This window comes from Paraburkholderia diazotrophica, assembly GCF_900108945.1.
Taxonomy (GTDB): Bacteria; Pseudomonadota; Gammaproteobacteria; order Burkholderiales; family Burkholderiaceae; genus Paraburkholderia; species Paraburkholderia diazotrophica.
The window spans coordinates 1-43,792 of record NZ_FNYE01000054.1 but is presented as its reverse complement, the minus strand read 5'-3'; the positions used below and the strand labels follow the sequence as shown (position 1 = coordinate 43,792).

Below are 43,792 nucleotides of genomic sequence, written 5' to 3'. Positions count from 1 at the left end.
AGCCCGCGCTGCCGTCCGACTTGCATGTGTAAGGCATGCCGCCAGCGTTCAATCTGAGCCAGGATCAAACTCTTCAGTTCAAACCTGTTACTGTTTTCGGTTCTGTTACGAACCGGTCGCTCACTCAAAATCACTGACAGATGGTCCGACCGGGTTTCTCAACCCCATCGGACCTTCCTCAATTTCTTTCTGTGTGAGACTCGATTACTTTCGCTATCGGTGATTCCGGAGAACCACCGTGCGCTCGCCATCGAGCACCCACATCTGTCGGCTGTTAGTTTTTAAAGAACATCCGCACGAGGCGCCTTGCCTTCGTTGCGTTGCTGCATCAGCAGAGAAACGAGATTATGCAGAACCTTCCGGTGTTCGTCAACAGGTTTTTTGCTACCGCAGCACCCGCCGACGCCGCCGGAAAACCGCCTCATTGCCGGCTCTCCCGCCTTTCCCGCTTCCCTCGCGCCGCGGTGTCCGCCGCGCGAAAGAGCGGAATTCTAGGCGCTTGCCACCGCCGTTGCAAGCGGTTTTTCGACGGTTGTCATCACCGATGTTTGAAGACGGGTTTGCGCTTTTCGACGAACGCAGCCATCCCCTCCTTCTGGTCCTCGGTTGCGAACAACGAGTGGAACAGCCGGCGCTCGAAATGCACACCCTCGACCAAAGTCGTTTCGTAAGCGCGGTTGACGGATTCCTTCACCATCATCACCGCCGGCATCGGAAACTCGGCGATCGTCGCTGCCGCGGCGATGGCCTCATCGATTAACGTCGCCGCAGGAATCACACGCGACACCAGACCCGCGCGCTCGGCTTCAGCGGCATCCATAAACCGGGCCGTCAGGCACATATCCATCGCCTTCGCCTTCGATACTGCGCGCGGCAGTCGCTGGGTGCCGCCCGCACCCGGCATGATCCCCAGTTTGATTTCCGGCTGACCGAACTTTGCCGTGTCGGCGGCAAAGATGATGTCGCACATCATCGCGAGCTCACAGCCGCCACCCAAAGCAAAACCGGCCACTGCTGCGATGATCGGCTTTCGAACCGATCGGACGGCTTCCCAGTTTCGCGTGATGTAGTCGCCCTTGTAGACGTCCATATAAGAATAGGTCGCCATCATTCCGATATCCGCACCCGCCGCAAACGCCTTTTCACTCCCGGTGATGACAATGGCGCCAACACCCTCATCCGAGTCGAACGTTCGCAGGGCTTCACCCAGTTCGTCCATCAGAGCGTCGTTGAGCGCGTTGAGCGCCTTCGGACGGTTCAACGTAATAAGACCTACGCGGCCACGTGTCTCAACCAGAATGTTCTCGAAAGCCATGCACTCCTCCTAAGTGTTTACCTGCAGGCGCGAGGGGCTCGCGCTGCATCCTAATAATGCTAACATTCACCAACCAACCGGTCGGTCAATGAATCGACAAGGTTTCCTCTAACGTTCAATGAGCACCTCGCCCGCCATGACCCATCCGCTATTTACGAAGCACGAAGACACGCTGCAGAAAGCTCTTACCGCCATCGAGACCCGCGGCTACTGGAGCCCGTTCCCGGAAATGCCGAGTCCCAAAGTGTACGGGGAAACCGCGAACGCGGACGGCGAAACGGCATTCAAGGCTCACCTGAACAAGACGTTCGAACTCGACCAGCCGAGCACGGGCGAAACGGTAGGCGCAGAGCAATCGCCGTTCGGTTTTCCGCTTGGCATCCGCTACCCGAAGTCGGAGCCGGATGCGCTGATCGCTGCCGCCGCCCAAGCCCAACGCAAATGGCGCGAAGCGGGTCCGAAAGCGTGGATCGGGGTGAGCCTCGAAATCCTCGCGCGCATCAATCGCTTGAGCTTCGAGATCGGCTATAGCGTGATGCACACGACCGGCCAGGCCTTCATGATGGCGTTCCAGGCAGGTGGTCCGCACGCTCAGGACCGCGCACTCGAAGCCATCACGTACGCGTGGGACCAGTTGCGCCGCATCCCTGCCGACGCTCACTGGGAAAAACCGCAAGGCAAGAATCCGCCGCTCGCGATGCAAAAGCGCTTTAACATCGTGCCGCGCGGTACGGCCCTCTTGCTCGGATGCTGCACGTTCCCGACGTGGAACGGCTACCCCGGCCTCTTCGCCGACCTTGCGACCGGCAACACGGTCATCGTCAAACCGCACCCGGGCGCGATCCTTCCGCTCGCAATCACCGTGCGCATCGCCCGCGACGTGCTGCATGAAGCCGGCTTCGATCCGAACGTCGTGACCTTGCTCGCGACCGATCCCAACGATGGAGAACTCGTCCAGAACCTCTCGCGCCGTCCGGAAATCAAGCTGATCGACTTCACGGGCAGCACGCAAAACGGTACCTGGCTGGAGCGCAACGCGCACCAGGCACAAGTGTTCACCGAAAAGGCTGGCGTCAACCAGATCGTGATCGACTCCGCCGACGACCTCAAATCGGTCGCGCGCAACATCGCCTTTTCGCTGGCGCTGTACTCGGGACAGATGTGCACGGCTCCGCAAAACATCTACGTGCCGCGCGAAGGCATTCGCACCGCCGAAGGCACCATCTCTTTCGATGCCGTCGCTGAGGCAATTGCCAGCGCTGTCCAGAAACTCTGCTCCGATCCGGCCCGCGCCGTCGAACTGCTCGGCGCGATACAGAACGAAAGCGTGATCCAACGCCTCGACGAAGCGCGCAAGCTCGGGCGTGTTCTCGCGGACAGCCAGTCACTCGAACACCCGGCGTTCACGGGTGCCCGCGTGCGCACCCCGCTGGTTCTGCAACTCGATGCCGCGAAAGACGAGTCACTGTTCACACGAGAGTGGTTCGGCCCAATCTCCTTCGTGATCGCGACGGACTCGACGGGCCAGTCGCTCGACCTGGCCGGACGTATCGCCGCCGAGCACGGCGCGCTGACGCTCTCCGTCTACAGCACCGACGCCGAAGTAATCGAAGCGGCCGAGGAAGCATCGATTCGCGGCGGCGTCGCACTGTCCATCAACCTGACGGGCGGTGTGTTCGTCAATCAGTCGGCAGCATTCTCGGACTTCCACGGCACGGGCGCCAACCCGGCTGCCAACGCCGCGCTCGCCGACGCAGCCTTCGTGGCGAATCGCTTCCGCGTCGTTCAAAGCCGGGTTCATGTTGAACCGAAGGCTGTTCCGGCGTAAGTCGGCCGAACGATATAGGACGTTTGACCGACGTTTTGGCCTATGACTTCAGGCCGACTGATCGCGCACCAAACGTCGCACTAACATGCAGTCCACGGGCCGGTCTTCGTGCCGGCCCCTCTTCGCAGGAACTCCGAAATGACTGACGCCTTTATCTGTGACGCGATCCGCACTCCCTTCGGCCGCTATGGCGGCGCCCTCAAAGACGTCCGGGCCGACGACCTCGGCGCCGTTCCGATCAAGGCGCTGATCGAACGCAACCCGGGCGTGGACTGGCGCGCGCTCGACGACGTGATCTACGGCTGCGCGAATCAGGCGGGCGAAGACAACCGCAACGTCGCACGCATGTCGGCGCTGCTCGCAGGACTGCCGCCGGGTGCACCCGGCGCGACGATCAACCGTCTGTGCGGATCGGGGATGGACGCAGTCGGTACGGCAGCCCGCACCATCAAAACCGGCGAAGCGCACTTGATGATCGCAGGCGGCGTGGAAAGCATGACACGCGCGCCGTTCGTGATGGGTAAGGCAACGTCCGCGTTTTCGCGGCAATCCGAAATCTATGACACGACCATTGGCTGGCGCTTCGTCAATGCCCAGATGAAGCACGCCTACGGCGTCGACTCGATGCCCGAGACAGCCGAAAATGTCGCGGTCGACTTCAACGTGAGTCGCGCCGACCAGGACGCGTTCGCGCTGCGCAGCCAGCAGAAGGCCGCCCGCGCGCAACGCGACGGTACGCTCACACAGGAAATCGTCGCCGTTGAGATTCCGCAGAAAAAAGGCGAGCCGGTTCGCGTGACACTCGACGAGCATCCGCGCGAAACGTCACTCGAAGCGCTCGGCAAGCTGAAGGGCGTCGTGCGCCCGGACGGATCGGTGACGGCGGGCAATGCATCGGGTGTCAACGACGGCGCATGCGCGCTGCTGCTCGCCAATCAGGCCACCGCAGACCAATATGGTCTGCGTCGCCGCGCCCGCGTGCTCGGCATGGCAACGGCCGGCGTCGAGCCGCGCATCATGGGAATCGGCCCCGCGCCCGCCACGCAAAAGCTCCTGAAGCAGCTCGACATGATGCTCGACCAGTTCGACGTCATCGAACTCAATGAAGCGTTCGCGTCGCAAGGCCTTGCCGTTCTGCGCCAGCTCGGCGTGCCTGACGACGACCCGCGTGTGAATCCGAATGGCGGCGCCATTGCGCTTGGCCATCCGCTCGGCGCGTCCGGTGCGCGTCTGATCACGACGGCGCTGTATCAGCTCGAGCGCATCAATGGACGTTTTGCACTGTGCACGATGTGTATTGGCGTCGGCCAGGGCATCGCGCTCGCCATCGAGCGCGTCTGAACGGCGCGACACTGAATTCCGTATGGAGACGAGGAGACAACCGATGCCCTATGAAGCGATCCGCGTAGACATCGACGCGGCCACGCGCGTCGCCACTGTGACGCTGAACCGTCCCGACAAGCTGAACAGCTTCACACGCGCGATGCATCAGGAGCTGGGCGCGGCGCTGAAAGAAGTCGAAGCGGCAGGCGCCCGCGCGCTCGTGCTTACGGGCGCGGGCCGTGGCTTCTGCGCCGGCCAGGATCTCGCCGATCTCGACTTCACGCCAGGCGCAATGACCGACTTGGGCGACCTGATCGACAAGCACTTCAATCCGTTGATCCGCCGCTTGCAAGCCCTTCCGCTGCCGGTGATCGCGGCCGTGAACGGCACGGCGGCAGGTGCCGGCGCGAATCTCGCGTTGGCGTGCGACCTCGTGCTGGCCGCGCGCTCGGCGAGCTTCATTCAGGCATTCGTGAAAATCGGCCTGGTGCCCGATTCCGGCGGCACGTGGTTCCTGCCGCAACGCGTCGGCATGGCGCGTGCGCTGGGTCTCGCGATCACCGGCGACAAGCTCAGCGCGGAAAAGGCGGAAAGCTGGGGTCTCATCTGGCAAGCCGTCGACGATGCCAACCTGCAAAGCACGGCAGCCAGACTGGCGGCGCAACTCGCGCAGCAGCCGACGCGTGCCATCGCGGCGATCAAGCAGGCCATGCGGGCAAGCGCGACCCAAACACTCGATCAGCAACTCGATCTCGAACGCGACATGCAGCGCGAACTGGGCGCATCGCATGACTACGAGGAAGGCGTCCGCGCATTCATCGAAAAACGCGCGCCGCGCTTCGAGGGCCGCTGACATGTCCACGCAACCTGACCCGAGCAACACGATGACGCCCGACGAACTCGCCCGCGCAACCACCGACGCCATGTACGCCAAGGACGCCTGCAGCCAGGCGCTCGGCATCGAACTTGTCGAGGTACGCGCAGGCTACGCGCGCATGCGCATGAGCGTGCGGCCCGAGTTTTTGAACGGGCATCAGATCTGTCACGGCGGACTGATATTCACGCTCGCCGATACGGCGTTCGCCTTCGCCTGCAACTCGTACAACATCAGCACCGTCGCTGCGGGCTGCTCGATCGAGTTTCTGCGGCCGGTGCAAGGCGGCGACGTCCTCACAGCGGAAGCGGTCGAGCAGACATTGAGCGGCCGCAGCGGCATCTATGACATTCGTGTCACGAATCGAGCAAACGAGACCGTTGCGATGTTTCGCGGCAAGTCCGCGCAGATCAAAGGCACGGTGATTCCCATCGACAACTGACGGGGCGCCCGATCGCGCCACAAATCACTGCTCCGCCTCTCGCGCGGCAACCTATTCTGAAAGAAAGGAGACACCCGATGACTACCTCGCTCCCGCTCGACCCGATCGAAAAGGCGAGCCGCGACGAGCTCGCTGCACTCCAGCTCGAACGGCTGAAATGGTCGCTCACGCATGCGTATGAAAATTCGCCCGTCTATCGTCGCAAGTTCGATGAAGCAGGCGTACATCCATCAGAGCTGAATTCGCTTTCCGACCTGTCGCGTTTCCCGTTCACCACGAAGAAGGATCTGCGCGACAACTATCCGTTCGGCCTCTTCGCCGTGCCGCAGGACCAGATTTCGCGAATTCACGCGTCGTCGGGTACGACAGGCAAGCCGACTGTCGTCGGCTATACCGCGCGCGACATCGACAACTGGGCCAATCTCGTCGCGCGCTCGATTCGCGCTGCGGGCGCGCGGCGCGGCGACAAGGTGCATGTGAGCTACGGCTACGGCCTCTTCACGGGCGGCCTCGGCGCTCACTATGGCGCCGAGCGCGCGGGCCTGACGGTGATTCCGTTCGGCGGCGGGCAAACCGAGAAGCAGGTGCAACTGATCCAGGATTTCCGCCCCGACATCATCATGGTGACGCCGAGCTACATGCTGTCGATCGCCGACGAATTGGAGCGCCAGGGCGTCGATCCCAGGGAGTGCTCGCTGCGCATCGGCATCTTCGGCGCGGAACCGTGGACTAACGATATGCGCCTCGCGATCGAAGAGCGGATGGGTATCGACGCAGTGGACATCTACGGTCTGTCCGAAGTGATGGGGCCGGGCGTGGCGTCGGAATGCGTCGAGACCAAAGACGGTCCGACGATCTGGGAAGACCACTTCTATCCGGAGATCATCAATCCCGAGACGGGCGAAGTGCTGCCGGACGGCGAGCTTGGCGAACTCGTGTTCACGTCGCTGACGAAGGAAGCACTGCCCATCATCCGTTATCGCACACGCGACCTGACGCGTCTGCTGCCAGGCACCGCGCGCACGATGCGTCGTATGGAAAAGATCACGGGCCGCTCGGACGACATGATGATCATCCGCGGCGTCAATGTGTTCCCAACGCAGATCGAAGAGCTTCTGCTGAAGCAGCGCGCGCTGGCGCCGCACTATCAGATCGTGCTGACCAAGGAAGGCCCGCTCGACGTGATGACGCTGAACGTCGAACCGTGTCCGGAGACCGCACCGGATACAGCCGCGTTGAGCGCTGCGAAACAGGCGCTCGCGTATGACATCAAGGCGATGATCGGCGTCACCGCGAATGTCGTCGTACTGGCTGTCAATGGCATCGAGCGCTCGGTGGGCAAGGCGCGTCGTGTGGTGGACAAGCGCAAAGCAGGCGCTTGACCGTCGACGTTTCCGTGCGCAAGCAAAGCGCATAAGAAAAGCCCGACGGCGGAACACATGAGCCGCCGTCGGGCCGTTCATCGGCAAAAACCTCAAGAGCAAAAACCGAAGCTCAACAGAAGAACAAAGCTCACGAATTAGGCAGCAGCAGCCACATCCGTCCGGCCTGTTTCATCTTCCCCGCCAGATCGCCGGCTTCATCGCCGAGTCCCCAGAAGTAGTCGGCGCGCACGCCGCCCTTGATCGCCGTGCCCGTATCCTGCGCGAACACCAGGCGATTCATCGGCGCATTGGTCATCGGACGCGTCGTCTGCAAGAACACCGGCGTGCCGAGCGGAATCGACGAAGGATCGACGGCAATCGACCGCTCGGGTGTCAGCGGCACGCCTAGCGCGCCAATCGGACCATCGGCGCCGCCCGACAGCGTCGGCTCGTTCGACGGCATCTCGCGGAAAAATACGAAGCGCGGGTTCGTATCGAGCAACGCATCGACACGCGTCGGGTTCGCGCGAGCCCAGCCCTTGATGCCTTGCATGGTCGCCTGTGCGGGCGTGAGTTCGCGTTGGTCAAGCAGCCAGCGGCCAATCGACTTGTACGGCTGGTTGTTCGTTCCGCCGAAGCCGACGCGCATCACGCTGCCGTCTTCCATCACGATGCGTCCCGAGCCCTGAACCTGCAGGAAGAACGCCTCGATGGGGTCGTCCACCCAGACCAGCTCGTTGCCGTTCAGCACGCCCGAGCGCTCGAGTTGAGCGCGCGCCGGCAGAGGAGTGCCCGGACGATACGCCGAAGGCCAACGGTACAAGGCAGTCTGATACACGCCATGACGCACGCGCGAACCGCGCAGCAGCGGCTCGTAGTAGCCTGTCACGAGGCCGTCCAGCGTCCCGTCGGTATTGGCGAACTGAAACGGCGTGAAGTAGGTTTCGAAGAAAGCGCGCGCGCTGGCCACGTCGAGGTCATCCAGCAGCAACGCCGCCGCGCATGCGCGCCGCCACGTCGGCTGGCTCGCAAGTCGTACGCAGTTCTGCCGCAGCGCCGCCGCAGCGCCGATTAGCGAATCGTCCTGCCAGCCCGGCACCTGTCGCCACGCAACGGCCGTCAGTCGCTGGGCGGCTAGCTGTCCGGGGATGACCGCGGCGCCAGTCGGCGGTGAAACGGATGGCCGCAGCGCGCCGCCTCCCCCGCACGACGCCAGCAATACGGCAACCGACAGTGCCCCCGCCCAGGCGACGGCCCGGCGGGCAAAGCGCATACAATGATTGTTCTTGATGGAAACTGCCATGTCTGATCTGTTCGACGAATACCCGATGCTCATCTTCGCGCTGGAGTCGCTCCTTGCGCTCTTCCTGCTGATTTTCATCGTTGTGTGGACGGCGTCCGGCAAGAAGAAAGCCGCACACCAGAAGCAGGACACGAAACCGGTCCCGCCGCAGCAACAACAACCGCGTCGCTGACAGAACGCGCGTGGCGCGTTCCGTTCAATGCAGCGTGCGCGGCATGCGCAAAACGAATTCCGGCACGGGCGCTTCCCAGCGCTCGCCATCCTCGGCAACGCAGAAATACTCCCCGCGCATGGTACCGACGGGCGTCGCGATCACCGCATAGCTCGTGTATTCGAACTGCTCGCCGGGCTTCAGCAGCGGCTGATGTCCGACGACGCCCAGCCCTTTCACTTCCTGAACGCGATTTTCGCTATCCGTGATGATCCAGTGGCGCGCGATCAATTGCGCCGTCACCTGGCCGGTGTTGCGAATACTCAGCGTATAGGCGAACGCGTACTTTCGATGCTCCGGGTCCGACTCTTCGGAGATGTATCGGACTTGGGAAGAGACGCTAAATTCGTACTGGCTCATGCTGATTCGCCTGATTCCGATGGTGACCAACGCGGGCTATCGACCGCGCGAGACCGTCTGCAGGCGGCTCGTGCGCTGATCGCGGCGCGCCCGCAGAGGCATTGACATGGTTTGGCATTCTGCTTCATGCCGCGCACGCTCGCAACCGCGTCTGCTGAACGGACAAGGCGGAGACAGGTGACCGACAGGCCATCGAGCGGCACGGCCAGCGACCCCGCCATCGCGTCTCGCCGAAGGCCGCAGCGCGCGTGGCGGCGCTAAAATAACGGCTTTCCGTCTCCGCCCTCCCGACAGCCATGACCCAATTCCGCATCGCTCCCAGCATCCTGTCCGCCGATTTCGCACGGCTCGGGGAAGAAGTTCGCAACGTCGTCGCCGCCGGCGCCGACTGGATTCACTTCGACGTGATGGACAACCACTACGTGCCGAACCTGACGATCGGCCCGCTCGTGTGCGAAGCGATCCGCCCGCACGTGCAGGTTCCCATCGACGTGCATCTGATGGTGCGCCCCGTCGATCGCATCGTGCCCGATTTCGCGAAGGCCGGCGCGAACGTGATCAGCTTTCATCCGGAAGGCTCGGATCACATCGACCGCACGCTGTCGCTGATCAGGGACCATGGCTGCAAGGCCGGCCTCGTGTTCAATCCCGCCACGCCGCTGAACTACATCGACCACGTGATGGACAAACTGGACCTGGTGCTGATCATGTCGGTGAATCCGGGCTTCGGCGGACAGTCGTTCATTCCCGAGGCGCTGAACAAGCTGCGCGAAGCGCGCGCGCGCATCGACGCCTACAAGGAAAGGACCGGCCGCGAGATTCATCTCGAGGTGGACGGCGGCGTGAAAGTCGACAACATCGCGGAAATCGCAGCCGCTGGCGCGGACACGTTCGTCGCGGGCTCGGCGATCTTCGGCAAGCCCGACTACAAGTCGGTGATCGACCAGATGCGCGGCGCGCTGGCTTCCGTCGGGCGCTGACATGGACGCGACGTCCCGCTACCCCGCCCCCGCGTTCCCGGCCGGCAAGCTGAAGGCGGCCATCGTCGACCTCGACGGCACGATGGTCGATACAGCCGACGACTTCACGGCGTCGCTGAACGGCATGCTCGCGCAATTCGACGCCGAAGAAACCACGCGCGAGGAAGTGATCGATTATGTCGGCAAGGGCTCCGAGCATCTGATTCGCAGCGTGCTCGCGCCGCGCTTCGAGACGGAGCTGGCGCAGTCGCGTTTCGACGAGGCGCTCGCGATCTATCAGGAGGAGTACGAGAAGATCAATGGTCTGCACACGCGGCTCTATCCCGATGTCGAGGCGGGCCTTATCGCGTTGCGCGACGCGGGCCTCAAGCTCGCGTGCGTGACCAACAAGCCGCATCGCTTCGCGACGCAACTGCTCGAGCGATATGGTCTGCTGCGCTACTTCGGCGTCGTGCTGGGCGGCGACAGCGTCGCGGCGAAAAAGCCCGATCCGCTGCCGATGCTCACCGCCTGCGAAGCGCTGGGCGTCGAGCCGAAAGCGGCCATCGCAATCGGCGATTCACAGAACGACGCGTTCGCGGGCCGCGCGGCCGGCATGGCGACGCTGACCGTCCCGTATGGCTACAATCACGGCGAATCTGTTCAAACCATAAAATCCGATGGTATAGTTGCGTCGCTGTTGGGCGCCGCCAAGGCGATCGCAGCGCACAATGCAGTACAATCGGCAGCATCTAATCCCTGACTTAACCAAGTCTTCCTCATGTTTCTGAATAAAAAACGGAGTCTGAGCACGATCGACCGGGGAGCCTGGCCCTGGCGTCGCTGGTCGCGCTAATACCTCGCCTGAGGTACGCTGAAGCTCGTCTTCGGCACCCGTTTTTTACTTCGCTGCGCTCACGCGCTTTTCCCGAACTGCCGCGATCGTCAACCGACCGGCTTAACTTCGCTGCACCGCGTTTCAGCTAGCCGTCGCGTACCTTGCGTACTATCGTCGTGCTGTGAAGCCGTGCAAGCGTCGTCGGGAAAGCGCACGCCGGTTTCATCACCTGTGACGAGCACATTCGACCGGTAACGCAGCCCCGCTTTGTCCGACGCCCGCCGCGGCCGGACGCACGAACAGGATCGGAACATGACCGAACTCGAATTTCAGTCCCTCGCAAACGAGGGCTTCAATCGCATCCCGCTGATCGCCGAAGCGCTGGCCGACCTCGAAACGCCGCTCTCGCTGTACCTGAAGCTCGCGCAAACCGAGCGCAACGGCGCGAACTCGTTTCTGCTGGAATCGGTGGTGGGCGGCGAACGCTTCGGACGCTACTCGTTCATCGGCCTGCCGGCGCGCACGCTGATCCGCACGCGCAACGGCGCGACGGAAGTGGTGAAGGACGGCAAGGTCGTCGAGACGCACGAAGGCGATCCGCTCGAATTCATCCAGCAGTTCCAGAGCCGCTTCAAGGTGGCGCTGCGTCCGGGCCTGCCGCGCTTCGCGGGCGGTCTCGCCGGCTACTTCGGCTATGACGCCGTGCGCTATATCGAGAAAAAGCTCGCGCACACGGCCCCGCCCGACGATCTGAATCTGCCCGACATCCAGCTGCTGCTAACGGAAGAAGTGGCCGTCATCGACAACCTGGCGGGCAAGCTGTACCTCGTAATCTACGCCGATCCGACGACGCCCGAAGCGTACACGCGCGCAAAGCAGCGTCTGCGCGAACTGAAGCAGCGCCTGCGCACGACCGTGCAGCCGCCCGTCACGTCGTCGAGCGTGCGCACCGATATCTATCGCGAGTTCAAGAAGGACGACTATCTCGCCGCCGTGCGCAAGGCGAAGGAATACATCGCCGCCGGCGAACTGATGCAGGTGCAGGTCGGCCAGCGTCTGACCAAGCCGTATCGCGACAACCCGCTGTCGCTGTATCGCGCGCTGCGCTCGCTGAATCCGTCGCCGTATATGTACTACTACAACTTCGGCGAGTTTCATGTGGTCGGCGCGTCGCCAGAAATTCTCGTGCGCCAGGAAAAGCGCGGCGAAGACCGGATCGTCACGATCCGTCCGCTTGCGGGCACGCGTCCGCGCGGCAACACGCCCGAGCGCGATGCCGAACTCGCGACGGAACTGCTGAACGACCCGAAGGAAATCGCCGAGCACGTGATGCTGATCGACCTCGCGCGCAACGACGTGGGCCGCATCGCGCAAATCGGCTCGGTGGCGGTGACCGACAAGATGGTGATCGAAAAGTACTCGCACGTGCAGCACATCGTCAGTTCCGTCGAGGGCACGCTGAAGCCGGGCATGACCAACTTCGACGTGCTGCGCGCGACGTTCCCGGCGGGCACGCTGTCGGGCGCGCCGAAGGTCCGCGCGATGGAACTGATCGACGAACTGGAGCCCGTGAAGCGCGGCCTGTACGGCGGCGCAGTCGGCTACCTGTCGTTCACAGGCGAGATGGACCTCGCGATCACGATCCGCACGGGCGTGATCGCCAACGGCAATCTGTACGTGCAGGCGGCGGCGGGCATCGTCGCCGACTCGGTGCCCGAATCCGAATGGCAAGAGACCGAGAACAAGGCGCGCGCCGTGCTGCGCGCCGCCGAGCAAGTGCAAGACGGCCTCGATAGCGACTTCTGACGGAGACTGACCATGCTGCTGATGATCGACAACTACGACTCGTTCACCTATAACCTGGTCCAGTACTTCGGCGAACTCGGCGAAGACGTGCGGACCTATCGCAACGACGAAATCACGCTGGACGAAATCGCGAAGCTCAACCCCGAGCGCATTTGTCTGTCGCCGGGACCGAGCAATCCGCAACACGCAGGCATCACGCTCGACGTGCTGCGCGAATTCTCCGGCAAGTATCCGATACTGGGCGTGTGCCTCGGCCATCAGGCGATCGGCGAAGCGTTCGGCGGCCGCGTCGTGCGCGCGAAGACGATCATGCACGGTAAGGTGAGCCAGATCGAAACCGACTGCAAAGGCGTATTCGCCGACCTGCCGAAGCATTTCACCGTCACGCGCTATCACTCGCTTGCGATCGAGCGCGAATCGCTGCCCGATTGCCTCGAAGTGTCCGCATGGACCGACGACGGCGAAATCATGGGCGTGCGTCACAAGACGCTGCCTGTCGAAGGCGTGCAGTTCCACCCGGAATCGATCCTGTCGGAACACGGCCACGCACTGCTTGAAAACTTCGTGAAGCAGTCGAAGGCTGCTGTCCGCACCGCATAAGCAGCGCACAAAGGAGACATCACCATGATCACGCCACAAGAAGCGCTGCAGCGCACGATCGAGCACCGCGAGATTTTCCACGACGAGATGCTGCACCTGATGCGCCTCATCATGCGCGGCGACATGTCGCCCGTGATGGCGGCCGCGATCATCACAGGGCTGCGCGTCAAAAAAGAGACCATCGGCGAAATCACCGCGGCCGCCACGGTGATGCGTGAGTTCGCGCGTCATGTCGACGTGGAGGACAACTCGAACTTCGTCGATATCGTCGGGACAGGCGGCGACGGATCGCACACGTTCAACATCTCGACGGCGACGATGTTCGTGTCGGCGGCGGCGGGCGCGAAGGTCGCGAAGCACGGCAATCGCGGCGTGTCGAGCAAATCCGGCAGCGCTGACGTGCTCGAAGCGCTCGGCGTCAATATCGACCTGCAACCGGAACAGGTGGCCGCATCGATCGCCGAAACGGGCATGGGCTTCATGTTCGCGCCGAACCATCACCCGGCGATGAAGAACATCGCGCCCGTGCGCCGCGAACTCGGCGTGCGGACCATCTTCAACATCCTCGGCCCGCTGACGAATCCCGCCGGCGCGCCGAACCAGCTGCAAGGCGTGTTTCACCCGGACCTCGTCGGCATTCAGGTTCGCGTCATGGAGCGTCTCGGCGCAAATCACGTGCTGGTCGTGTATGGTATGGACGGCATGGATGAAGTGTCGCTGGGCGCAGCGACGCTCGTCGGCGAACTGCGCGATGGCGAAGTGCGCGAGTACGAGATTCACCCGGAGGACTTCGGCATGCAGATGGTGTCGAACCGGACGCTGAAAGTGGCGGACGCCAACGAATCGAAGAAGCTGTTGCTCGAAGCGCTCGACAACAAGCCGGGCGTCGCGCGCGAGATCGTCACGCTGAATGCGGGCACCGCGCTGTACGCGGCGAACGTCGTGGCATCGATTGCGGACGGTATTCAACTGGCCCGCGAAGCCATCGCCAGCGGCAAGGCGCGCGCGAAGGTCGACGAACTGGTCCGCTTCACGCAGCAATTCAAGCAGTGACCAGGCATCAGCCGCATTAACCAGGCATCAATCCGGCTTTAACGAGGCAACGGGATTCATATGAGCGACATTCTGGACCGCATCATCGACGTCAAGCGCGAAGAAGTGCGCATCGCGCAGCAAAGCGCGCCGCTCGAAGAATTGCGACTGCAGGCGTCGGCGCGCGATCTGCGCGATTTCGTCGGTGCGATTCGCGCGAAGCATGAGGCCGGACTCGCAGCCGTGATCTCCGAGGTCAAGAAAGCGAGCCCGTCGAAAGGCGTACTGCGCGAGCATTTCCTGCCCGCCGACATCGCACGTTCGTACGCGAAACATGGCGCGGCGTGTCTGTCCGTGCTCACCGATGTGCAGTTCTTCCAGGGCAGCGCGCAGTATCTGGAAGAGGCGCGTGCCGCCTGCACGCTGCCCGTTCTGCGCAAGGATTTCATCGTCGATCCGTATCAGATTCTCGAAGCGCGCGCGATGGGCGCCGACGCAATCCTGCTGATCGTCGCCGCGCTCGAAACCTCGCAGATGCAGGACCTTGAAGCGTACGCGCATTCGCTCGGCCTCGCCGTGCTCGTCGAAGTGCACGACAAGAACGAGCTGATGGAAGCGCTCACGTTGAAGACGCCGCTGATCGGCGTGAACAATCGCAATCTGCGCACGTTCGAAACGTCGATCGAAACGACGCTCGGCCTGCTGGACACGATCCCGAAGGACCGCATCGTCGTGACCGAGTCGGGCATCCTGTCGCGCGGCGACGTGGAGCGGATGCGCGCGATGGACGTGAACACGTTCCTCGTCGGCGAGGCGTTCATGCGCGCCGAAGAGCCGGGCGCTGAACTCGCGCGAATGTTCTTCTGATCCGGCAAGTTGGGAGCGAAGCACGCGATGGGCATGGAACAGGAAATCAAGCTGTCGCTGCCAGCGGATCAGGTCGGCGCGGCGACGCAATGGTTCATCCAGCACGCCGGCCGCGCGGGCCGCACGATCGCGCTGGAAAACAGCTACTTCGACACGCCAGCGCTGACGCTCGCGCGCGCAAAGAGCGCGGTGCGCGTGCGCCGCACGCCGGACGGCTGGCTGCAGACGTACAAGACCGTGGGCACGTCGAAAGACGGTTTGCACATCCGGCACGAATGGGAAATGCCCGTCAACGGCAACGCGCTCGAAGTCGACGCGCTGCTCGACGCCTGCGACGACGAGCCGTCGAAAGAAGCGCTGCGCAGCGCGCGCGACGAACTGGTCCCGCTTTTCAGCACCAACTTTTCGCGGACGCTGTGGCACCTGAGCATCGAGGGCGCTGAAATGGAAGCGGCCATCGACCAGGGCGAAATACGCGCCGACGTGAACGGCGAAACGCGCCGCGCGCCGATCTGCGAGATCGAGCTGGAGCTGAAGCACGGCGATGCGGGCGCGCTGCACGCGTTGTCCGCGCAACTGGCGAAAGCGATTCACGGCCTGCACCCCGATGACATCAGCAAGGCGCAGCGCGGTTATCGTCTGCGCGAAGGCGGCGGCTCGCGGTAACGCGGCTCATCGAGCGCAAGCCGCAAGGCAAGACGCGCACGCCGCGAAGCTTGAGCGCTCAGGCGTTTGCTGCCACACTAGCCCGCCATGAATTCCGCAAAACGCTCCCCCATCCAGCCGGCGCAGCCGTCCCTGTTCGCCGACGACGCCGACGCCGCGCCTTCTCCCGCTGCCGATATCCAGACGCTCGAATCGCAGTTCGACGCGTTGCCGCCCGCATGGCGCACGCACCTGAAGCCTTTCATCGACAGCGACACGTATGCGCCGCTATGCCGTTTCGTCGACGGCGAGCGTGCGGCCGGAAAGACCGTCTATCCCGCCGACGTATTCCGCGCGCTGCGCCTGACGAGCCCCGACGACGTAAAAGTCGTGATCCTCGGCCAGGACCCGTATCACGGCGAAGACCGAGGAACGCCGCAGGCGCATGGGCTCGCGTTTTCGGTGCCGCCATCGGTACGTCCGCCGCCGTCGCTGCGCAACATCTTCAAGGAAATCGCCGCGAGCCTCGGCTATCCAACGCCGCAGCACGGCTGCCTCGATGCGTGGGCCAAACAGGGCGTGCTGCTGCTCAACACGGTGCTGACCGTCGAACGCGATCGCGCTGCGAGCCACGCGAAGCGCGGCTGGGAAAAATGCACCGACACGCTGATCCACGAGCTTGCGATGCGCCACGACAACCTCGTCTTCATGCTGTGGGGCGCGCATGCACAAGCGAAGCGCGCGCTGCTCGACGGCAAGTCGCATTGCGTGCTCGAAGCGCCGCACCCGTCGCCGCTGTCCGCACACCGGGGGTTCCTCGGCTGCCGGCACTTCGCGCTCGCCAACGAGTTTCTCGAAGCGCACGGCCGTCCGCCTATCGACTGGCGTTTGCCGGAAAACGGCGAAGTTTTCGCATAGCGTCTGACGGAACAGGATGCATCCGCTGTCGGTAGATTGAGATTTTTTGCCGCGGGCGATCTTGCCTGCGGCGCCCGCTTCTACACTCCCTTGCTGCTGATTACAGCCAGCGCGCAAGCTCACTTCTTGCGCAATTTAGTTAGTCATCCGCATCAAAAAAGGGAGAAACATGGACAGACGGGATTTCATCAAGATAGCGGGCGCCTCGGTGCCCTTCGCGCTCGCGCCCTCGACGAGTCACGCGATCTGGGGAACGGTCGCTCAATACAAGCAGGCCGTGCCGGAAATTTTTCAGAACGTGCCCCGGCCGCCTGCGTACACGCCGGCCCTCGTGATCGGCTCGGGATTCGGCGGTGCAATTACGGCCCTGCGCCTCGCACAGGCGGGCATTCAGACGACCGTGCTCGAGCGCGGCTTCCGCTGGCCAATTTCGGCGAGGCGGCAGACGTTCTCGACGGACATGTTCCCCGATGGCCGCGGCTACTGGTATCGCACCAGCTTCAAGCAGCTGACGGGGCTGACGTCGTTCATGGACAGCTTCGGCGGCGTGTTCGATTGCGTCGACTACGACAACATCTCCGTGTGGCGCGCGGCGTGCGTCGGCGGCGGTTCGGTCGTGTTCACGGGCGTGATGATCCAGCCGGAGCGGCGCTACTTCGACGCGATCTTCAACGGCCTCGTCAATTACGACGAACTGGACCGCGTCTACTACCCGCGCGTGCGTCAGATGCTGCGCCTGAGCCCGATGCCCAACGACATCTATCAATCGGCGCCGTTCGGCCATTCGCGCATCTGGGACACGCACGCGCGCAAGGCCGGCTACACGCCAGTCGGCAACGATTCGATCTTCAACTGGGACGTGGTGCGCGGCGAACTGAAGGGCAGTTATCGACCGTCGGCGATTCTGGGCGAAAGCAACCTTGGCAACAGCGACGGCGCGAAATTCGATCTGACGCAGAATTATCTGAAGCTTGCCGAGCAAACAGGCAAGGCCACCGTCTACCCCGCGCACGAGGTCAAGAACGTCTATTTCGACGGCACCCGCTATTCGGTCGACGTCATCAAGCGCAGTCCGGACGGCAAGCAACTGGACCGTTATTCCGTGACGTGCGACAAGCTGTTTCTCGCGGCCGGGTCGATCGGCACATCGGAAATTCTCGTGCGAGCGCGTGCGCTCAATCACATTCCGAACCTGAACGAGCACGTCGGCGAAGGCTGGGGCACCAATGGCGATGTCTCTGCCGTGCGGACGTTCGGCGCATTGAAGGGGCTCACGCAAGGGTCGCCCAGTGCGTCGCGCATCATCGATGCCTCCGGCATGCCAGCCACGCTGGAAAACTGGTACGTCCCGAGCCTCGGCGTGAACCTCGGCATGAACGCGTCGCTGGGGATGGCGTTTGATCAGAAGAATCGCGCGTCATTCCGCTACGATGGCTCGCGCGACCGCGTCAATCTGCTATGGCCGAAGAACGGCAACGACGATGCGATCGCTGCCGTGCGCAGCGTCAACAACAGGATTGCGGCAGCATCCGGAACGATTCCGGGCGCCTGGCCCTTCGCGCCCGATTGCAGTGCATCGTGGACCGCTCATCCGCTCGGCGGCGCCGTGCTCGGCCGCGCCACGGATGCCTGGGGACGCGTGATCGGCCCGAAAAATCTGTACGTGATGGACGGCGCGATGATTCCGGGGACGACGGGCGCGGTCAACCCCTCGCTGACGATCTCCGCACTGGCCGAGCGCAATATCGAAGCGATCCTGAAGCGGGATTTCTGACGCCGGCTTTCGTGCATCGCACGAAGCAGGTCCGTTGCCTGCCATCAAAAACAAAACGCCACGGAATTGTGTTCCGTGGCGTTTGTCGTTTGTCGGTGCGATGCGGCCGATACCCGCATCCCGTCGACGAACAGGCTACCGAAAGGCTCGCCGTGCGAACCCGTCGACCGCTTACGCTGCGGCGATCGCTTCGCGTGCGCCTGCCAGTGCCGCCGTCGCTGCGTCCGCGCCCATGTTCAGGCCTTCGGCATAGATGAAGTTCACGTCGGTCATGCCGAGGAAGCCGAGGAACGTCTTCAGGTAAGGCGTCTGCGTGTCGCCCGGCGTGCCGACGTACTTGCCGCCGCGAGCCGAAACCACGAACACCTTCTTGCCGTTCACGAGGCCTTCCGGACCGTTCGCGCCGTACTTGAACGTGATGCCGGCGCGTGCGATGAAGTCGAAGTACGTCTTCAGTTGCGACGAGATGCCGAAGTTGTACAGCGGCGCGCCGATCACGACGATGTCGGCGGCTTGCAGTTCGGCGATCAGCGCTTCGCTGCGCGAGGAAATCGCTTGCTGCTCGGCCGTGCGCTGCTCGGCGGGCGTGAAGAATGCGCCGAGGATCGCGTCGTCGAGGTGCGGCAGCGCGTCTTCGTGCAGGTTGCGGATGACGACTCGCGCACCCGGGTTCGATTGTTGCAGCTTTGCCGTCAGTTCGTTGGCGAGGAGCGTCGACTGAGCGCCTTGCGAGCGAGCCGACGAATTGATTTGCAGGATCGTGGTCATCTGTGACTCCAGTGAGGGGCGCGCTGTGTTGCGCGAGTGGAGCCATTGTGTTTTTTTACCCGACGCGGAAAAAGTACCGCGGCGGCGACGGATTGTTGCAGCGATAGAACAATCCGCCGCCCGTTTCGAGCCGGCGGCGGGCGCCGGCGAACGCAGACGCGCCGTTATTTCCCCAGCCAGCGCTTGCGCGCCGTGCTCGCCGACGCGCGTCTGTCGTTCGGCGTGAGCTTGTAGCGCGACACGTCGGGCCCATCGAGCTTGACCTGCGAGACGCGCAGCTCGTCGCGCCGGAACGCGTGCACTTCGACTTTGGCGCCGGGCACATAGCGCGACAGCAGCGCGTCGAGATTGGAACCCGTCACGCGCAGCCCGTCGATCGCGATCAGCACGTCGCCGGCCGAAAGCCCCGCCTTCTGCGCCGCCCCGCCGTCGTGGACGGCCGCGAGCGTGCAGTCCGCGCCGTTGCGCACGCGCACGCCGAGCGACGGCTTCGCCTTCGCGTCGACGTCCGCCTCGAGCGTGACGCCGAACGGCTCGAGCAGCGCGTCGAGCGGCAGATCGCGCGTGCCGCGCACGCCTTCCGCGAAAAGCTCGGACAGATCGGCGCCCGTCGCTTCCGCGAATAGCGCCTCGACCTCCGATTCTTCGATGCCGTGTGCCTTGCCGCGATAGAAGTCGCGCCCGTAGCGCTGCCACAAGAGGCGCATCACGTCATCGAGCGACTTGCGGTTCTGCGTTTGCGCACGAATCGTCAGATCGAAAGCGAGCGCGACCAGCGAGCCCTTCGTGTAATAGCTGACGATCGCGTTCGCGGCGTTCTCATCCTGGCGGTAGTACTTGACCCATGCGTCGAACGAGCTTTCGGCGACCGTCTGTTTCAGACGCCCGCTTCCGCGCAGCACGCCGCCGATCGTCTTGCCGAGCAGCGTGAAGTAATCCGCTTCCTTGATCAGACCACTGCGCGCCAGCATCAGATCGTCGTAGTACGACGTGAAGCCCTCGAAGAGCCACAGCAGCGACGTATAGTTTTCCTGCGTCAGGTCATACGGCGCGAACGGCGCGGGCTTGATGCGCTTCACGTTCCACGTGTGGAAGTATTCGTGGCTGCACAGGCCCAGATACGTGCGATAGCCGTCTGTCATTTCGTCGCGGCCGACGACGGGCAAATCCGAACGGTTGCAGATCAGCGCCGTCGATGCGCGATGTTCGAGCCCGCCGTAGCCGTCGCTGACAGCCTGGGTCATGAACACGTAGCGGTCCATCGGCGCCTTCTTCGAGCGCGGCTCGAAGAGCGCGATCTGCGCTTCGCACACGCGTTTCAGATCCGCCGACAGCCGCGCCATGTCGAGCCCGACCACGCGCCCCGCGAGCACGATGTCGTGCGGCACGCCGTGCGCCTTGAAGGTTGCGAGCGCGAACTCGCCGAGCGTGACGGGATGGTCGATCAGCTCGTCATAGTTCTGCGCGGTGTACTCGCCGAACGCGTAGCGCTTCGTGCTGCGCGCTTCCGATAGCGCCGTCGCGACCCGCCAGTTGCGGAACTGCGGGCCCGCCGGTTTCTGGATATCGACGACGCACCGCGCGTCCTCGAAACCGAGCGGCGACAGAAACACGCTCGTGCCGTTGAAGAAGCCGGTCGTGTCGTCGAGATGCGCGGCCCGCACCGACATGTCCCACGCGTACACCTCGTAGCGCAGCGTCAGCGCGCCCTTCACGGGCGCGGCCTGCCACATGTGCTTGTCGGTCTTTTCGATCCGCACCTTGCGGCCGCCATCGTTGAATGCGCGCAGCGTGACGATGTTGCGCGCAAACTCGCGGACCATATAGCTGCCCGGAATCCAGACAGGCAGCATGAATCGCTGGCCCGACGGATCGGGTTCAGCGACGGTGACGGTGACTTCGAAAATATGGGCGGCGGGCTGCTTCGGAACGATGGTGTAGCGGATCGGCTTCATCGGCGCTCGTGTGTGAAAACTCGGGGAGGGATTCGGAAGGCTTCAAACGGGCAGCAACCTTGCTGCATGGGATTGGAATGCGGCGCTACGGCGCCAACCCCAATCGACCGCTTTGCATGGAACAGGAGGCGCCGCGCGCCTCCTTCGTCAAACAGGCTCGGACTGACGACGCGCCTCGTTCAGCGCACCGACGACAACGCCTTGTCCAGTTCCTCCGCGGGCACGGCGCCCGGCAGGCGGCGACCGTCGGCGAGGAAAATAGTGGGCGTGCCGCTTACGTTCATCGACTGGCCGAGCTTCAGATTCTTGTCGATGGCGGCCGTATCGCATGTGCCCGGCGCGGTCGGCGGGCGGCGGTCCTGCATCCATGCTTCCCAGGCCTTCGCGCGGTCGGCGGAACACCAGATCGACTTCGACTTCACCGTCGAGTCCGGCGACAGAACCGGGTACAGGAACGTGTACACGGTGATGTTATCCATCGACTTCAGCGTCGATTCGAGCTGCTTGCAGTACGGGCAGTTCGGATCGGAGAACACGGCGATCTTGCGGCTGCCGTTGCCCTTCACCACCTTCACGGCGTCGCCGAACGGCAGGTTCGCGAAGTCGATGCGATTGACCTCCGCCAGACGCGCCTCCGTCAGGTTCTTGCGCGTCTTCGCGTCGACCATGTCGCCGAGCAGCACATAGTCGCCCGTCGCGTCGCTGTAGATGATCTGCGAACCGATGTTCACTTCGTACAGGCCCGCGATAGGCGATTTCGTCACGCTCTTGATCGACGCTTCGGAAAGGCGCGATTGCAGCGTTGCCTTGAGCTTGTCGGTGGTCTGGTCGGCCTGCGCGGAACAGCCGAGCGCGGCCGTTACGACGGCCAGCGCCAGCGCGGCGATGCGGATACGTTGCTTCATGCTGCTACTCCTGATTCGATTTTGGCGCCGACGTTTGCGGCCTTCTGCCGCCTGTGGCGCCCATGTTTATGTTCCGCCCGTGTTCCCGATCGTGCGTCCGACGCACCGGGAGCCGCGTTACGGATGGTATGCCTCGCGACCTGCCTTGTCACATGCGCCCTGCGATCGAGGGCGCAACGTCCGTGCCCGGCGTTTCAGCCCAGCGCCGCCGACACCAGCCAGCGTTTGACCAGCGGCTGTCCGCCGACGAACGCCATCCCCGTATTGCGGACCGCGCGCGCGATATTGCCCGACAGTGAGAACAGCCGCTGAAGGCCGTCGGTGGCGATGGTCAGCGCGCGAATGTCTTCGCTGCGCGAGCGTTCGTAGCGGCGCAGCAGCACCGTGTCGCCGAGATCGCGGAACGCCTCTTTCTTCGCGATCACCTCCACCAGCGACGCCACGTCGCGCAAGCCCAGGTTCATCCCCTGACCGGCGAGCGGATGAATCAGATGCGCGGCATCGCCGACGAGCGCCACGCGCGGCGCAACCAGCCGGTCGACCGTTTGCAGTGCGAGCGGAAAGCCTTGAGCGGGCGTCACGCATTCGAGCTTGCCGAGTGCGCCCATCGTCGCACGTTCGACTTCCGCAGCAAGCTGCGCCGGATCGAGCCTGATGAGCGTGTTCGCATGATCCGTCAGCGCCGACCAGACGAGCGACACGTGCCCGTCGGGCAGCGGCAGCAGCGCGATGATTTCGCCGTCGCGAAACCACTGATACGCCGTCTCGCCATGCGGCCGCTCGGCCTTGAAGTTCGCGACGACGCCCGTCTGCCGGTAGTCGCGCCGGTTCGTCTTCGAGCCGATCTGCGCGCGCACCCACGAATGCGCGCCGTCCGCGCCGACGACGAGATCCGCTTCGAGCACGTTGCCGTTCGCGAGGCCGATCGTCGCGCCGCCCGTTTTCACGTCGAGCCCTTGCGCACGCGTGTCGAGCCATGTGAGGTTGGGCTGAAAGCGCAGCGCGGCGTCGAGCGCGTGTTCGATCAGCGACGATTCAGCGATCCACGCAAGCTGCGGCACCGAGGCCTGAAATGCCGAGAAATGCAGCTCGGCGTGCGCATCGCCGTAGACGCGCATGTCGTAGACGGGCGAGAGCCGCGATGCGTCGAGCGCCTGCCACACGCGCAGACGCTCGAGCAGCGCCTGCGAACTCGCGGACAGCGCGTAGATGCGCGAGTCGAACACGGCGTCGCCGGGCAGCGGCTGACAATGCTGCGCGAGCAGCGCGACGCGCAGGCCGCATTGCGTGAGCGCCAGCGCCGCGGTCTTGCCGACGAGCCCTCCGCCGATCACGGCGACGTCGAAGGATGAGTGGTGAGCGTTCATCCGGGCATTATAGCTGCGGGGGTCTCGGGGACGGACCAGCGGGACAGCGGTACGGCCGGGTTTGCGCCTTGGGTTTGCGCCTGGTTAGGCCGATGGTCGATGTCTGTCGGGCGCAGGCGGGACCGAGTGGCTGGAATGCGAGCAGCAGCGCTCGCACGGCGCGGCGTCGTGCGGCGGATGCTGCCGGTCTTCCGCTACCGCAAACGTGCCGCCCGACAGGGTTACAATTGCGGTTTTCGGTTATCCGGCACACCGGCGCGCTTTTGCTTTGCGCTCGCGCAGCCGGGGCAATACGACAAGTACGGACGAGTCCGCCTGCGCCGCGCCATCCGGCGCCAGCGGACTTGCGGGCCGCAGCCGGCAGTGCGCCGCGCCACGCGTAGCCCTTGCAGCAAGTCCGCCCGTTCGCCGAAGCCCGTCATCACCTGATTTGTAGAGAACCTCATGAGCCTCCAATGCGGCATCGTCGGCCTGCCTAATGTCGGCAAGTCCACCCTGTTCAACGCGCTGACCAAGGCGGGCATCGCCGCCGAAAACTATCCGTTCTGCACGATCGAGCCGAACGTCGGCGTGGTCGAAGTGCCGGACGCGCGTCTGAAGGCGCTCGCGGAAATCGTCAAGCCGGAGCGCATCCTGCCCGCCGTCGTGGAATTCGTCGATATCGCGGGCCTCGTCGCCGGCGCGAGCAAAGGCGAAGGCCTCGGCAACCAGTTCCTCGCGAACATCCGCGAAACCGACGCGATCACGCATGTCGTACGCTGCTTCGAAGACGAAAACGTGATTCACGTCGCGGGCAAGATCGACCCGGTGTCGGATATCGAAGTGATCAACACCGAACTCGCGCTAGCCGATCTGGCAACCGTCGAAAAGGCGCTCACGCGCTACGCGAAGGCCGCGAAGTCGGGCAACGACAAGGAAGCGGTGAAGCTCGCCGCCGTGCTGGAAAAGGTTCGCGCGCAACTGGACCAGGCAAAGCCGGTTCGCGGGCTCGACCTGACGGACGAAGAGCGTCTGCTGATCAAGCCGTTCTGTCTGATCACGGCCAAGCCGGCGATGTACGTGGCGAACGTGAAGGAAGACGGCTTCGAGAACAATCCGCATCTGGATGCCGTGCGCAAGTACGCTGAGACGGAAAAAGCGCCCGTCGTCGCGGTGTGCGCGGCAATCGAAGCGGAAATCGCCGATCTCGACGATGAAGACAAGGAAGTGTTTCTCGCCGACATGGGCATGCACGAGCCGGGCTTGAACCGCGTGATTCGCGCGGGCTTCAAGCTGCTCGGTCTGCAGACGTACTTCACGGCGGGCGTGAAGGAAGTGCGCGCGTGGACGATCCATGTCGGCGACACGGCGCCGCAAGCCGCGGGCGCGATTCATACGGATTTCGAGCGTGGCTTCATCCGCGCGCAGACCATCGGCTTCGACGACTTCATCACGTACAAGGGCGAGCAAGGCGCGAAGGAAGCGGGCAAGATGCGCGCCGAAGGGAAGGAGTACATCGTGCATGATGGCGATGTAATGAATTTTTTGTTCAACGTCTGACGACGAATTGTCAAATGCATCCCGCCGCATGACGCGAGATGCCAGACGCAAAGAGAAGCAGAGAAAGGCCGCGCATCGACGCGGCTTTTTTTCGCCCTCGTTGCGCGGACACCAATCGGCGCTTCGGGTAATCGCGCTTTCTCGCGCAATTCTTCGATGTTAAATTGCCCTTTCTGCACCGGACCTGGCACCTAAAAGAATCACCGACGCTTTCCTGTCATCGACCATAACTAGAATCGCGCACCGCACAACGCGCGTTCGATCGCCCTGTCGGGCATGGGACCAGTGTAAGGCGCTAAAGCGCCAACTCTGGTCGACAAAAAAAGGAGACTCTCGATGCATTGCAAGCCGCTGTTCCGTTCGCTCTCCGTCGCGGCCGTTCTGGCCTTGGGCGTTCATCAAGGTGCACATGCCGCCACTGAAATCCAGTTCTGGCATGCGATGGAAGCCGCGCTCGGCGAACGCCTGAATGTGATCGCCAACGACTTCAACGCATCGCAGAGCGATTACAAGATCGTCCCCGTCTTCAAAGGCACCTACGACCAGACGCTTGCCGCCGGCATCGCCGCGTATCGCAGCGGCAACGCGCCCGCGATCCTGCAGGTCTACGAAGTCGGCACGGCGACGATGATGCAAGCCAGGAAGGCCGTCGTCCCCGTGTCGGATGTGTTCAAGCAGGCAGGCATGACGCTCGATGAGAAAGCCTTCGTGCCGACCATCGCCAGCTATTACAGCGACTCGAAATCGGGCCATCTGATTTCGATGCCGTTCAACAGCTCGACGCCCGTTCTCTACTACAACAAGGACGCCTTCAAGAAAGCCGGCCTCGATCCCAACGCGCCGCCCAGGACCTGGGCCGAAGTCGAGCAGGATGCGCAGAAGCTGAAGGCGGCGGGCCTGTCGTGCGGCTATTCGTCGGGGTGGCAAAGCTGGATTCAGCTCGAGAACTACAGCGCGTGGCACGGCGCGCCGTTCGCGACGGAAAACAACGGCTTCGACGGCGCCGATGCGCAGCTCGAATTCAACAAGCAATTGCAGATCGCCCACATCACGTTCCTGCAGAAGATGGCGAAGGAAGGCACGTTCACCTACGCAGGCCGCAAGGACGAACCCGTATCGAAGTTCTATAGCGGCGACTGCGGGATCATCACGAACTCATCGGGCTCGCTCGCGACGATCCGCAAGTACGCGAAGTTCAGCTTCGGCACGGGCATGATGCCGTACGACGCAAACGTGAAGGGCGCGCCGCAGAACGCGATCATCGGCGGTGCGAGCCTCTGGGTCCTGTCGGGCAAGGACCCGGCCGTCTACAAGGGCGTCGCGAAGTTCCTCGCTTATCTCAGCTCGCCGCCCGTCGCCGCGAAATGGCATCAGGACACGGGCTATCTGCCCGTCACGACGGCCGCGTATCAGCTGACCCAGCAACAGGGCTTCTACGAGAAGAACCCTGGCAGCGACACGGCCATCAAGCAGATGCTCAACAAGCCGCCGCTGCCGTACACGAAGGGCCTGCGTCTGGGCAACATGCCGCAGATCCGCACGATCATCGACGAAGAACTCGAACAGGTCTGGGCCGACAAGAAGACGCCCAAAGATGCGCTCGATTCGTCGGTGTCGCGCGGCGACGACCTGCTGCGCCGCTTCGAGAAGGCCGGCAGCTGATTGTCACCAGGGGCGCGTCTTCGCCGCTGTATGAAGTTGAATGAAACAGCGAAGCGCGCCTGATTCGCTCACCGTTGGGAAGGACGTCGATGGACAAGCGCTCCCGCTTCGGCACCAGCTCCCTGCCTTATCTGCTCGTCGCGCCCCAGCTCGCGATTACGCTGCTGTTCTTCCTGTTGCCCGCGGGCGAAGCGCTCTGGGAATCGACGCAGACTCAGGACGCGTTCGGCACGTCGAGGGAATTCGTCGGACTCGGCAATTTCAGGCAGCTGTTCGCCGATCCGCTGTACCTGTCGTCGTTCGAAACGACGCTAATCTTCTGCGCGCTCGTCACCGGTTCCGGGCTCGCGATCTCGCTGCTGCTCGCCGCCTGCGCCGATCGCGTGACGCGCGGCGCAAAAGCCTATCAGACGCTTTTGATCTGGCCGTACGCCGTCGCGCCCGCGATTGCGGCCGTGCTGTGGTCGTTTCTGTTCAACCCGAGCATCGGTCTCGTGACCTTCGCGCTCGGCAAGGCGGGCATCGTGTGGAATCACGCGCTCAATCCCGGTCAGGCGATGTTCCTCGTCGTGCTCGCATCGGTGTGGAAGCAGGTCAGCTACAACTTCCTGTTCTTCTATGCGGGTCTTCAGGCGATTCCACGCTCGCTGATCGAAGCGGCCGCGATCGACGGCGCGGGTCCCGTGCGGCGCTTCTTCGGCGTCGCGTTGCCGCTGCTGTCGCCGACGACGTTTTTTCTGCTCGTCGTCAATCTCGTCTACGCGTTCTTCGACACCTTCCCGATCATCGATGCCGCGACGGGCGGCGGCCCCGCGCAGTCCACGCGCACGCTGATCTACAAGATCTTCGCCGAAGGCTTCCAGGGACTCGACATCGGCAGCTCGGGCGCGCAATCGGTCGTGCTGATGGTGATCGTCGTCGGGCTGACTGTCGTGCAGTTCCGCTTCATCGAGCGAAGGGTTCAATACTCATGATCGAGAATCGCCGCGGCTTCGACCTCTTCTGCCACGCCGTGCTGATCGTCGGCGTGCTGCTGGTCGTGTTTCCCGTCTACGTCGCGTTCTGCGCGGCGACGATGAGCGAGCATGAAGTGTTCAGCGTGCCGCTTTCGCTGGTGCCCAGCACGCATCTGTTCGAGAACGTCGCGAATATCTGGACGCACGGCACGGGCAACGCGGCCAGCCCGTTCGGCGCGATGCTGCTCAACAGTCTCGTGATGGCGCTCGTGATCGCGATCGGCAAGATCGCCGTGTCGATCGTCTCGGCTTTCGCGATCGTGTTCTTCCGCTTTCCGGGCCGCAGCGCCGCGTTCTGGCTGATCTTCATCACGCTGATGCTGCCGGTCGAAGTGCGCATCTTTCCGACCGTGCAGGTCGTGTCGTCGATGCATCTGAGCAACACGTACGCCGGGCTCACGCTGCCGCTGATCGCGTCTGCCACCGCGACGTTTCTGTTCCGCCAGTTCTTCCTGACGCTGCCCGACGAGCTGATGGAAGCCGCGCGCATCGATGGCGCGGGGCCGCTGCGCTTCTTCTGGGACGTCGTGCTGCCGCTCTCGAAGACGAATCTCGCGGCACTCTTCGTGATCACGTTCATCTACGGCTGGAACCAGTACTTGTGGCCGATCCTGATCACGAGCCAGCAATCGCTGACGACGTCCGTGGTGGGCATCAAGAGCATGATCGCTTCCGGCGACACGGCGACCGAATGGCATCTCGTGATGGCCGCGACGCTGCTCGCGATGCTGCCGCCGCTCGTCGTCGTGCTGGCGATGCAGCGCTGGTTCGTGCGCGGCCTCATTGATGCTGAGAAATGAGGCCGGAAATTGAATGCCGAAAAATGAGGCTGAGAAATGTGGCCGAAAAAGAGTGCTGAAAAACAAGGATAAAAACCCATGTCTGCACTGACGCTGAAAGGGGTGAAGAAATCGTACGACGGCAAGCAGAACGTCCTGCACGGCATCAACGCCGATGTGCGCGACGGTGAGTTCGTCGTGATGGTCGGGCCGTCGGGGTGCGGAAAGTCGACGTTGCTGCGCATGGTCGCGGGCCTCGAAGCGGTCACCGAGGGCGAGATTGCGATCGACGGCAAGGTCGTCAACGATCTCGAACCGAAAGATCGCAACATCGCGATGGTGTTTCAGAACTACGCGCTCTACCCGCACATGACGGTCGCGCAGAACATGGGCTACGCGCTGAAGATCGCCGGGTTGCCGAAATCGAAGATCGATGCACGCGTGCTGACGGCCGCGAAGATTCTCGAGCTGGAACCGCTGCTGGCGAGAAAGCCGCGCGAACTGTCGGGCGGACAGCGGCAGCGCGTCGCGATGGGCCGCGCGATCGTGCGCGAGCCGGCCGTGTTTCTGTTCGACGAGCCACTGTCGAATCTCGACGCGCGGTTGCGTGTCCAGATGCGGCTCGAAATCCAGCGCCTGCACGGCCGGCTCAAGACGACGAGCCTGTACGTGACGCACGATCAGATCGAAGCGATGACGCTCGCGCAGCGCGTGATCGTGATGAATCGCGGCCACGCGGAGCAGATCGGCGCGCCGACGGAAGTCTACGAGCGGCCCGCGACGATTTTCGTCGCGGGCTTCATCGGCTCGCCGGGGATGAATCTGCTGAACGGCCGGATCGCCGACGACGGCGCTTCGTTCGAAGTCGCGGGCGATGGACCGAAGCTGCCGCTTGAGCGTCTGCCGTGCATCAGCCGTGAAGTTGTGGCGGGCCGCGTGTGCATGCTCGGCATCCGGCCCGAGCACATGACGCCTGGACAACCCGGCGCGCCTGCCGCGACGCTCGCCGTCGATTCGTGCGAACTGCTCGGCGCGGATAATCTTGCGCATGGGCGCTGGGGGCAGCACGACGTCACCGTGCGGCTGCCTCATGGGCACCGGCCGAGTGCCGGTGAAATGCTTCAGATCGCGCTGCCTGCGCAGCATCTTCACTTCTTTGATGAGGAAGATGGTAGGCGGTTGAATTGAGGTTTTGCTTTTGTCTGCGACGCGGTTTGTTTTTTGCCTCTTGCGCTGGCATTTGCGATGCGTTGGTTTGGTTTGGTTTGGTTTGGCCTTATCGCGGGCATTTGCGATGCGTTGGTTTGATTTGGCCTTATCGCGGGCATCCGCGATGCGTTGGTTTGCTTTGCCCCTATCGCGGGCATCCGCGAGGCGCCTCGCGGCGCTAGCGTTGCCCCTGTGCGGGGCGGCACTCACTTTCTTTGCCGCCGCAAAGAAAGTAAGCAAAGAAAGCGGGCTAATACCGCCAATGCTTGACGATTACCCACGAGCTCTCAACGTCCCCATCCTTCACGCGGCAGCGTGCTGACGTGCATTCGTTGCCAGTGCACTACTCAAGCGCCTCACCTGCTTCATGCTCCCGCGTTACAGCCCGCGACATCGAAGATTCCCGCGCCCCTTTGCGGCAAACTGTGTGTAGGCATTCGCACCGCACAGGACACCCTCGCTAGGCGATGCGGCTCAAGTGCGGGCGTTGCCGTGTACGACACAGCAGCCTCATTCACTACCGACATGCGGCGCTGAAACGTCCGATACACTTGGCGATGCCAAGGGTGCATGAAGCGGGTGAGGCGTTTAGCGAGAACGTTGGCAACGAGCATGGGTTAGCACACAGCCGTGCGAATCACGGGGACGTTGAGAGCCCGTGGGTAATCATCAAGCATTAGCGGTGTGAGCCCGCTTTCTTTGCTTACTTTCTTTGCGGCGGCAAAGAAAGTGAGTGCCGCCCCGCACAGGGGCAACGCCCGCGCCGCGAGGCGCATCGCGGATGCCAGCGGCACGCTGAAATATCCACGCATTCGCGGATGCCAGCGAAAAGGCAAACACACCCAAAAAGCGTCGCAGACAGAAAGACTGAAAGAGAAAACACCCAAGTACAATGACACATCCGCCCGCCCGGGCGCCGGCACGCTTAGTGCCGTATCCACTCAACGCCCCCAACTCACGCAAATGGCCCAATACGTCTTCACCATGAACCGGGTCGGCAAGATCGTGCCGCCCAAGCGTCAAATCCTGAAAGACATTTCGCTGTCGTTCTTCCCCGGCGCGAAGATCGGCCTGCTCGGCCTGAACGGCTCTGGTAAATCCACGCTGATCAAGATCATGGCCGGCGTCGACAAGGACATCGAAGGCGAAGCCACGCCGATGCCGAACCTGAACATCGGCTATCTGCCCCAGGAACCGCAGCTCGATCCGCAAAAGACGGTGCGCGAAGCCGTCGAAGAAGGTCTCGGCGACGTGTTCAATGCGCAAAAGAAGCTCGACGAAATCTATGCCGCGTACGCGGAACCGGACGCCGACTTCGACGCGCTCGCCGCCGAGCAGGCGAAGTACGAAGCGATCCTCGCGACGTCCGACGGCGGCAGCGCCGAACAGCAACTCGAAGTGGCCGCCGACGCGCTGCGCCTGCCGCCGTGGGACGCGAAGATCGAGCATCTGTCGGGCGGCGAAAAACGCCGCGTCGCGCTGTGCAAGCTGCTGCTCGAAAAGCCCGACATGCTGCTCCTCGACGAACCGACCAACCACCTCGACGCCGAATCCGTCGAATGGCTGGAGCAGTTCCTCACGCGCTTCCCGGGCACCGTCGTCGCCGTGACGCACGATCGCTACTTCCTCGACAACGCCGCCGAGTGGATTCTCGAACTCGACCGCGGCTACGGCATTCCGTGGAAGGGCAACTACAGCAGCTGGCTCGATCAGAAGGAGGACCGCCTGAAGCAGGAAGAGGCATCCGAATCGGCGCGTCAGAAGGCGATCAAGAAAGAACTGGAATGGGTGCGCCAGAATCCGAAGGGCCGTCAGGCGAAATCGAAGGCGCGTATCGCCCGCTTCGAGGAACTGAACAGCCAGGAATACCAGAAGCGCAACGAAACGCAGGAAATCTTCATTCCCGTCGGCGACCGCCTCGGCAATGAAGTGATCGAGTTCAAGAACGTCAGCAAGTCGTACGGCGATCGCCTGCTGATCGACAACCTCAGCTTCAAGATTCCGGCGGGCGCGATTGTCGGCATCATCGGGCCGAACGGCGCCGGTAAGTCGACGCTCTTTCGCATGCTGACGGGCAAGGAACAGCCGGATTCGGGCGAAATCATCCAGGGCCCGACCGTCAAGCTCGCGTACGTCGATCAGAGCCGCGACGCGCTCGACGGCTCGAAGACCGTGTTCGAAGCCGTCTCGGGCGGCGCTGACGTGCTGACGGTCGGCAGGTACGAAACGCCGTCGCGCGCGTATATCGGCCGCTTCAACTTCAAGGGCGGCGACCAGCAGAAGATCGTCGGCAACCTGTCGGGCGGCGAGCGCGGCCGTCTGCATCTTGCGAAGACCCTGATCGCGGGCGGCAACATGCTGCTGCTCGACGAGCCGTCGAACGACCTCGACGTCGAAACGCTGCGCGCGCTCGAAGACGCACTGCTCGAATTCGCCGGCTCGGTGATGGTGATCTCGCACGACCGCTGGTTCCTAGACCGTATCGCGACGCACATCCTCGCGTTCGAAGGCGATTCGCAGGTGACGTTCTTCGACGGCAACTACCAGGAGTACGAAGCCGACAAGCGCGCGCGTCTCGGCGAAGAGGCGGCGCGCCCGAAACGTCTGCGCTACAAGCCGATCACCCGTTAAGCGTTCGCCGGGCCGCCGTCCGCAGACGGAACGCTCGCGCGATTCGATGCGAACGGCATATGGCTTGCTGGCTCGTCACACGCAGACGAGGAGACGGCATGGCGATATCGACGGGCAAGCGCGTGGTGGTGGCCTTGACGGGCGTGATCGTGCTGCTCGTCGTGATCGCGCTCGGCGGGCTGTATTTCGTGCAACACGAAGTGAAAGAGCGCGTCGTCGAAGCGCTCGCGCCGATTGGCAGCGCGCAGAGCATCAACGTCGGCCTCACGTCGATCACGCTCGACCGCGTGCGGCTGACGGCACCCAAAGAATGGCCGACCGCCGACTCGCTCACCGCCGAGCAGATCACGATGACGCCCGATGTCGGCGATCTGCTCGCGCATCGCGTGCATATGAAAAGCGTCGTGGTGCGCGGCTTCAGTCTCGCGCTGGTGCGCACGGCAAGCGGTCGTCTCGAACTGCTGCCGAAGCTGCGGCAATCGGTGAGCCAGTCCGCGAACGCGGCCAGTGGCGCCAGCGCGGCGAGCGGCGCAGCGTCGAGCCGGCCGCCCTTGCCCGCCGAAAAGCTCATCGAACACATCGCGTTTGCAGACGGCCAGTTCGTCTTCTACGACGAATCGGTGAGCAAGCCGCCGTACAAGGTGGTCGTCAGCGACGCGAGCGCCAGCGTCGACCACATCCATCTGCCCGATCTCACCGAACCGACCAACCTGTCGGTCCGGGGCTCGATCAAGGGTCCGGCGCACACCGGCAAGGTGACGTTCGACGGCTGGATGAAAGTCGCCAGCAAGGATTCGCAGACGACCACGACGCTGCACGGCGTCGACGTCGTCACGCTCGATCCGTATCTGCTGAAAAAGGCCGGCGCGAGAACGCAGGTAACGGGCGGCACGCTCGACCTGAACATGCCAGCGACCGTGACCAGCTATCACATCCACGCGCCGGGCACGATCACGCTGCATCGTCTGCAACTGGCCGACACGGGCGATCCGCTCGACACCTTCATGCAGATTCCGACCCGCGCCGCCGTCGCCGCACTCAAGAAGCATGGCGACGACATCACGCTGCACTTCACGATCGACGGCAATTTGCGCGACCCGAAGTTCAAGCTCAACGAAAGCCTGATGACCGAGTTGCGCGCGAACTTCGCGAAAGCGCTCGGCGTCAGCGCTGAAGGCGTCGCGAAGGGCGCGGGTGAAACGGTGAAGGGACTCGGCAACGCGCTGAAGAATCTGCTTGGGCAATGACGCTCGCTTCGGCGGCAGTGTCCGGCTGCCACGCTCAGACAGGCAAGCCTAGCGCTCGCAGTCTCGCTTCCGTTTCATCGGCGTTCGTGTGATGCACGCCGTGCCAGCCGAGTTCGGTTGCGGCGTTGGCGTTCTTGATGTTGTCGTCGATGAAGACGAGTTCATGCGGCTGCACATCCGGCAGATGCGCGCGAATCCGGCGCAGCATTTCATCGAAGATCGCCGGGTCGGGCTTGACCATCTTCACGCGGCCTGACACGACGATGTCCTTGAAGCGGCGCAACACCGGATAGTGCTCCCACGCATACGGAAACGTCTCGTCCGACCAGTTCGTCAGGCCGAAGAGCGGCACGTTTTCGGCTTCGAGCTTCTCGACGGTCGCGACGCCGTCATCGAGCACGCCCGCGACCATTTCGTGCCAGCGCTCGTAGAACGCGCGAATCAGCGGCTCGTGCTCAGGAAACTTTTCGATCAGCTCGGCCGTGCCTTCCGTGATCGGCTGGCCGCCGTCCTGGCGGACCACCCAGTCCATCGTGCAGACATTGGACAGGAACCAGCGGCGCTCGGCGTCGTCGGGAATCAGCGCGCGGTACAGATACTCGGGGCTCCAGTCGATCAGCACGCCGCCGAAATCGAACACGACTGCCTTGATGGTCATGCGAACTCCGTTTGCAGAATGTCGGCGAGGGGACGCACCTTGACGCGCTTGCCCGTCATCGATGAATTGGCCCAGACGAAGTTCTGGTGCTCGACGATCTTGTCGGCGGCGAGGTGCGGCTTGTCCTGAGTCGTGTGAAGGTCGGACACGACCGTCGTGCGCAGGCCGAGCAGTTCGGCACGACGCGCCGTGGCGTTGACGCAGAACTCCGTCGCGTAGCCGCAGAGGATCACGCCGTCGATGTCGCCTTGCTGAAGCTGGGCGGCAAGCGGCGTCCCTTGGAACGAATCGCCGACGGTCTTGAAGATGGAACAGTCCTGCGGCTCGCGAACGAGTGCGGCAGGCAATTGCCACGCATCGCTGCCGTGCGCGAGCGGCCCATTCGCATCGCTTTCGTGCTGCACGAAAAAGACGGGCGCATTCGCATTGCGCGCAGCCGATGTGAGCCGGTTGATCCCGTCGATCACGTCGCCGGCGCGATAAGCGGCCGACGGGCCGCTGAAGAACATCTGCTGTACGTCGATGACGATCACGGCAACACCGGACATGCGGGCCTCGCTATTCGTTGGTGGTTATTCTTGCGGCGATTTTTTTTGCAGAGAACACGGCGGCGCCGATGCGCGAGACGCCGCCGCAACGAGCGGCTGCCGCGGCGTCCTGCGCGTCAGATCGGCTGCGTGCGCGTTTCGAGCCACGCCTTCGCGTCGCCCGACACATGCGGCGACACGCGCGCGTGCACCATCTCGTGATACGCGTTGAGCCACGCGCGCTCGTCGTCGCGCAGCAGGTTCAGCGCGATGCAGCGCGTGTCGATCGGGCACAGCGTCAGCGTTTCGAATTCGAGGAAATCGCCGAACTCGGTTTTCTGCGCCGGACGGTTCAGCACCAGATTCTCGATGCGAATGCCCCACTTGCCCGGACGATAGATGCCCGGCTCGATCGACGTGATCATGCCCTCTTCCATCGCTGTCCACGCTTCGGCGGGCGCGTAGTGCGAGATCACCTGCGGACCTTCGTGGACATTCAGGAAATAGCCGACACCATGCCCCGTGCCGTGCCCGTAGTCAGCGCCCATTTCCCAGATGGGCGCGCGCGCGATGGCGTCGAGCATCGGCGAACGGATGCCGCGCGGAAACTTCGCGCGCGAGAGCGCCATCGTGCCCTTCAGCACCGTCGTGAAGTCGCGGCGATGCTCGTCGTTGATCGTGCCGATGGGCACGACGCGCGTGATGTCCGTCGTGCCGCTCAGGTACTGGCCGCCCGAGTCGATCAGCAGCAGGCCGTTGCCTTCGATCGTCGAGTGCGAGGCGGGCGTCGCGCGATAGTGCGGCATCGCGCCGTTCGCGTTGAAACCGGCGATCGTCGCGAAGCTCAGCGTGACGAAGCCCGGCCGACGCGCGCGCGCCGCCGTCAGCTTCTCATCGATCGTCAGTTCGGTGATTTTTTCGCGGCCGAGTGCGCCCTCGAACCACGCGAAGAATTCGGCGAGCGCCGCGCCGTCCTGCTCCATCGTCGCGCGCACGTGCGCGGCTTCGGCGTCCGTCTTGCGCGACTTGAAGAACGTCGACGGATTCACCGACTCGACTATCTCCACCGACGCCGGCACCGATTGCAGCAAGCCATACGTGATGCGGCGCGGGTCGATCAGCAGCGTCTGGCCGCCCGGCAGCGCGGCGAGTGCGTCGGCGGCCTTGGCGTACGGCTCGACGCGAATGCCGTCGCGTGCCAGCGAATCCGCCAGCTCAGCAGGCACCTTGCCGTCCGTCACGAAAAGCGACGCGCAATCCAGCCCGATCAGCGCATGCGCGACGAACACGGGGTTGTAGTTCACGTCCGCGCCGCGCAGATTCAGCAGCCATGCGAGGTCGTCGAGCGTCGAGATGAAATGCCACTGCGCGCCCTTTTCCTGCATCGCGCGGCGAATCCGGTCCAGTTTCTCCGCGCGGGAGACGCTCGCGTGCGGCGCGACGTGCTCGTAGACGGCGCCCGTCGGCAATTCCGGACGCTGCGGCCAGACGATGTCGAGCAGATCGAAGTCGGTGCGCAGCTTGACGCCGCGCGCCGTCAGCGCATCGCCCAGCGCACGCGCCGTCGCGACGCCGAGCACCGCGCCGTCGACGCCGACCGTCGCGCCCGCCGGCACGTTCTGCGCGAGCCAGTCGATGTGCGGCGACGTCAGCTGACCGCCGAACATTTTCATCAGCTGAATGCCCGTGCCCGCCAGTTGCGCTTCGGCCTGCACCCAATAGCGGCTGTCGACCCACAGGCCGGCGAAGTCGGCCGTCACGACCAGCGTCCCGACCGAGCCGGTGAACCCGGACAGCCACTCGCGGCCCTGCCAGCGGCCAGGCAGATATTCTGAGAGATGCGGATCGGCCGACGGCACCAGCCAGGCGGCGAGCCCTTGCTGCGTCATCGCGCTGCGCAGTTGTGCAATGCGCTCGGGGATCGAGGCGGTTTCGGGGAGTCGTACGTTCATCGGTTTCACCTGCAAAGATTCATCGACGGGATAACAAGCCGACCGTCACGGCAACGGCAACAAGAGCGAAAGCGGTGCAGACGGGCCATTCGAGCGTATCGCCGTCATGGAAGAGCTGGACGACGTTGCCGGCCATGTGTGCGATGGCCGCTCCCGCCACACCGACGAGGAGCGCCACCCATAGGCTCACGCGGCTCGCGCGCCGCAGGGGATGCAGCCACCAGCTGACCAGACCGACGACGGCGCCAAGGAGGATCAGACCGGGCCAGCCCATCAGCGCACTCCGCCGCCGATCATCAATTTAAGACTCTTCTGATAGGCGGCTGTTTTATCGATGGCTAGCATTTTTTTCTCTTTCACTAGAAGGTCAGCACGGCTTTCTGCGTAGCGGTTGAGTTTAGGGGCCCGAGGCAAGGTTAGGCAAGCCGAAAGCCTCGCGCGCCAGGCCGCTGCGTCCCGCCCTTCGTCCCATGCGAATCGCCCTTATCGAGCCCGACCTGCGGCATGCGGAAATTGTCGGCCGGCTGCTGTTTGCCGGTGGGCATGCCTGTCACCACTTTTCCGCCAGCGCGCCGTTTCTGGCGGGCGCTGCTCGCGAATTCTTCGACCTTCTCGTCACCGACGCCTTTTGCGGCGACGCCGCCGCCGAAGACGTCATCGCGCGCGTGCGCGAGGTGTTGCCCGGTCTGCCCGTCGTCGTGCTGATGACGTCGCCGCGCGAAAGCGAACTGGTCGCGACACTGCAGGCAGGCGCCGACGATTGTCTCGCGAAGCCAGCGCGCGGTCCCGAAATGCTGGCGCGCATCGACGCGCTGATGCGCCGCGCCGGCATTCGCCGCCCGCGCAACCGCGCGCGCGAAATGTTCGGCGAATACGCGTTCGATGCTGGCCGCTCGGTCGTCAGTTTTCGGGGTCAGAGCGTGGCGCTGACGCCGAAGGAACTGCAGTTCGCGCTGCTGCTGTTCACCAACATGTCGCGAGCTGTGTCGCGCGCGCACATCCTCGAAACGGTCTGGTCGCGCCGCCGCGACGTTAAGTCGCGCACGCTCGATACCCATGCGTCGCGCATCAGGACCAAGCTCGAATTGCGGCCGGAATTCGGCTACACGCTGGTTCCGCTGTACGGGTACGGCTACCGTCTGGACCAGATTCCTGTGGAAAAGGCGGATGGCGCGGATAAGGCCCCCGCCAATGAAAGATTCGTGGAAACGCTATAATATTGGGCCTAACCATAGCCCCAATACGTCGCCTTGCAAGGCCGTAGCGTCCCCGTGCAACTCTTAACGATCGGAATCAATCACCACACCGCGCCCGTCGCCTTGCGCGAGCGCGTGGCGTTTCCGCTCGAACAGATCAAGCCGGCACTGTCGACGTTCAAGGACATCTTCCTCGGCCGCACGGCCCGTGCCGCGCCGGAAGCAGCGATCCTGTCGACCTGCAACCGCACCGAGCTGTACTGCGCCACCGACGACCACGCCGCCCGCGAAGCGGCAGTCCACTGGCTGTCGAAGTATCACAACATCGCCGTCGATGAACTCGCGCCGCACGTGTACGCGCTGCCGCAGTCCGAAGCCGTGCGCCACGCGTTTCGCGTCGCGTCGGGGCTCGACTCGATGGTGCTCGGCGAGACGCAGATCGTCGGCCAGATGAAGGATGCCGTGCGCACTGCCTCGGAAGCGGGTGCGCTCGGCACGTACCTGAACCAGCTGTTTCAGCGCACGTTCGCCGTCGCGAAAGAGGTGCGGACCACCACGGAAATCGGGGCGCAATCGGTTTCGATGGCCGCGGCCTCCGTGCGCCTCGCGCAACGCATTTTCGACAAGGTGTCGAACCAGCGCGTGCTGTTCATCGGCGCGGGCGAAATGATCGAGCTGTGCGCGACGCACTTTGCCGCGCAGCAGCCGCGTGAACTTGTCGTCGCAAACCGCACGGCCGAACGCGGAGAACGTCTCGCCGGCCGCTTCAACGGCCGCGCGATTCCGCTCTCCGAACTGCCCGCGCGCATGCACGAATTCGACATCATCGTGTCGTGCACGGCGTCGACGCTGCCCATCATCGGCTTGGGCGCCGTCGAGCGCGCGGTGAAGGCGCGTCGTCACCGGCCGATCTTCATGGTCGATCTCGCCGTGCCGCGCGATATCGAGCCAGAAGTCGGCCAGCTCGAAGACGTGTTCCTGTACACCGTCGACGATCTCGGCGCGATCGTCCGCGAAGGCAATGCGTCGCGGCAAGCCGCCGTCGCGCAAGCCGAAACGATCATCGAGACGCGCGTGCAGAATTTCATGCAGTGGCTCGACGCGCGCAGCATCGTGCCCGTTATCCGCCACATGCATACGCAGGCCGACACGCTGCGTCGCGCTGAAGTCGAGAAAGCGCAGAAGATGCTCGCGCGCGGCGACGACCCCGCCGTCGTGCTCGAAGCGCTGTCGCAGTCGCTGACGAACAAGCTGATCCACGGTCCCACGCACGCGCTCAACCGCGCCAGCAGCGAAAACCGCGATCAACTCATCGAGCTGATGGGCGGCTTCTACAAACACGCTCACTCTTCGGAGCGTTAGCGGCGCTCCAGCCGACGCATCGCGCGTGTTGCCGTCACGGTCCGCACGGCGCCCTATCCGCAGCGTCCCGGGCATTCGTTCCCGGTTTTCGTCCCGAATCCCGAATCCAGCCGTTCTTTCCGGAGTCCGCTCCGACCGCCCCAATGAAAACGAGCATGCAAGCCAAGCTCGACCAGCTCACTATCCGGCTGGCCGAACTGAACGACCTGTTGAGCCGCGAAGACATCACGTCGAGCATCGAGCAATACCGCAAGCTCACGCGCGAGCACGCGGAACTGCAGCCTGTCGTCGAGCATTACGGTCTGTGGCGCCAGGCGCTGAACGATGCGGCGACGGCGCAGGAACTGCTGTCCGACGCATCGATGAAGGATTTCGCGGAAGAGGAAATCCGCACGTCGCGCGAGCAGATGGAAAGGCTCGAGGGCGAACTGCAGAAGATGCTGCTGCCCAAAGATCCGAACGACGACCGCAACATCTTCCTCGAAATCCGCGCGGGCACGGGCGGCGACGAATCCGCGCTGTTCGCGGGCGACCTGTTGCGCATGTACCTGCGCTACGCGGAGCGCAACCGCTGGCAGGTCGAGATGATGTCGGCGAGCGAATCCGATCTGGGCGGCTACAAGGAAGTGATCGTGCGGATCGCGGGCGACGCTGCGTACTCGAAGCTCAAGTTCGAGTCGGGCGGCCATCGCGTGCAGCGCGTGCCGGCGACGGAAACGCAGGGCCGCATCCACACGTCGGCGTGCACGGTCGCGGTGATGCCGGAAGCGGACGAGATCGGTGAAGTCGAAATCAATCCCTCCGATCTGCGCATCGACACGTTCCGCGCGTCCGGCGCGGGTGGTCAGCACATCAACAAGACCGATTCGGCCGTGCGCGTGACGCACCTGCCGACGGGCATCGTCGTCGAATGCCAGGACGATCGCTCGCAGCACAAGAACAAGGATCGCGCGCTGAAGGTGCTCGCCGCGCGCATCAAGGACAAGCAGTACCACGAGCAGCACGCGAAGGAAGCGGCGACGCGCAAGAGCCTGATCGGCTCGGGCGACCGCTCGGAGCGCATTCGCACCTACAACTTTCCGCAAGGCCGTCTCACGGATCACCGGATCAACCTGACGCTGTATCGCCTCGAAGCGATCATGGCAGGCGATCTCGACGAACTGATCGCGGCGCTCGTGTCCGAGCATCAGGCGGAATTGCTGGCGTCGCTCGGCGACGCGGACTGAGCCGGGCATGAATACAGCCGATACCGTCGCCACGCTGCTGCGCGCGTCGCCGCTGCCTGCGCTCGAAGCGCGCATTCTGCTCGGGCACCCGCTCGGCTGGCGCCGCACGGAACTGATCACACGCGCCGACGACGCGCTCGATCCGCTAAACGTCGCGGCGTTCCGCGAGCTCGAAGCGAGACGCGTCGCTGGCGAGCCCATTGCGCAACTCATCGGATCGCGTGAATTCTTCGGGCTCGATTTCGAAGTCACGCGCGATGTGCTCATTCCCCGCCCCGAAACCGAATTGCTCGTCGAAACGGCCGTCTACGCGCTCGAAGTGCGTGCCGCGCGTGCCCGCGTGCTCGATCTAGGCACAGGCACGGGCGCGATCGCCGTGTCGATTGCGTGGTCGCGCCCGGATGCGCGTGTCTGGGCCGTCGACCGCTCGACGGAAGCACTGGCCGTTGCCGCGCGCAATGCGATCCGGCTGCTCGAGCCGAAGCGCCCCGGCGGCGGCGTGCAGTTCGCGCACAGCGACTGGTACGGCGCGCTCGACGCGTCGCTTACGTTCGATGTGATCGTCAGCAACCCGCCGTATATCGCGAGCGGCGATCCGCATCTGTCGCAAGGCGATCTGCGCTTCGAACCGCGCGGTGCACTCACCGACGACGCCGATGGGCTGTCGGCGATCCGCGCGATCGTCGCGGGCGCGCCGTCGAGGCTGGCGCCCAATGGCGTGCTGTGGATGGAACACGGCTACGACCAGGCGGAAGCCGTCCGCGCGATTCTGTCGGAGCAAGGCTTCGCCGATGTCCGTTCCGAGTGCGATCTGGCCGGCATCGAACGCATCAGCGGCGGGCGCTGGCCGGGCTGACACGCGGCGAAATCATGGCGCCATGCGGGATTCCGCCGTCGGCCGGCATCGGCGAAATCCGCTATCATTTGACTCTATCCCCAACACATACCGGAACCGCAAGGTCAGTCATGGACACGCAACAACGCATCAAGCAAATCGTCGACGAAAACCCCGTCGTGCTTTTCATGAAAGGCAACGCGCAATTCCCGATGTGCGGCTTCTCGGGCCGTGCGGTGCAAATCCTGAAGGCATGCGGCGTCGATCAGTTCAAGACGGTCAACGTCCTCGAAGACGAAGCCGTGCGCCAGGGCATCAAGGAATACTCGAACTGGCCGACGATCCCGCAGTTGTACGTCAAGGGTGAATTCGTCGGCGGCTCGGACATCATGATGGAGATGTATCAGTCGGGCGAACTGCAGCAGCTCTTCGCCGCAGCCTGATTTACGCAGCCGGGCGCCGCACGCCATGGAAACGCACGCCGCGGCGCCACGTCGTCTCATCATCGCCATCACGGGAGCGACGGGCGCCGTCTACGGCGTACGGCTGCTTCAAACGCTGCGCAAGCTTGGCGGCGTCGAAAGCCATCTGCTGATCTCAAGCGCAGGGTGGCTCAATATCCAGCACGAACTCCAACTGTCGCGTGACGACGTGCATCCGCTCGCGGATGTCGTTCATTCCGTGCGCGACGTCGGCGCAAGCATCGCGTCGGGCTCGTTTGCGACGGATGGCATGATCATCGCGCCCTGCTCGATGAGAACGCTCGCGAGCGTGGCGCATGGACTCTCCGACAATCTCATCACGCGCGCCGCCGATGTCACGCTCAAGGAGCGTCGGCGACTCGTGCTGATGGTTCGCGAAACGCCGTTCAATCTCGCGCATCTGCGCAACATGACGGCCGTCACCGAAATGGGCGGCGTAATCTTTCCGCCGTTGCCCGCCTTCTACAACCGGCCGGCGACGATCGACCAGATGGTCGACGACACCGTCGCGCGCGTGCTCGATCTGTTCGCGCTGGGCCCGGCGCTCGCGCCGGCGTGGCAAGGGCTGAATTGTCCGGCGCAATAAGCCGGGCGCGGTTGTCTCCCCTCACGGGCCTAGGCCGCGCGAGCCGACCATTCGACTGGATTCACAACAGCGGCGAGACAATCAAATCCCTCTCGGGCCGTTTATCAATCGTGAGTGCGGCCGTATATTGGGATCAACGACACGTTTCCGGGCCTCAACGGCCCGCACCGCCATGACCCGCTTGCCTTCCCTCTTTCTGTCGCACGGCGCGCCGACGCTGCCGATCGATCCGTCAATGCCGCGCGAGCAATTCGCCTCGCTTTCCGCCGACGTGCCGCGCCCGAAGGCGATCCTGATGCTGTCCGCGCATTGGGGCACGCTGCAGCCCGCCGCCAGCACGTCGGACGCGCCTGAGACGATTCACGACTTTTACGGCTTTCCGCGTCAGCTGTACGAGATCCAGTATCCGGCGCCGGGCGCGCCCGACGTCGCGCGACGCGCGGCGGAATTGCTCGGCGAACACGGCATGCCGACGGCGACGCAACCGCACGGCCTCGATCACGGCGCGTGGGTGCCGATGCTGCTGATGTTCCCGCACGCCGACGTGCCGATCGCCCAGTTGTCGATCCAGCCGCGGCTCGATCCCGCGCATCACTTCCGTGTGGGGCGCGCGCTGCGTCCGCTGCAGGACGAGGGCGTGATGATCGTCGGTTCCGGCCAGATCACGCACAATCTGCGCGAGGCGGATTTTTCGGCGCGGCCCGAGGATGCCGATCCGCGCGTCACCGAGTTTACCGACTGGTTCGAGGCGCGTCTTACGGCCCGCGATATCGACGCGCTGCTGGACTATCGGCGCCAGGCGCCGCACGCCGCGTTCATGCATCCGACCGACGAGCATCTGTTGCCGGTGTTTGCCGCGCTCGGCGCGGCAGCCGACGATTACAAGCTCGGCATCCAATCGCTCGGGACGTTCCAGCGCTCGCTGGCGATGACGAACTACGTGTTCGGCAACGCATAAGCGCCGCCGTCGCCGGACAAAAAAAAGCCCGCCAGGCTTCTGACGGGCTTTTGCTTTATTTGCTTTAGCGAGTCGGGCAATTCGCGGCGATCAGACGCCAATGCCTTCGAGAATCTCGTCTTGCGCTTCGCGCTCGTCCAGATACCCGGTGCGATAGCCCGTATGCACACCCCAGTAATAGAACACCAGCGAGAACACGATCACGACCAGCATGTCCCAGCCATACGGCAACAGCCCCATCCCGCCGAACTGCCTGCTGCCGATCAGCGACAGGATCGCCATGACCGGCAGGTACGCGACCAGCCACCACGCCGCCTTCAGGTCCTCGTTGAAGCCCGTGAAACCCGACTTCGCCTGGAAGTAGAAGAACACCGGCAGCGCGACGATCATTAGCAGGATGATCTCGCCCGTCAGCGGCCACTTCGCCCAGTACAGGATCAGCGACGCGCACACGAACGCGAACGGCGCGATCA

At 63.7% G+C, this 43,792-nt stretch carries 40 protein-coding genes, 1 rRNA gene and 1 pseudogene; 29 read left to right on the top strand and 13 right to left on the bottom strand.

The window, feature by feature from the left end; translation table 11 throughout:
• Together BMW76_RS36675 and BMW76_RS36670 are read right to left on the bottom strand one after the other, a co-directional pair.
• Window positions 1–80 (bottom strand): 16S ribosomal RNA (locus BMW76_RS36675); the annotation flags it as partial.
• Between the two features lie 458 nt (window positions 81–538).
• Entirely contained in the window at window positions 539–1,315 is a 777-nt protein-coding gene (locus BMW76_RS36670) for an enoyl-CoA hydratase (RefSeq protein ID WP_090873673.1), read from the bottom strand.
• A 136-nt stretch (window positions 1,316–1,451) separates the two neighbouring features.
• On the opposite strand from BMW76_RS36670, the gene paaN reads away from it, so the two are divergent.
• From paaN to paaK, 5 genes are all read left to right on the top strand, one after another.
• Window positions 1,452–3,143, top strand: a complete 1,692-nt coding sequence (gene paaN, locus BMW76_RS36665; RefSeq protein WP_090873672.1) for a phenylacetic acid degradation protein PaaN — start codon at window positions 1,452–1,454, stop codon at window positions 3,141–3,143.
• A gap of 138 nt (window positions 3,144–3,281) precedes the next feature.
• Window positions 3,282–4,484, top strand: a complete 1,203-nt coding sequence (gene pcaF, locus BMW76_RS36660) for a 3-oxoadipyl-CoA thiolase (protein WP_090873671.1) — start codon at window positions 3,282–3,284, stop codon at window positions 4,482–4,484.
• Between the two features lie 43 nt (window positions 4,485–4,527).
• Entirely contained in the window at window positions 4,528–5,319 is a 792-nt protein-coding gene (gene paaG, locus BMW76_RS36655; RefSeq protein ID WP_090873670.1) for a 2-(1,2-epoxy-1,2-dihydrophenyl)acetyl-CoA isomerase PaaG, read from the top strand.
• A gap of 1 nt (window position 5,320) precedes the next feature.
• Window positions 5,321–5,782, top strand: coding sequence for a hydroxyphenylacetyl-CoA thioesterase PaaI (gene paaI / locus BMW76_RS36650; protein ID WP_177200609.1), 462 nt, complete (start codon window positions 5,321–5,323; stop codon window positions 5,780–5,782).
• A 77-nt stretch (window positions 5,783–5,859) separates the two neighbouring features.
• A complete protein-coding gene (gene paaK / locus BMW76_RS36645; protein ID WP_090873669.1) occupies window positions 5,860–7,164 on the top strand; it encodes a phenylacetate--CoA ligase PaaK in 1,305 nt (434 codons plus the stop codon).
• 130 nt (window positions 7,165–7,294) lie between these two features.
• Here the strand turns inward: paaK and mltA are convergent, their stop codons facing one another.
• Complete coding sequence (mltA, locus tag BMW76_RS36640) at window positions 7,295–8,527, bottom strand: murein transglycosylase A (RefSeq protein ID WP_090873668.1); 1,233 nt, start codon at window positions 8,525–8,527, stop codon at window positions 7,295–7,297.
• Here mltA and BMW76_RS41515 point away from each other — a divergent pair.
• Window positions 8,436–8,621, top strand: a complete 186-nt coding sequence (locus BMW76_RS41515) for a hypothetical protein (RefSeq protein WP_177200608.1) — start codon at window positions 8,436–8,438, stop codon at window positions 8,619–8,621. The genes mltA and BMW76_RS41515 overlap by 92 nt on opposite strands.
• A gap of 24 nt (window positions 8,622–8,645) precedes the next feature.
• Here BMW76_RS41515 and apaG read toward each other — a convergent pair whose 3' ends face one another.
• Window positions 8,646–9,020, bottom strand: a complete 375-nt coding sequence (gene apaG / locus BMW76_RS36635; RefSeq protein ID WP_087732412.1) for a Co2+/Mg2+ efflux protein ApaG — start codon at window positions 9,018–9,020, stop codon at window positions 8,646–8,648.
• 296 nt (window positions 9,021–9,316) lie between these two features.
• On the opposite strand from apaG, the gene rpe reads away from it, so the two are divergent.
• The 9 genes from rpe (at window position 9,317) to BMW76_RS36590 (ending at window position 18,459) form a co-directional block, all read left to right on the top strand.
• Complete coding sequence (gene rpe, locus BMW76_RS36630) at window positions 9,317–10,000, top strand: ribulose-phosphate 3-epimerase (protein ID WP_090873667.1); 684 nt, start codon at window positions 9,317–9,319, stop codon at window positions 9,998–10,000.
• Between the two features lies 1 nt (window position 10,001).
• A complete protein-coding gene (locus tag BMW76_RS36625; protein ID WP_090873666.1) occupies window positions 10,002–10,742 on the top strand; it encodes a phosphoglycolate phosphatase in 741 nt (246 codons plus the stop codon).
• A gap of 387 nt (window positions 10,743–11,129) precedes the next feature.
• Window positions 11,130–12,623 carry an anthranilate synthase component I gene (trpE, locus tag BMW76_RS36620; RefSeq protein WP_090873665.1) on the top strand — a complete coding sequence of 498 codons (1,494 nt, stop codon included), beginning with the start codon at window positions 11,130–11,132 and terminating at the stop codon, window positions 12,621–12,623.
• 12 nt (window positions 12,624–12,635) lie between these two features.
• Window positions 12,636–13,223: an aminodeoxychorismate/anthranilate synthase component II gene (locus BMW76_RS36615; RefSeq protein ID WP_090873664.1), complete on the top strand. Its 588-nt coding sequence runs from the start codon at window positions 12,636–12,638 to the stop codon at window positions 13,221–13,223.
• A 24-nt stretch (window positions 13,224–13,247) separates the two neighbouring features.
• Window positions 13,248–14,276 carry an anthranilate phosphoribosyltransferase gene (gene trpD / locus BMW76_RS36610; RefSeq protein ID WP_090873663.1) on the top strand — a complete coding sequence of 343 codons (1,029 nt, stop codon included), beginning with the start codon at window positions 13,248–13,250 and terminating at the stop codon, window positions 14,274–14,276.
• Between the two features lie 60 nt (window positions 14,277–14,336).
• Entirely contained in the window at window positions 14,337–15,122 is a 786-nt protein-coding gene (gene trpC / locus BMW76_RS36605; protein ID WP_090873662.1) for an indole-3-glycerol phosphate synthase TrpC, read from the top strand.
• A gap of 27 nt (window positions 15,123–15,149) precedes the next feature.
• On the top strand, window positions 15,150–15,788 hold the full coding sequence (locus tag BMW76_RS36600; protein WP_090873661.1) for a CYTH domain-containing protein: 639 nt from the start codon (window positions 15,150–15,152) through the stop codon (window positions 15,786–15,788).
• Between the two features lie 87 nt (window positions 15,789–15,875).
• Entirely contained in the window at window positions 15,876–16,685 is an 810-nt protein-coding gene (locus tag BMW76_RS36595) for a uracil-DNA glycosylase (RefSeq protein WP_090873660.1), read from the top strand.
• A gap of 169 nt (window positions 16,686–16,854) precedes the next feature.
• Window positions 16,855–18,459, top strand: a complete 1,605-nt coding sequence (locus tag BMW76_RS36590) for a GMC oxidoreductase (protein ID WP_090873659.1) — start codon at window positions 16,855–16,857, stop codon at window positions 18,457–18,459.
• 171 nt (window positions 18,460–18,630) lie between these two features.
• On the opposite strand, the gene BMW76_RS36585 is transcribed toward BMW76_RS36590, so the two are convergent.
• The 4 genes from BMW76_RS36585 to BMW76_RS36570 form a co-directional block, all read right to left on the bottom strand.
• The gene (locus BMW76_RS36585; RefSeq protein WP_090873658.1) at window positions 18,631–19,227 is read right to left on the bottom strand and encodes an FMN-dependent NADH-azoreductase; all 597 of its coding nucleotides are present in this window, start codon (window positions 19,225–19,227) and stop codon (window positions 18,631–18,633) included.
• A 164-nt stretch (window positions 19,228–19,391) separates the two neighbouring features.
• Entirely contained in the window at window positions 19,392–21,182 is a 1,791-nt protein-coding gene (locus tag BMW76_RS36580; protein WP_090873657.1) for a M61 family metallopeptidase, read from the bottom strand.
• Window positions 21,183–21,361: 179 nt separating this feature from the next.
• A complete protein-coding gene (locus BMW76_RS36575) occupies window positions 21,362–22,087 on the bottom strand; it encodes a DsbC family protein (RefSeq protein ID WP_090873656.1) in 726 nt (241 codons plus the stop codon).
• 194 nt (window positions 22,088–22,281) lie between these two features.
• Window positions 22,282–23,454: a UbiH/UbiF family hydroxylase gene (locus BMW76_RS36570; RefSeq protein WP_090873655.1), complete on the bottom strand. Its 1,173-nt coding sequence runs from the start codon at window positions 23,452–23,454 to the stop codon at window positions 22,282–22,284.
• A 444-nt stretch (window positions 23,455–23,898) separates the two neighbouring features.
• On the opposite strand from BMW76_RS36570, the gene ychF reads away from it, so the two are divergent.
• The 7 genes from ychF (at window position 23,899) to BMW76_RS36535 (ending at window position 33,537) form a co-directional block, all read left to right on the top strand.
• Entirely contained in the window at window positions 23,899–24,993 is a 1,095-nt protein-coding gene (gene ychF / locus BMW76_RS36565) for a redox-regulated ATPase YchF (protein WP_090873654.1), read from the top strand.
• 336 nt (window positions 24,994–25,329) lie between these two features.
• The gene (gene ugpB, locus BMW76_RS36560) at window positions 25,330–26,655 is read left to right on the top strand and encodes a sn-glycerol-3-phosphate ABC transporter substrate-binding protein UgpB (RefSeq protein ID WP_090873653.1); all 1,326 of its coding nucleotides are present in this window, start codon (window positions 25,330–25,332) and stop codon (window positions 26,653–26,655) included.
• Window positions 26,656–26,744: 89 nt separating this feature from the next.
• Window positions 26,745–27,629 carry a sn-glycerol-3-phosphate ABC transporter permease UgpA gene (gene ugpA, locus BMW76_RS36555; protein ID WP_090873652.1) on the top strand — a complete coding sequence of 295 codons (885 nt, stop codon included), beginning with the start codon at window positions 26,745–26,747 and terminating at the stop codon, window positions 27,627–27,629.
• A complete protein-coding gene (ugpE, locus tag BMW76_RS36550; RefSeq protein WP_090873651.1) occupies window positions 27,626–28,471 on the top strand; it encodes a sn-glycerol-3-phosphate ABC transporter permease UgpE in 846 nt (281 codons plus the stop codon). The genes ugpA and ugpE overlap by 4 nt, the downstream gene beginning before the upstream one ends.
• Window positions 28,472–28,549: 78 nt before the next feature.
• The gene (locus BMW76_RS36545; RefSeq protein ID WP_090873650.1) at window positions 28,550–29,638 is read left to right on the top strand and encodes a sn-glycerol-3-phosphate import ATP-binding protein UgpC; all 1,089 of its coding nucleotides are present in this window, start codon (window positions 28,550–28,552) and stop codon (window positions 29,636–29,638) included.
• A 984-nt stretch (window positions 29,639–30,622) separates the two neighbouring features.
• Window positions 30,623–32,290, top strand: a complete 1,668-nt coding sequence (ettA, locus tag BMW76_RS36540) for an energy-dependent translational throttle protein EttA (protein ID WP_090873649.1) — start codon at window positions 30,623–30,625, stop codon at window positions 32,288–32,290.
• Window positions 32,291–32,388: 98 nt separating this feature from the next.
• The gene (locus BMW76_RS36535) at window positions 32,389–33,537 is read left to right on the top strand and encodes a DUF748 domain-containing protein (RefSeq protein ID WP_090873648.1); all 1,149 of its coding nucleotides are present in this window, start codon (window positions 32,389–32,391) and stop codon (window positions 33,535–33,537) included.
• 34 nt (window positions 33,538–33,571) lie between these two features.
• Here BMW76_RS36535 and BMW76_RS36530 read toward each other — a convergent pair whose 3' ends face one another.
• The 4 genes from BMW76_RS36530 to BMW76_RS36515 all read right to left on the bottom strand — a co-directional run bounded on the left by BMW76_RS36530 (window position 33,572) and on the right by BMW76_RS36515 (window position 36,948).
• Window positions 33,572–34,195 carry an HAD family hydrolase gene (locus tag BMW76_RS36530; RefSeq protein WP_090873647.1) on the bottom strand — a complete coding sequence of 208 codons (624 nt, stop codon included), beginning with the start codon at window positions 34,193–34,195 and terminating at the stop codon, window positions 33,572–33,574.
• The gene (locus BMW76_RS36525) at window positions 34,192–34,743 is read right to left on the bottom strand and encodes a cysteine hydrolase family protein (RefSeq protein ID WP_090873646.1); all 552 of its coding nucleotides are present in this window, start codon (window positions 34,741–34,743) and stop codon (window positions 34,192–34,194) included. The genes BMW76_RS36530 and BMW76_RS36525 overlap by 4 nt, the downstream gene beginning before the upstream one ends.
• 116 nt (window positions 34,744–34,859) lie before the next feature.
• Window positions 34,860–36,674: an aminopeptidase P family protein gene (locus tag BMW76_RS36520; protein WP_090873645.1), complete on the bottom strand. Its 1,815-nt coding sequence runs from the start codon at window positions 36,672–36,674 to the stop codon at window positions 34,860–34,862.
• Window positions 36,675–36,693: 19 nt separating this feature from the next.
• Window positions 36,694–36,948, bottom strand: a complete 255-nt coding sequence (locus BMW76_RS36515) for a hypothetical protein (protein ID WP_087732435.1) — start codon at window positions 36,946–36,948, stop codon at window positions 36,694–36,696.
• A 196-nt stretch (window positions 36,949–37,144) separates the two neighbouring features.
• On the opposite strand from BMW76_RS36515, the gene BMW76_RS36510 reads away from it, so the two are divergent.
• The 7 genes from BMW76_RS36510 to BMW76_RS36480 all read left to right on the top strand — a co-directional run bounded on the left by BMW76_RS36510 (window position 37,145) and on the right by BMW76_RS36480 (window position 43,319).
• Window positions 37,145–37,891 carry a response regulator transcription factor gene (locus BMW76_RS36510; RefSeq protein ID WP_090873644.1) on the top strand — a complete coding sequence of 249 codons (747 nt, stop codon included), beginning with the start codon at window positions 37,145–37,147 and terminating at the stop codon, window positions 37,889–37,891.
• Between the two features lie 54 nt (window positions 37,892–37,945).
• Window positions 37,946–39,232 (top strand): glutamyl-tRNA reductase, encoded by a 1,287-nt coding sequence (gene hemA / locus BMW76_RS36505; protein ID WP_090873643.1) that lies wholly within the window; start codon window positions 37,946–37,948, stop codon window positions 39,230–39,232.
• A gap of 143 nt (window positions 39,233–39,375) precedes the next feature.
• Window positions 39,376–40,458 (top strand): peptide chain release factor 1, encoded by a 1,083-nt coding sequence (prfA, locus tag BMW76_RS36500; RefSeq protein ID WP_090873642.1) that lies wholly within the window; start codon window positions 39,376–39,378, stop codon window positions 40,456–40,458.
• A gap of 7 nt (window positions 40,459–40,465) precedes the next feature.
• Window positions 40,466–41,314 (top strand): peptide chain release factor N(5)-glutamine methyltransferase, encoded by an 849-nt coding sequence (prmC, locus tag BMW76_RS36495; protein WP_090873641.1) that lies wholly within the window; start codon window positions 40,466–40,468, stop codon window positions 41,312–41,314.
• Window positions 41,315–41,424: 110 nt separating this feature from the next.
• Entirely contained in the window at window positions 41,425–41,736 is a 312-nt protein-coding gene (gene grxD / locus BMW76_RS36490; protein ID WP_090873640.1) for a Grx4 family monothiol glutaredoxin, read from the top strand.
• A gap of 25 nt (window positions 41,737–41,761) precedes the next feature.
• Window positions 41,762–42,361: a UbiX family flavin prenyltransferase gene (locus BMW76_RS36485; RefSeq protein ID WP_090873639.1), complete on the top strand. Its 600-nt coding sequence runs from the start codon at window positions 41,762–41,764 to the stop codon at window positions 42,359–42,361.
• Between the two features lie 172 nt (window positions 42,362–42,533).
• A complete protein-coding gene (locus BMW76_RS36480) occupies window positions 42,534–43,319 on the top strand; it encodes a DODA-type extradiol aromatic ring-opening family dioxygenase (RefSeq protein ID WP_090873638.1) in 786 nt (261 codons plus the stop codon).
• 90 nt (window positions 43,320–43,409) lie between these two features.
• On the opposite strand, the pseudogene BMW76_RS36475 reads toward BMW76_RS36480, so the two are convergent.
• A pseudogene (locus BMW76_RS36475) lies at window positions 43,410–43,792 on the bottom strand (amino acid:proton symporter); the annotation flags it as partial.

Excerpts from the sequence above, each read along its gene's own strand:
- grxD (WP_090873640.1), top strand. The coding sequence starts at position 41,425 with ATGGACACGCAACAACGCATCAAGCAAATCGTCGACGAAAACCCCGTC.
- BMW76_RS36535 (WP_090873648.1), top strand. The coding sequence starts at position 32,389 with ATGGCGATATCGACGGGCAAGCGCGTGGTGGTGGCCTTGACGGGCGTG.
- BMW76_RS36525 (WP_090873646.1), bottom strand. The coding sequence starts at position 34,743 with ATGTCCGGTGTTGCCGTGATCGTCATCGACGTACAGCAGATGTTCTTC.
- BMW76_RS36575 (WP_090873656.1), bottom strand. The coding sequence starts at position 22,087 with ATGAAGCAACGTATCCGCATCGCCGCGCTGGCGCTGGCCGTCGTAACG.
- ettA (WP_090873649.1), top strand. The coding sequence starts at position 30,623 with ATGGCCCAATACGTCTTCACCATGAACCGGGTCGGCAAGATCGTGCCG.
- pcaF (WP_090873671.1), top strand. The coding sequence starts at position 3,282 with ATGACTGACGCCTTTATCTGTGACGCGATCCGCACTCCCTTCGGCCGC.
- BMW76_RS36545 (WP_090873650.1), top strand. The coding sequence starts at position 28,550 with ATGTCTGCACTGACGCTGAAAGGGGTGAAGAAATCGTACGACGGCAAG.
- BMW76_RS36625 (WP_090873666.1), top strand. The coding sequence starts at position 10,002 with ATGGACGCGACGTCCCGCTACCCCGCCCCCGCGTTCCCGGCCGGCAAG.
- BMW76_RS36580 (WP_090873657.1), bottom strand. The coding sequence starts at position 21,182 with ATGAAGCCGATCCGCTACACCATCGTTCCGAAGCAGCCCGCCGCCCAT.
- BMW76_RS36530 (WP_090873647.1), bottom strand. The coding sequence starts at position 34,195 with ATGACCATCAAGGCAGTCGTGTTCGATTTCGGCGGCGTGCTGATCGAC.
- paaI (WP_177200609.1), top strand. The coding sequence starts at position 5,321 with ATGTCCACGCAACCTGACCCGAGCAACACGATGACGCCCGACGAACTC.
- trpC (WP_090873662.1), top strand. The coding sequence starts at position 14,337 with ATGAGCGACATTCTGGACCGCATCATCGACGTCAAGCGCGAAGAAGTG.
- paaN (WP_090873672.1), top strand. The coding sequence starts at position 1,452 with ATGACCCATCCGCTATTTACGAAGCACGAAGACACGCTGCAGAAAGCT.
- BMW76_RS36585 (WP_090873658.1), bottom strand. The coding sequence starts at position 19,227 with ATGACCACGATCCTGCAAATCAATTCGTCGGCTCGCTCGCAAGGCGCT.
- BMW76_RS41515 (WP_177200608.1), top strand. The coding sequence starts at position 8,436 with ATGGAAACTGCCATGTCTGATCTGTTCGACGAATACCCGATGCTCATC.
- BMW76_RS36515 (WP_087732435.1), bottom strand. The coding sequence starts at position 36,948 with ATGGGCTGGCCCGGTCTGATCCTCCTTGGCGCCGTCGTCGGTCTGGTC.
- paaG (WP_090873670.1), top strand. The coding sequence starts at position 4,528 with ATGCCCTATGAAGCGATCCGCGTAGACATCGACGCGGCCACGCGCGTC.
- ychF (WP_090873654.1), top strand. The coding sequence starts at position 23,899 with ATGAGCCTCCAATGCGGCATCGTCGGCCTGCCTAATGTCGGCAAGTCC.
- BMW76_RS36595 (WP_090873660.1), top strand. The coding sequence starts at position 15,876 with ATGAATTCCGCAAAACGCTCCCCCATCCAGCCGGCGCAGCCGTCCCTG.
- mltA (WP_090873668.1), bottom strand. The coding sequence starts at position 8,527 with ATGAAAATCAGCAGGAAGAGCGCAAGGAGCGACTCCAGCGCGAAGATG.
- prfA (WP_090873642.1), top strand. The coding sequence starts at position 39,376 with ATGAAAACGAGCATGCAAGCCAAGCTCGACCAGCTCACTATCCGGCTG.
- BMW76_RS36600 (WP_090873661.1), top strand. The coding sequence starts at position 15,150 with ATGGGCATGGAACAGGAAATCAAGCTGTCGCTGCCAGCGGATCAGGTC.
- BMW76_RS36480 (WP_090873638.1), top strand. The coding sequence starts at position 42,534 with ATGACCCGCTTGCCTTCCCTCTTTCTGTCGCACGGCGCGCCGACGCTG.
- BMW76_RS36485 (WP_090873639.1), top strand. The coding sequence starts at position 41,762 with ATGGAAACGCACGCCGCGGCGCCACGTCGTCTCATCATCGCCATCACG.
- BMW76_RS36590 (WP_090873659.1), top strand. The coding sequence starts at position 16,855 with ATGGACAGACGGGATTTCATCAAGATAGCGGGCGCCTCGGTGCCCTTC.
- BMW76_RS36520 (WP_090873645.1), bottom strand. The coding sequence starts at position 36,674 with ATGAACGTACGACTCCCCGAAACCGCCTCGATCCCCGAGCGCATTGCA.
- paaK (WP_090873669.1), top strand. The coding sequence starts at position 5,860 with ATGACTACCTCGCTCCCGCTCGACCCGATCGAAAAGGCGAGCCGCGAC.
- BMW76_RS36510 (WP_090873644.1), top strand. The coding sequence starts at position 37,145 with ATGCGAATCGCCCTTATCGAGCCCGACCTGCGGCATGCGGAAATTGTC.
- BMW76_RS36615 (WP_090873664.1), top strand. The coding sequence starts at position 12,636 with ATGCTGCTGATGATCGACAACTACGACTCGTTCACCTATAACCTGGTC.
- ugpB (WP_090873653.1), top strand. The coding sequence starts at position 25,330 with ATGCATTGCAAGCCGCTGTTCCGTTCGCTCTCCGTCGCGGCCGTTCTG.
- BMW76_RS36570 (WP_090873655.1), bottom strand. The coding sequence starts at position 23,454 with ATGAACGCTCACCACTCATCCTTCGACGTCGCCGTGATCGGCGGAGGG.
- BMW76_RS36670 (WP_090873673.1), bottom strand. The coding sequence starts at position 1,315 with ATGGCTTTCGAGAACATTCTGGTTGAGACACGTGGCCGCGTAGGTCTT.
- trpE (WP_090873665.1), top strand. The coding sequence starts at position 11,130 with ATGACCGAACTCGAATTTCAGTCCCTCGCAAACGAGGGCTTCAATCGC.
- ugpA (WP_090873652.1), top strand. The coding sequence starts at position 26,745 with ATGGACAAGCGCTCCCGCTTCGGCACCAGCTCCCTGCCTTATCTGCTC.
- apaG (WP_087732412.1), bottom strand. The coding sequence starts at position 9,020 with ATGAGCCAGTACGAATTTAGCGTCTCTTCCCAAGTCCGATACATCTCC.
- prmC (WP_090873641.1), top strand. The coding sequence starts at position 40,466 with ATGAATACAGCCGATACCGTCGCCACGCTGCTGCGCGCGTCGCCGCTG.
- rpe (WP_090873667.1), top strand. The coding sequence starts at position 9,317 with ATGACCCAATTCCGCATCGCTCCCAGCATCCTGTCCGCCGATTTCGCA.
- ugpE (WP_090873651.1), top strand. The coding sequence starts at position 27,626 with ATGATCGAGAATCGCCGCGGCTTCGACCTCTTCTGCCACGCCGTGCTG.
- trpD (WP_090873663.1), top strand. The coding sequence starts at position 13,248 with ATGATCACGCCACAAGAAGCGCTGCAGCGCACGATCGAGCACCGCGAG.